The organism is Micromonospora sp. NBC_01699, from assembly GCF_036250065.1.
GTDB lineage: Bacteria > Actinomycetota > Actinomycetes > Mycobacteriales > Micromonosporaceae > Micromonospora_G.
In genome coordinates this window covers 7,258,394-7,316,064 of the sequence record NZ_CP109199.1, presented here as the reverse complement: position 1 = coordinate 7,316,064, position 57,671 = coordinate 7,258,394, and the positions used below count along the sequence as shown (strand labels likewise).

Annotated in this window: 52 protein-coding genes and 1 tRNA gene (2 of these 53 running past the window's edge); 36 read left to right on the top strand and 17 right to left on the bottom strand. The window is 71.0% G+C overall.

The window, feature by feature from the left end:
• A protein-coding gene (locus OG792_RS30110; protein WP_329111520.1) for a dolichyl-phosphate-mannose--protein mannosyltransferase crosses the window boundary here: on the bottom strand, positions 1-858 show its beginning. The gene continues 987 nt to the left of window position 1, outside the view; only the first 858 of its 1,845 coding nucleotides appear in the window; its start codon is at positions 856-858; its stop codon lies off the left edge, out of view.
• Between the two features lie 100 nt (positions 859-958).
• On the opposite strand from OG792_RS30110, the gene rsmI reads away from it, so the two are divergent.
• A complete protein-coding gene (rsmI, locus tag OG792_RS30105) occupies positions 959-1,804 on the top strand; it encodes a 16S rRNA (cytidine(1402)-2'-O)-methyltransferase (protein WP_329104583.1) in 846 nt (281 codons plus the stop codon).
• A 13-nt stretch (positions 1,805-1,817) separates the two neighbouring features.
• Here the strand turns inward: rsmI and OG792_RS30100 are convergent, their stop codons facing one another.
• Positions 1,818-2,843 carry a hypothetical protein gene (locus tag OG792_RS30100; protein ID WP_329104581.1) on the bottom strand — a complete coding sequence of 342 codons (1,026 nt, stop codon included), beginning with the start codon at positions 2,841-2,843 and terminating at the stop codon, positions 1,818-1,820.
• Positions 2,844-3,121: 278 nt separating this feature from the next.
• Here OG792_RS30100 and metG point away from each other — a divergent pair, with 278 nt between their 5' ends.
• Positions 3,122-4,924 carry a methionine--tRNA ligase gene (metG, locus tag OG792_RS30095; RefSeq protein ID WP_329104580.1) on the top strand — a complete coding sequence of 601 codons (1,803 nt, stop codon included), beginning with the start codon at positions 3,122-3,124 and terminating at the stop codon, positions 4,922-4,924.
• Positions 4,925-5,154: 230 nt separating this feature from the next.
• Here the strand turns inward: metG and OG792_RS30090 are convergent, their stop codons facing one another.
• The gene (locus OG792_RS30090) at positions 5,155-5,415 is read right to left on the bottom strand and encodes a hypothetical protein (RefSeq protein WP_329104578.1); all 261 of its coding nucleotides are present in this window, start codon (positions 5,413-5,415) and stop codon (positions 5,155-5,157) included.
• Positions 5,416-5,500: 85 nt separating this feature from the next.
• Positions 5,501-6,751 carry a hypothetical protein gene (locus OG792_RS30085; RefSeq protein ID WP_329104576.1) on the bottom strand — a complete coding sequence of 417 codons (1,251 nt, stop codon included), beginning with the start codon at positions 6,749-6,751 and terminating at the stop codon, positions 5,501-5,503.
• A 170-nt stretch (positions 6,752-6,921) separates the two neighbouring features.
• Between OG792_RS30085 and OG792_RS30080 the strand changes: the two genes are divergently transcribed.
• Positions 6,922-7,866 carry a TatD family hydrolase gene (locus OG792_RS30080; protein ID WP_329104574.1) on the top strand — a complete coding sequence of 315 codons (945 nt, stop codon included), beginning with the start codon at positions 6,922-6,924 and terminating at the stop codon, positions 7,864-7,866.
• A 31-nt stretch (positions 7,867-7,897) separates the two neighbouring features.
• Here OG792_RS30080 and OG792_RS30075 read toward each other — a convergent pair whose 3' ends face one another.
• The gene (locus OG792_RS30075; RefSeq protein WP_329104572.1) at positions 7,898-9,004 is read right to left on the bottom strand and encodes an Lrp/AsnC family transcriptional regulator; all 1,107 of its coding nucleotides are present in this window, start codon (positions 9,002-9,004) and stop codon (positions 7,898-7,900) included.
• A complete protein-coding gene (locus OG792_RS30070; RefSeq protein WP_329104570.1) occupies positions 9,004-9,141 on the bottom strand; it encodes a hypothetical protein in 138 nt (45 codons plus the stop codon). The genes OG792_RS30075 and OG792_RS30070 overlap by 1 nt, the downstream gene beginning before the upstream one ends.
• Positions 9,142-9,289: 148 nt before the next feature.
• Here OG792_RS30070 and rsmA point away from each other — a divergent pair, with 148 nt between their 5' ends.
• The 5 genes from rsmA (at position 9,290) to OG792_RS30045 (ending at position 14,305) form a co-directional block, all read left to right on the top strand.
• A complete protein-coding gene (gene rsmA / locus OG792_RS30065) occupies positions 9,290-10,159 on the top strand; it encodes a 16S rRNA (adenine(1518)-N(6)/adenine(1519)-N(6))-dimethyltransferase RsmA (protein WP_329104568.1) in 870 nt (289 codons plus the stop codon).
• Between the two features lie 87 nt (positions 10,160-10,246).
• The gene (locus tag OG792_RS30060; RefSeq protein WP_329104566.1) at positions 10,247-11,203 is read left to right on the top strand and encodes a 4-(cytidine 5'-diphospho)-2-C-methyl-D-erythritol kinase; all 957 of its coding nucleotides are present in this window, start codon (positions 10,247-10,249) and stop codon (positions 11,201-11,203) included.
• 106 nt (positions 11,204-11,309) lie between these two features.
• On the top strand, positions 11,310-13,151 hold the full coding sequence (locus tag OG792_RS30055; protein ID WP_329104564.1) for an ABC-F family ATP-binding cassette domain-containing protein: 1,842 nt from the start codon (positions 11,310-11,312) through the stop codon (positions 13,149-13,151).
• 106 nt (positions 13,152-13,257) lie between these two features.
• Positions 13,258-13,716, top strand: a complete 459-nt coding sequence (locus tag OG792_RS30050; RefSeq protein ID WP_329104562.1) for a DUF4383 domain-containing protein — start codon at positions 13,258-13,260, stop codon at positions 13,714-13,716.
• 112 nt (positions 13,717-13,828) lie between these two features.
• Positions 13,829-14,305: a DUF4383 domain-containing protein gene (locus OG792_RS30045; protein WP_329104560.1), complete on the top strand. Its 477-nt coding sequence runs from the start codon at positions 13,829-13,831 to the stop codon at positions 14,303-14,305.
• Between the two features lie 28 nt (positions 14,306-14,333).
• Here OG792_RS30045 and OG792_RS30040 read toward each other — a convergent pair whose 3' ends face one another.
• Together OG792_RS30040 and OG792_RS30035 are read right to left on the bottom strand one after the other, a co-directional pair.
• A complete protein-coding gene (locus OG792_RS30040) occupies positions 14,334-15,020 on the bottom strand; it encodes a TetR/AcrR family transcriptional regulator (RefSeq protein WP_329104559.1) in 687 nt (228 codons plus the stop codon).
• 52 nt (positions 15,021-15,072) lie between these two features.
• Entirely contained in the window at positions 15,073-16,044 is a 972-nt protein-coding gene (locus tag OG792_RS30035; protein ID WP_329104557.1) for an acyl-CoA desaturase, read from the bottom strand.
• Between the two features lie 155 nt (positions 16,045-16,199).
• On the opposite strand from OG792_RS30035, the gene OG792_RS30030 reads away from it, so the two are divergent.
• The 9 genes from OG792_RS30030 (at position 16,200) to OG792_RS29990 (ending at position 24,706) form a co-directional block, all read left to right on the top strand.
• Complete coding sequence (locus OG792_RS30030) at positions 16,200-17,066, top strand: helix-turn-helix domain-containing protein (RefSeq protein WP_329104555.1); 867 nt, start codon at positions 16,200-16,202, stop codon at positions 17,064-17,066.
• Positions 17,067-17,083: 17 nt separating this feature from the next.
• Positions 17,084-17,155 (top strand) — tRNA-Gln (locus OG792_RS30025).
• Positions 17,156-17,222: 67 nt separating this feature from the next.
• On the top strand, positions 17,223-18,803 hold the full coding sequence (glmU, locus tag OG792_RS30020) for a bifunctional UDP-N-acetylglucosamine diphosphorylase/glucosamine-1-phosphate N-acetyltransferase GlmU (protein WP_329104553.1): 1,581 nt from the start codon (positions 17,223-17,225) through the stop codon (positions 18,801-18,803).
• A gap of 49 nt (positions 18,804-18,852) precedes the next feature.
• Positions 18,853-19,833 (top strand): ribose-phosphate diphosphokinase, encoded by a 981-nt coding sequence (locus OG792_RS30015; protein WP_329104551.1) that lies wholly within the window; start codon positions 18,853-18,855, stop codon positions 19,831-19,833.
• A 266-nt stretch (positions 19,834-20,099) separates the two neighbouring features.
• Positions 20,100-20,783, top strand: coding sequence for a 50S ribosomal protein L25/general stress protein Ctc (locus OG792_RS30010; protein ID WP_329104549.1), 684 nt, complete (start codon positions 20,100-20,102; stop codon positions 20,781-20,783).
• Between the two features lie 77 nt (positions 20,784-20,860).
• The gene (gene pth, locus OG792_RS30005; RefSeq protein WP_329104547.1) at positions 20,861-21,451 is read left to right on the top strand and encodes an aminoacyl-tRNA hydrolase; all 591 of its coding nucleotides are present in this window, start codon (positions 20,861-20,863) and stop codon (positions 21,449-21,451) included.
• Between the two features lie 124 nt (positions 21,452-21,575).
• Positions 21,576-22,415 carry an inositol monophosphatase family protein gene (locus OG792_RS30000; RefSeq protein WP_329104545.1) on the top strand — a complete coding sequence of 280 codons (840 nt, stop codon included), beginning with the start codon at positions 21,576-21,578 and terminating at the stop codon, positions 22,413-22,415.
• A 78-nt stretch (positions 22,416-22,493) separates the two neighbouring features.
• Complete coding sequence (gene cysD / locus OG792_RS29995) at positions 22,494-23,405, top strand: sulfate adenylyltransferase subunit CysD (RefSeq protein WP_329104543.1); 912 nt, start codon at positions 22,494-22,496, stop codon at positions 23,403-23,405.
• On the top strand, positions 23,405-24,706 hold the full coding sequence (locus OG792_RS29990; RefSeq protein WP_329104541.1) for a sulfate adenylyltransferase subunit 1: 1,302 nt from the start codon (positions 23,405-23,407) through the stop codon (positions 24,704-24,706). Before cysD ends, OG792_RS29990 begins: the two co-directional genes overlap by 1 nt.
• A 90-nt stretch (positions 24,707-24,796) precedes the next feature.
• Here OG792_RS29990 and galK read toward each other — a convergent pair whose 3' ends face one another.
• Positions 24,797-25,981 carry a galactokinase gene (gene galK, locus OG792_RS29985; RefSeq protein WP_329104540.1) on the bottom strand — a complete coding sequence of 395 codons (1,185 nt, stop codon included), beginning with the start codon at positions 25,979-25,981 and terminating at the stop codon, positions 24,797-24,799.
• On the bottom strand, positions 25,978-26,967 hold the full coding sequence (galE, locus tag OG792_RS29980; RefSeq protein ID WP_329104538.1) for a UDP-glucose 4-epimerase GalE: 990 nt from the start codon (positions 26,965-26,967) through the stop codon (positions 25,978-25,980). Before galE ends, galK begins: the two co-directional genes overlap by 4 nt.
• A gap of 232 nt (positions 26,968-27,199) precedes the next feature.
• Between galE and OG792_RS29975 the strand changes: the two genes are divergently transcribed.
• The 5 genes from OG792_RS29975 (at position 27,200) to OG792_RS29955 (ending at position 31,839) form a co-directional block, all read left to right on the top strand.
• On the top strand, positions 27,200-28,222 hold the full coding sequence (locus OG792_RS29975; protein ID WP_329104536.1) for a hemolysin family protein: 1,023 nt from the start codon (positions 27,200-27,202) through the stop codon (positions 28,220-28,222).
• Positions 28,223-28,387: 165 nt separating this feature from the next.
• Positions 28,388-29,413, top strand: a complete 1,026-nt coding sequence (gene trpS / locus OG792_RS29970) for a tryptophan--tRNA ligase (RefSeq protein ID WP_329104534.1) — start codon at positions 28,388-28,390, stop codon at positions 29,411-29,413.
• A gap of 97 nt (positions 29,414-29,510) precedes the next feature.
• Entirely contained in the window at positions 29,511-30,065 is a 555-nt protein-coding gene (locus tag OG792_RS29965) for a 2'-5' RNA ligase family protein (protein WP_329104532.1), read from the top strand.
• 89 nt (positions 30,066-30,154) lie between these two features.
• Positions 30,155-31,060 carry a YihY/virulence factor BrkB family protein gene (locus OG792_RS29960; RefSeq protein ID WP_329104531.1) on the top strand — a complete coding sequence of 302 codons (906 nt, stop codon included), beginning with the start codon at positions 30,155-30,157 and terminating at the stop codon, positions 31,058-31,060.
• Positions 31,061-31,398: 338 nt separating this feature from the next.
• Positions 31,399-31,839, top strand: a complete 441-nt coding sequence (locus OG792_RS29955; protein ID WP_329104529.1) for a hypothetical protein — start codon at positions 31,399-31,401, stop codon at positions 31,837-31,839.
• 9 nt (positions 31,840-31,848) lie between these two features.
• Here the strand turns inward: OG792_RS29955 and OG792_RS29950 are convergent, their stop codons facing one another.
• Positions 31,849-32,694: a helix-turn-helix domain-containing protein gene (locus OG792_RS29950; RefSeq protein ID WP_329104527.1), complete on the bottom strand. Its 846-nt coding sequence runs from the start codon at positions 32,692-32,694 to the stop codon at positions 31,849-31,851.
• Positions 32,695-32,876: 182 nt separating this feature from the next.
• Between OG792_RS29950 and OG792_RS29945 the strand changes: the two genes are divergently transcribed.
• Positions 32,877-33,656, top strand: a complete 780-nt coding sequence (locus OG792_RS29945; RefSeq protein WP_329104525.1) for an SDR family NAD(P)-dependent oxidoreductase — start codon at positions 32,877-32,879, stop codon at positions 33,654-33,656.
• Between the two features lie 197 nt (positions 33,657-33,853).
• Here the strand turns inward: OG792_RS29945 and OG792_RS29940 are convergent, their stop codons facing one another.
• On the bottom strand, positions 33,854-34,459 hold the full coding sequence (locus OG792_RS29940) for a TetR/AcrR family transcriptional regulator (RefSeq protein WP_329104523.1): 606 nt from the start codon (positions 34,457-34,459) through the stop codon (positions 33,854-33,856).
• A gap of 98 nt (positions 34,460-34,557) precedes the next feature.
• Here OG792_RS29940 and OG792_RS29935 point away from each other — a divergent pair, with 98 nt between their 5' ends.
• From OG792_RS29935 to OG792_RS29900, 8 genes are all read left to right on the top strand, one after another.
• The gene (locus OG792_RS29935; protein WP_329104521.1) at positions 34,558-35,568 is read left to right on the top strand and encodes a hypothetical protein; all 1,011 of its coding nucleotides are present in this window, start codon (positions 34,558-34,560) and stop codon (positions 35,566-35,568) included.
• 329 nt (positions 35,569-35,897) lie between these two features.
• Positions 35,898-36,962, top strand: coding sequence for a BMP family lipoprotein (locus OG792_RS29930; RefSeq protein WP_329111519.1), 1,065 nt, complete (start codon positions 35,898-35,900; stop codon positions 36,960-36,962).
• Positions 36,963-37,246: 284 nt separating this feature from the next.
• Positions 37,247-38,803, top strand: a complete 1,557-nt coding sequence (locus tag OG792_RS29925; RefSeq protein ID WP_329111518.1) for an ABC transporter ATP-binding protein — start codon at positions 37,247-37,249, stop codon at positions 38,801-38,803.
• Between the two features lie 76 nt (positions 38,804-38,879).
• Complete coding sequence (locus OG792_RS29920) at positions 38,880-40,235, top strand: ABC transporter permease (protein WP_329104519.1); 1,356 nt, start codon at positions 38,880-38,882, stop codon at positions 40,233-40,235.
• A gap of 3 nt (positions 40,236-40,238) precedes the next feature.
• Positions 40,239-41,519 (top strand): ABC transporter permease, encoded by a 1,281-nt coding sequence (locus tag OG792_RS29915; RefSeq protein WP_329104517.1) that lies wholly within the window; start codon positions 40,239-40,241, stop codon positions 41,517-41,519.
• Between the two features lie 66 nt (positions 41,520-41,585).
• A complete protein-coding gene (locus OG792_RS29910) occupies positions 41,586-42,302 on the top strand; it encodes a cytidine deaminase (protein WP_329111516.1) in 717 nt (238 codons plus the stop codon).
• A 113-nt stretch (positions 42,303-42,415) separates the two neighbouring features.
• Positions 42,416-43,696, top strand: coding sequence for a thymidine phosphorylase (locus tag OG792_RS29905; protein WP_329104515.1), 1,281 nt, complete (start codon positions 42,416-42,418; stop codon positions 43,694-43,696).
• Between the two features lie 188 nt (positions 43,697-43,884).
• Entirely contained in the window at positions 43,885-44,511 is a 627-nt protein-coding gene (locus tag OG792_RS29900) for a DUF4272 domain-containing protein (protein ID WP_329111514.1), read from the top strand.
• A gap of 25 nt (positions 44,512-44,536) precedes the next feature.
• Here OG792_RS29900 and OG792_RS29895 read toward each other — a convergent pair whose 3' ends face one another.
• Positions 44,537-45,403, bottom strand: a complete 867-nt coding sequence (locus OG792_RS29895; RefSeq protein ID WP_442932326.1) for a putative RNA methyltransferase — start codon at positions 45,401-45,403, stop codon at positions 44,537-44,539.
• A gap of 131 nt (positions 45,404-45,534) precedes the next feature.
• Between OG792_RS29895 and OG792_RS29890 the strand changes: the two genes are divergently transcribed.
• Complete coding sequence (locus tag OG792_RS29890) at positions 45,535-46,611, top strand: adenosine deaminase (protein WP_329104514.1); 1,077 nt, start codon at positions 45,535-45,537, stop codon at positions 46,609-46,611.
• A gap of 22 nt (positions 46,612-46,633) precedes the next feature.
• On the opposite strand, the gene OG792_RS29885 is transcribed toward OG792_RS29890, so the two are convergent.
• On the bottom strand, positions 46,634-46,939 hold the full coding sequence (locus tag OG792_RS29885) for a hypothetical protein (protein ID WP_329104512.1): 306 nt from the start codon (positions 46,937-46,939) through the stop codon (positions 46,634-46,636).
• A gap of 577 nt (positions 46,940-47,516) precedes the next feature.
• Between OG792_RS29885 and OG792_RS29880 the strand changes: the two genes are divergently transcribed.
• From OG792_RS29880 to OG792_RS29865, 4 genes are all read left to right on the top strand, one after another.
• The gene (locus tag OG792_RS29880) at positions 47,517-50,936 is read left to right on the top strand and encodes a sensor histidine kinase (protein ID WP_329104510.1); all 3,420 of its coding nucleotides are present in this window, start codon (positions 47,517-47,519) and stop codon (positions 50,934-50,936) included.
• The gene (locus OG792_RS29875) at positions 50,933-51,337 is read left to right on the top strand and encodes a roadblock/LC7 domain-containing protein (protein WP_121157211.1); all 405 of its coding nucleotides are present in this window, start codon (positions 50,933-50,935) and stop codon (positions 51,335-51,337) included. Before OG792_RS29880 ends, OG792_RS29875 begins: the two co-directional genes overlap by 4 nt.
• 111 nt (positions 51,338-51,448) lie before the next feature.
• Complete coding sequence (locus OG792_RS29870; protein ID WP_329111511.1) at positions 51,449-51,826, top strand: DUF742 domain-containing protein; 378 nt, start codon at positions 51,449-51,451, stop codon at positions 51,824-51,826.
• 1 nt (position 51,827) lies between these two features.
• Positions 51,828-52,415: a GTP-binding protein gene (locus OG792_RS29865; RefSeq protein WP_326563144.1), complete on the top strand. Its 588-nt coding sequence runs from the start codon at positions 51,828-51,830 to the stop codon at positions 52,413-52,415.
• A 113-nt stretch (positions 52,416-52,528) separates the two neighbouring features.
• Here OG792_RS29865 and OG792_RS29860 read toward each other — a convergent pair whose 3' ends face one another.
• The 3 genes from OG792_RS29860 to OG792_RS29850 all read right to left on the bottom strand — a co-directional run.
• A complete protein-coding gene (locus OG792_RS29860; protein ID WP_329104507.1) occupies positions 52,529-53,746 on the bottom strand; it encodes an ABC transporter substrate-binding protein in 1,218 nt (405 codons plus the stop codon).
• Between the two features lie 156 nt (positions 53,747-53,902).
• Positions 53,903-56,635: a transposase gene (locus OG792_RS29855; RefSeq protein ID WP_329104506.1), complete on the bottom strand. Its 2,733-nt coding sequence runs from the start codon at positions 56,633-56,635 to the stop codon at positions 53,903-53,905.
• Positions 56,636-56,697: 62 nt separating this feature from the next.
• Positions 56,698-57,671, bottom strand: the 3' portion of a protein-coding gene (locus tag OG792_RS29850; RefSeq protein WP_329104505.1) for a DNA primase. The gene runs 22 nt beyond the window's last position; the window shows 974 of its 996 coding nt (coding positions 23-996); the start codon falls outside the window, past its right edge; the stop codon is at positions 56,698-56,700.

Genomic DNA, 57,671 nt, shown 5'->3' with positions numbered 1-57,671 from the left:
CGCACAGCCGAGCAGCACGGCGGCGAGCAGTCGCCACCACGGGACACTGTCGGGGAACCGCAGCGGCAGCCGTCCGGCCCGGCCGGGTGCGCTCGGGTCGAGACCCGATTCGACAGCCCTCAGCCAGCGGCGGCGGCGGTGGTCGCGGTCGACGACGAGGGCGCTGAACGCGGCGAAGATGAAGAAGAGCAGGAAGATGTCGAGCAGCGCGGTGCGGGAGAGCACCAGGTGGAAGCCGTCCAGGGCGAGCAGCAGGCCGGCGGCGCAGCCGAGCACGGTCGACCCGAACAGACGGCGTGCGGTCCGGACCATCAGCAGCACCGAGAGGGTGCCGATGATCGCCGCCGAGAAGCGCCAGCCGAATTCGGGGGAGGTGGTCATGATGTGCCCGGCGGAGACGATGTTGCCGTCGGCGTCGGAGTAGCCGAAGGCCCACTCGCCGATCCCGATCAGCCACTTGCCCAGCGGGGGGTGGACCACGTACGACGCGCCGTTGTCCTTGTAGTTCCATTCGACGCCCTTGCTGACCAGGCCCCAGGCGTCCTTCGCGTAGTACGTCTCGTCGAAGATCTTGCCCTTGGGGTGGCTCAGTCCGACCAGGCGCAGGATCGCCGCGATGGCCACCACCAGCAGGGTGGCGAGCCAGGAGTACGGCTCAAGTCTGGTGTCGAACGGGACCAGGCGGCGGCGCAGGATCGCGGGCAGGCCACGGCGGTCGGGTGTTTCCGGCCCGGCGCCGGGCGTCTCCGGTCCGGCCGAGGTCGAGTCGGCCGGGGGAGCGGCCGATGCTTCGGTGGCCGTACCGCCCGAGTGATCGCGATCGCTGTCGCGGCTTTCGGTCTGCGCTGTCGACGCCATGGTCACCCCGCGATCGTAGGCTGCGGAGGCGGGCGACGGAGTCCTACGCCGACCCGACGTTTTTACGTGTATCGATGAGGGGAAGTTTCTGGTGGGAGATATGTCGGTAAGCGGGCGACTTGTCGTACTTGGTGCGCCGCTCGGGAACCCCGCCGACGCCTCCAGCCGGCTCCGGGAAATGCTCGGCAGCGCGGACGTGGTCGCCGCCGAGGACACCCGTCGACTCGCCCGGCTCGCCCGGGACCTCGACGTCACCATCAAGGGCCGGATCATCTCCTACTTCGAGGGCAACGAGGAACGCCGTACGCCCGCGCTGGTCGACGCCGTACTGGCCGGCGAACTGGTCGCGCTGGTCACCGACGGCGGCATGCCGAGCGTCTCCGACCCCGGATACCGGCTGGTCAGAGCCGTGGTCGACGCCGGTGCGCCGGTCACCGCCGCCCCCGGCCCGAGCGCCGTCACGACCGCGCTCGCCCTCTCCGGGCTCCCCGTCGACCGGTTCTGCTTCGAGGGATTCCTGCCCCGCACCGGCGGCGCCCGCCGTACCCGGCTGCGCGCGCTCGCCGCAGAGGAACGGACCCTGGTCTTCTTCGAGGCGCCGCACCGGGTCGCCGGCACGCTGACCGATCTCGCCGACACGTTCGGCGCCGACCGTCCGGCCGCCGTCTGCCGCGAGCTGACGAAGACGTACGAGGAGGTGTTGCGCCGGCCGCTCGGCGAGCTGGCCACCTGGGCCACCGAGGGTGACCCGCGCGGCGAGATCACCCTCGTGGTCGCCGGTGCCAGTGCCACGCCCGCCGTCCGCCCGAGTGACGCGGACCTGCGCGCGGCGGTCGCCGACCGCGAGGCCGCCGGCGTCTCCCGGCGCGACGCCATCACCGAGATCGCCACCGGGTACGGCCTGCGCCGCCGCGAGGTCTACGCGGTCGTGCACACCGTCGACTGATCGGGTCGACCGATCAGAAGGTGGCGGCGAGGAAACCGGCGGTGATGGCCAGCGGGCCGGCGAATCCGACCAGTACCGCGCCCCGGCGGGCGGTCCGGCCCGGCAGTCGGCCCGCCCCGGTCGCCCAGACGATCCCGACACCGCAGAGCAGCACCAGGGTCAGCCCCAGCGCCCAGCGCAGGTGCAGGGGCCCGGTCCCGGTGCCGACGTACGCGGTGCGGCTGTCGCCGCTGATCATCCTGGCGGTGAGCTGCCAGCCTTCGAGCTTGTCCTGCGCCGGCACCCCGGCCAGCCGGATGCCCTCGGCGCTGAACCTGCCGTCCGCCGAGATGAACTCACCCCGGCAGCGCTGGCCGATGCCCTGGCCGGTGCAGTCGATGACCGTGGCCGTGCCGACGTCACCGTGGCCGAAGGCGAGCCACATCGGCTCCACGCTGACCCAGGCGAAGAAACTGGAGAGCAGTGCCAACAGGACCAACCCGGCCAGTCCGGACGCCGGTCGGCGCGGTGGCTTCGGCGGCGGGGTCGACCGCCCGTCCGGCGTACGCCTGGCCGGGAACGACCACAGCCGGCGCGGTCCCTCGTCCGGGTCGGGTCGGGCCGGCGTACCGTCCCAGTTGACCTGCTCGATCGGCAGCCAGAAGTCCTCCTCGTCCTCGGCGGCGGACGCGGGCATCGGCACCGCGGCCCGGTTCGGGACGATCGGTGCGTCGTCCAGCACCGACGGGACCGTACGCGGTCCGGCGTCGGCGATCCGGGGTACCCGTTGCGGCACCGTGTTGCGCGGGGCACCGGTGGTCGGCTCGATCCCGGCGGACACCGGCGCGGCCAGCCACGGTGAACCACCCACCCCCACCCCCGCCCCCGCCTCGGAGACCACCGGCTGCGCGGGGGGTTCGTCGGCGGTGGGTGGCGCCGGGGGTTTGTCGGGCGGTGTGGTGCCGTCGGTGGGGGACTGCTCGGCGGCCGGCGATCCGCCGCCATCGGCCCCGCCCGGGTCGGTTTTCCCTGGCTGTTGCCCGTCTGGTCTACCGGTCACAGACAGTATTGGACTATGTGCGTCCGCTCCGGAGGGGCAGCCGGGGCGCGTGTCGCCGACAAATCGGGCGCAGAAATCCGACCGGTTTCCGGATGGGATGGCCTTGCCCGCCGGTGCGGACTTGACGAGGGGTCGGCGAGGGTGATGACCTCGGTCGATGGGGTCGGCCCGGTCGGGCCCGAGCGCGGGCGGTCGCCGGAGGCGTCGGTGGGGCGCCGGCGAGCGGATCGGGCCTATTGGTTCGCGGTCGTCCGGCGGCGGTCATTAGGCTTCTGTCCATGAGTCACGTTCTTGCGGCGGTCGCCTGGCCGTACGCCAACGGCCCGCGCCACATCGGCCACGTCTCCGGCTTCGGAGTGCCCTCCGACGTGTTCAGCCGGTACATGCGGATGGCGGGTCATGACGTGCTCATGGTCTCCGGCACCGACGAGCACGGCACCCCGATCCAGGTGCAGGCCGACAAGGAGGGGGTCAGCCCGCGTGAGCTGGCCGACCGCTACAACCGGGTGATCGTCGAGGACCTGCACGGGCTCGGCCTCTCCTACGACCTGTTCACCCGGACCACCACCGGCAACCACTACGCGGTGGTGCAGGAGCTGTTCGAGGGGCTGCACCGCAACGGCTACATAGTGCCCAAGGTGACGATGGGGGCGATCTCCCCGTCCACCGGCCGTACGCTGCCGGACCGCTACATCGAGGGCACCTGCCCGATCTGCGGGTACGACAGCGCGCGGGGCGACCAGTGCGACAACTGCGGCAATCAGCTCGACCCGATCGACCTGATCAACCCCCGCTCCAAGATCAATGGCGAGACGCCGGAGTTCGTGGAAACCGAGCACTTCTTCCTCGACCTGCCCGGCTTCGCCGAGTCGCTGGGCAGGTGGCTGGACACCCGTGAGGGCTGGCGAACGAACGTACTGCGGTTCTCGAAGAACCTGCTCGGCGATCTTCAGCCCCGGGCGATCACCCGGGACCTGGAGTGGGGCGTACCGATCCCGCTCGACGGCTGGCGCGACCGCAACGACAAGCGGATCTACGTCTGGTTCGACGCGGTCATCGGTTACCTGTCTGCCTCGATCGAGTGGGCCCGCCGCTCCGGCGACCCGGACGCGTGGCGGCGCTGGTGGGTGGCGGACGGCGAGGGCAAGGACGCCACCGGCTACTACTTCATGGGCAAGGACAACATCGTCTTCCACTCGGTGATCTGGCCGGCGCTGCTGCTCGGTTACTCCGGCGAGGGCGACCGGGACGGCACGCCGGGGCAGCTCGGCCGGCTCAACCTGCCCACCGAGGTGGTCTCCAGCGAGTTCCTGACCATGGAGGGGCGCAAGTTTTCCTCCTCTCGCCAGGTGGTCATCTACGTCCGGGACTTCCTCGACCGCTACGACGCCGACGCGCTGCGCTACTTCATCGCCGTCGCCGGCCCGGAGAGCAACGACACCGACTTCACCTGGGCCGAGTTCCTCCGCCGCAACAACGACGAACTGGTCGCCGGCTGGGGCAACCTGGTCAACCGGTCGATCTCGATGGCGGCGAAGAACTTCGGCGCGATCCCGCCGGTCGACCCGGACGGGCTCACCGAGGCCGACGAGGCGATGCTGGCGGTCGCGCGTACGGGCTTCACCACGGTCGGGAACCTGATCGAGCGGCACCGGCAGAAGGCGGCGATCGGCGAGGCGATGCGGGTGGTCGGCGAGGCGAACAAGTACCTCTCCGAGCAGGCGCCGTGGAAGCTCAAGGGCGAGGAGCAGAAGGCCCGGATGGGCACCATCCTGCACGTCGCCCTACAGGTGGTGAGCGACGCGAACACCCTGCTCACGCCGTTCCTGCCGCACTCGGCGCAGCAGGTGCACGAGTTGCTCGGCGGCACCGGCGTACACGCGCCGATGCCCTCGATCGTGCAGGTCGAGGACCTTGACGGCGGGCCGTCGTACCCGGTGCTGACCGGTGACTACACGGTCGGCGCCCGGTGGGAGTCGACACCGATCGAGGCCGGTCGGCCGCTGGCCGCGCCGAAGCCCGTGTTCCGCAAGCTCGACCCGTCCATCGTGGACGAGGAACTCGCCCGCCTCACCGCCTGACCGCATCCGTACGGCGGCTCGCGTGCCACCAGGTCTGTGTCGTCCAGCCCCGTGCCGGGACGATCCAGACCTGGCGGCGCGTGCCGACCGGTCCGGCCGGATGGTCGGCGGCAACAACGCCGGCCGACTGATCACATCCTGGCCGACGGATCTGACACAACCCTCATGGAATTCTTGAATCCACTGGTCAGCACCACGCGGGTGAGTCGATCGAGGACGCGGGCGGGGCGTTAGAAGCCGGCGACGTAGCTGTTGGTCGCCTCGACCGCGCCCTGGGCGAGCGTCGCCGCCTCGTGCAGCCGCTGCTTGGCCTGTTCGAGGCGGACCAGCGCCTCGGCGACCTGGGCGTGGTTAGCCCCGCTGGTGATGCCGCGCAGCAGGGCCGACGTCCGGTCCATCGACTCGGCGATCGACCGGATGGTGGCCGCCTGGCGGGCCGTCTCGTCGTTGAACCGGCCGATGCCGGCCTTGACCTCTTCCACCGATGCCATCTCCGCATCCTCCCCATCGCCGGGTGCCACTGGACGTGACCGGGCCGACCGTACCGGAGGGGTCACGGTCCGTCGGGGCGACGGGTCAGGGGCCGTACGGCAGGTCGATCATCCGGTCGTCGGTGACCTCCTGGGCCGGCGCCCAAGCCTCGTAGATGCCGCGCTCGTAACACTGGGCGCCGCAGGCCGCCACGCTGTCCGGGTTGGGCCGGCACAGCCGCAGCCGCAGCCAACCCGTCTCCTCGGCCAGGACCAGGCAGAGCACGCCCCGCCAGGTGGCGTAGCGGGCCCGACGGCGGACCGCCTCGACCGGGTACCGAGCGGCCCGGGTCATCGCCAGCACCCGGAAGCCGCCGGGCAGGTCGGCGATCGCCTCGTACTCCTGGCCGTGGAAGTCGCCGACGAGCTGGGTGGTGCGCTGGGTCTCGCCGAACGGCACGTACTCCTGGTCCGGGGAGATGCCCGGCACCGAGGCCAGCAGGTGCCGCCAACGCGGCCCGGCCATCCGCAACCAGCCCCGCTGCTCCGGCTGGTACGTGTAGAGCACCACCTCGTCGCCGGCCGGCGAGTACGCCACCAGGGCCGCGTTCGCCGGCAACGGCAGGTCGGCCATGTCCCGGGTGACGAACTCCGGGATCAGGTGCCGCCCGCTCGGGGTGAACCCGGTTCCGAGCACCGGCGGACCGACCCGGTCGTGCGGCGGGATCGCCACCAGGCCGGCGTGTCGGTCACCGCCGGGTACGTCGTAGTCGAGCGGGTCGATCGCCCGCCACCGAAGCGCGTACGCGACCTCCAGCCCGTCCCGGCCGCCCTCCGGGTCGGTCCGCAGCAGCGCCAGGTCCTCCGGCGTACGCAGGTGCGCGATGTCGTACTCGCGGTAGCAGAACCCGTACGGCAGCCAGCCGCGCAGGTGTCCGGCGAGCTGGCGGGCGGAGAGCACCTTGACCATCGGGGTGCCCTGGCGGATCAGGGCCGAGGCCCGGACGCTGGCCAGGACCGGGTCGGCGGCGCCGGCCATGGTCTGGCTGAGCTGGTGGATGTCGGCCCAGTTCCGGGCCCGGTTCAGCGGTGCCATCAGCGGCGGCTCCAGCTCCGGGTCGCCACCGGACCGGGGCCCGTACACGGCGCTGACCTCGCTGGCGTGCACGAACCGGTGCCACGGCCGGCGGGCGTCCGGGCGCGGGTCGCGGGTGAATCCGGGCAGCTCGTCGGCGCTGAACAGCTCGTACGCCGCGCCGCGGGCGAGTTCCTCGGCCGGATGGTTGACCCCGGCGTGCGTCACCACCAGCCCGGCTGGTGCCTCGGGCACGTCCCGTGCCTGGGGGGTGACGCTCATGCGCGCGACGCTAGGAGGGTTCGGTGCCGTTCAGGTAAACGGCGGGTAACCGACAGGCAGTGCGACCGAAGGATGCTCGATGCCGGCCCAACGGGTGGCCCCGGCCGACCGGGCGGCCCAGCCATGATCGGCTCTCCGGGTACGCCCCGGGTGGTGACGACCGATGTGTGATGCTGACCGCGATGACTGAGCCGACCGAATCCCGCCGCCAGCGGGCCGCCCGCCGGGCCGGGGAGTTCCCGCCCGCACCCGAGCCGCTGCCCCTGCCGGTGCTGGACAGCCACACCCACCTGGACATCATCGTCACCGAGTCCGGCGTACCCGGCGCACCCCAACCCGCCACCGAACCCACGACCGCGCCCCCGGATGCCGGACCGGCATCCGGCGATCCGGTTCATCTGCTGATCGAGGTCGCCGCCGCGGCCGGTGTGGATCGGCTGGTTCAGGTCGGCACCGATGTGGGGTCGTCCCGCTGGGGCGCCGAGGCGGCGGACAGATACCCGGCCGTGCTCGCCACCGTCGCCCTGCACCCCAACGATGCCCCGCGCCTGGCCGACCTCGACGCGGCCCTGCGCGAGATCGAGGCGCTCGCCGGCCGGGACAGGGTGCGCGGCATCGGCGAGACCGGGCTGGACCACTTCCGGACCGGCGACGAGGGCCGGGCGGCGCAGGAGGAGAGCTTCCGGGCGCACATAGCGATCGCCAAGCGCCACCACAAGGCGCTGGTGATCCACGACCGGGACGCGCACGCCGACGTGCTGCGGGTGCTCGACTCCGAGGGCGCCCCGGAAACCGTGGTGCTGCACTGCTTCTCCGGCGACGAGGAGTTCGCGGCCGAGTGCGTGCGGCGCGGTTACGTACTGAGTTTCGCCGGCACGGTCACCTTCGGCAACGCGGCCGGGTTGCGCGCGGCGGCGAAGCTGACCCCGCTGGACCAACTGCTGGTGGAGACCGACGCGCCGTACCTGACGCCGACGCCGTACCGGGGGCGGCCGAACGCGTCGTACCTGATCCCGTTGACGGTCCGTACCCTGGCCGAGGCCACCGGTGCCGACCTGGACGAGCTGTGCGCCGCCATCTCCGCCACCGGCGAACGGATCTTCGGCCCCTGGTGAGAGCCCGGACCGGGTCCGCGGGCCGGCGCGGTCAGCCGCGCCGGGCGGACACCCTCGGCGTACGCCGGCCGCCGCGCATCCCCCGTGGACGGGGTACGCCGTCCTCGCCGACGGTGGCGGCCTCGGTCCCGCCGCCGGCCGTGGTGCGGGCACCGGGCCCGGTGCCGGCCCGGCCGGGCGTCCACGGGGTGGGGACGAAACCGCGTTTCACGGTGAGCAGTTCCACCCCGGCGCTCCACGACCGGACGCCGTCGATCCGGGCCAGTGTCCGGGTGGTGAACTCCAGCACGTCGGCGTGGGTCGGCAGGATCACCTCGCACATCAGCGACTCCTGGCCGAGGGTCGCGGCGACGTAACGCACCCCGGCCAACGCGGCGAGCTCGTGGGCCACCGCCTCCAGTCGGGCCGGGGTGACCGAGAGCCAGAACAGCAGCTCCGCCTGGAACCCGAGCGCCGCCGCCGGCACCAGCGTGATCACCTGTACGCAGCCGGAACCGTGCAGGGCCTCGAACCGGCGCCGGACGGTGCTCTCGCTGATGCCCAGGCCGAGCGCGACGCCGTGGAAGCTGGCCCGGCCGTCGTGTCGCAGGGCGGCGACTATCCGTTCGTCCACCTCGTCCAGGTGGTCCGGCGGACAGTCGTGCACCGGCGGCGTCGGCGGCCGGCTGTCGTCGCCGAGCAGCCGGCGACTCCACTCGTGGTCCGACTTGTACGTGTGCAGCAGCAGGTCGGCGATGGTCGCCTGGACACCCGGAATCCGCTGCACCCCGGTGAGCACGCTGTGCATGCTGGTCCCCCTCGGCACCAGCAGTTCGGCGACCAGGTCGTGGGCGCCGGTCAGCACGGCGACGAAGCGCACCTCGGGTCGGGCGGCCAACGCCCGCGCGGTCGGCAGTTGACTGCCCGGTGCGCAGCGCACCCGGACGATCAGCAGGTCGGCCGGGCCGCCACCGGGCTGCGGCGCGACCGCCACCTTGACCAGCCCGTCGGCGATCAGTTGCTGGGCCCGGCGGGCCACCGTGGTCACCGAGGTCCCGATCAGCGCCGCGATCTCCGTCCAACTTGCCCGGCCGTTGACCTGGAGCGCGGCGACGATGCGCCGGTCGGTCGGGTCGAGGTCGTACGGGCCGGAAGCCATCACGCGGGGGAGACGGTCGACGGGGCGCCGGAGATCGACGCCGCGATCGTCCGGCCGCGACGGGTGGGCATCATCGGGTTCGGTCGGTCCACGGTGACCAGCGTGGGGTACGGAACGCCGCGCAGCAACGCCGTCATGTCCTGATTTCGGGTAGCTCGTGGGGAAAGCGGAGTTGTACGCGAGGTGTCGGACCGGTAGTTCCCGGCGGTGGCGGTCGACGGCCCTCCGGTTCCCGACTCGGCGTGCCGGCCGGTCGCCCGACGCCGCACCGTAGGCTCTGGCCTCATGACCGGACTCCTCGGCCCGGCGGAGATCCGGGAACTGGCCGCCCGCCTCGGCGTCGCGCCGACCAAGAAACTGGGCCAGAACTTCGTCCACGACCCCAACACCGTGCGGCGGATAGTGGCCGCCGCCGAACTGACCCCGGACGACGTGGCCCTGGAGGTCGGCCCGGGACTGGGCTCACTCACCCTCGGGCTGCTCACGGCGGCGGCGCGGGTACACGTGGTGGAGATCGATCCGACGCTGGCGGCCGCGCTGCCGGCGACCGTCGCCGACCGGGCCGGCACCGCCGTCGACCGGCTCACCGTGCACACCGCCGACGCGCTCCGGATCACCGCTGCCCAACTCGGCGAACCCGCACCGACCGCGCTGGTCGCGAACCTGCCGTACAACGTGGCGGTGCCGGTGGTGCTGCACCTGCTCGCCGAACTGCCCACCCTGCGCCGGGGACTGGTGATGGTGCAGAAGGAGGTCGCCGACCGTCTGGTCGCCGGCCCCGGCTCCAAGACGTACGGCATCCCCTCGGTGAAACTCGCCTGGTACGCCACCGCCCGTGGCGCCGGCAAGGTCCCACCGAACGTGTTCTGGCCGGTACCGAACGTCGACTCCGGCCTGGTCGCCTTCACCCGCCGGGAGCCGCCCCGCGTCGACGTACCCCGAAAGAAGGTCTTCGCGGTGGTGGACGCGGCCTTCGCGCAGCGCCGCAAGACCCTGCGCGCCGCGCTCGCCGGCTGGGCCGGTGGCGCGGACCGGGCGGCGGCGGCGCTCACCGCGGCCGGCGTCGACCCCGGCGCCCGCGGCGAGGCGCTCACCGTGGAGCAGTTCGCCGCGATCGCCGCGTCGGCCCCGGCCGCCCCCGAACGCGCCGAGTAGGCTGGCGCCCGTGCTGTCGACGAGGTCCCTACCGTCCCCACCCGACGCCACCCCGGCGGTGGCGCCACGGGTCCGGGGCCGTGCCCGGTGACCGAGGCATGGCGACCCGGCGACGACGACGAGCGGTCCCGGCGCGGTGCGACCGGGCCGGTCCGGGTCCGCGTCCCGGCGAAGATCAACCTGCATCTCGGGGTCGGCCCGCTGCGTCCCGACGGCTACCACGAGCTGAACACCGTCTACCACGCCATCGCGCTCTACGACGAGCTGACCGCGCGGCGCGGTGACACCCTGACCCTCACCATGGAGGGCGAGGGGACCGGCGAACTGGCCCTGGACGACGACAACCTGGTCATCCGGGCCGCCCGCGCCCTCGCCGCGCACACCGGGATGCCCGCCCACGCCCGGCTGCACCTGCGCAAGCAGATCCCGCTCGCCGCCGGACTGGCCGGCGGCAGCGCCGACGCCGCCGCCGCACTCGTCGCCTGCGACACGCTCTGGGGCACGAACCTGTCCCGGGACCAGCTCGCCGCGATCGCCGCCGACCTCGGCTCCGACGTACCGTTCCTGATCTACGGCGGCACCGCGCTCGGCACCGGCCGGGGCGAGACGGTCAGCCCGGTACTGGCCCGGCCGACCACCTGGCACTGGGTCGTCGCGATCGCCGACGGCGGCCTGTCCACCCCGACCGCGTACCGCGAACTGGACCGGCTGCGGGCCGACGGCGCCGCCCCGCCACCGCTGCCGAACGCCGACGGGCTGCTCGCCGCGCTGCGCCAGCGCAACCCGGCCGTACTCGCCGGGACCCTCGGCAACGACCTGGAGGCCGCCGCCCGGTCGCTGCGCCCCGCCCTGGCCGAGACGCTGAAGGCCGGCGAGGCCGCCGGTGCGCTCGCCGGCATGGTCTCCGGCTCCGGCCCCACCTGCGTCTTTCTCGCCGCCGACGCCGCCGGGGCCAGCCGGATCGCCGCCGAACTGGAGGCCGCCGGGGTCTGCCGGGCCGCCCGTACGGCCACCGGCCCGGTGCCCGGCGCGCGGGTGATCTGACCGGCCGACGGGTACGCCACCCGCGTACGCTTGATTACTCCAGGCGTCTTCGCGTGCCGGCCCGACCGGCACCCGGAGCGCCTTTGATCATGAAAGGTGGGCCCCCGTGGCCAACATCGTCAACCTGGACCGGGTGTCCAAGGGCTATGGCGCGGCCGGGCAACTGCTCACCGACGTGTCCCTCGGCCTCGACGACGCCAACCGGATCGGCGTCGTCGGGCTCAACGGGGCCGGCAAGTCGACCCTGCTCCGCCTGCTCACCAAGCTGGAGGAACCGGACAACGGGCGGGTCACCCACCGCCGCGACCTGCGGGTGGCCTGGCTGCCGCAGACCCTGAACCTGACCGCCGAGGCGACCGTACGGGACGTGGTGCTCGGCACCGCCTGGCTGGACCAGAGCATGGGCGCCGAGCACGAGTGGGCCGGCGACGCCGGAGTACGCGGCATCCTCGACGGGCTCGGCATGCCGTACCTCGGGCTGGACCAGCCGGTCGGGCCGATGTCCGGCGGCGAACGGCGCCGGGTCGCGCTCGCCGCGCTCCTGGTCCGCACCGCCGACCTGCTGATCCTGGACGAACCGACCAACCACCTCGACGTCGCCGGAGTCGACTGGCTGGCCCGGCACCTGGTCAACCGCAGGGGCGCGCTGGTGGTCGTCACCCACGACCGCTGGTTCCTCGACGCGGTCTGCACCACCACCTGGGAGGTCGGCGACCAGACCGTACGCGCCTACGAGGGCGGCTTCGCCGCCTGGACGCTGGCCCGGGTCGAACGCGAACGGGTCGCCGCCGCCACCGAGGCCCGCCGGCAGAACCTGCTCCGCAAGGAGATCGCCTGGCTGCGCCGGGGCCCGCCGGCCCGGACCTCCAAGCCCCAGTTCCGGATCGACGCCGCGAACGCGCTGATCGCCGACGTACCACCGCCGCGCGACACCATGTCGCTGCAACGGATGGCCACGTCCAGGCTGGGCAAGCAGGTGTACGACCTGGAGAACGTCACCCTGATGGCCGGTCCGAAACTGATCCTGGACGACCTGACCTGGCAGGTCGGCCCCGGTGACCGGATCGCCATCGTCGGCGCCAACGGTGCCGGCAAGACCACCCTGCTGCGCCTGCTCGCCGGGATACTCGAACCGGCGACGGGCCGGATCAACACCGGCTCCACCGTCCGGCCGGCGTTCCTCTCCCAGGAACTCTCCGAACTGCCTAACCAGTTGCGGGTGCTCGAAGCGGTCGAGGAGGTGGCCCGGCGGGTCGTGCTCGGCGACCGTGAACTGGCCGCGTCGCAGCTCGCCGAGGTGTTCGGCTTCGACGACCGCCGGCTCTGGACCCCGGTGGGCGACCTCTCCGGTGGCGAACGGCGCCGGTTGCAGATACTCCGGCTGCTCGCCGGCGAGCCGAACGTGCTGCTCTTCGACGAGCCCACCAACGACCTCGACACCGACACCCTGGCCTCGCTGGAGGACCTGCTCGACTCCTGGCCCGGCACGGTGATCGTGTCCAGCCACGACCGCTACCTGATCGAGCGGGTCACCGACGTGGTCTACGGCATGTTCGGCGACGGGCGGCTGATCCACCTGCCCGGCGGCATCGACGAGTACCTCGCCCGCGCCGAGTCGGGTCAGGGCGGCCGGACCCAGACGGCGACCGTGGCCTCGGTCACCGCCACCACGCCGGTGGCCGGTGCCGGTACCAACGGCGACGGCGGCGGTCCCGCCCAGCTCAGTGCCGCCGAGGTACGGCTGGCGAAGAAGGAACTGAGCAAGCTGGAGCGGCAGATCGGCAAGCTGGACCAGCGCGAGTCGGCCCTGCACGGCCAGCTGGCCGAGTACGCCACCGACTACGCCAAGGTCGCCGAGCTGGACGGTGAACTGCGCGCCGTACGGGCCGAGCGGGAGCAGATCGAGGAAAGCTGGCTGGCCCTGGCCGAGCAGGTGCCGGGGTCCTGACCGGGGCGGGCGCGACGGTGGGGGCCGGGCGTGTGCGGCGTCACACCGTCGCGTGCGGGACAATGGTTGACGACCCCCACCGGAACGGCGTTGGAGAGTTACGACTATGGCGCACAACCCCGTCAACCACCCCGCGCGCCCGATCTACCGGGCGATCGGCGGCCTGACCGGTCTATACCTGGTCATCTTCGGTGTCCTCGGGCTCATCGAGACCGGTGGCAACGAGGTGTTCGCCCAGGACCAGAACACCACCGTGCTCGGCCAGGGCACCAACCTCGGTCACTCGGTGGTCGCCGTGGTGCTCGGCATGATCATCCTGATCGCCACCGGCCTGGGCCGCAACATCGACGCCGCGGTCAACAAGTGGTTCGGCTACCTGCTGATGGTGGTCAGCCTGGCCGGCCTCGCGGTGATCCGGACCGACGCCAACTACCTCAACTTCACCATCCCCGGTGTCGTGGTCACCATGCTCATCGGGCTGGTCCTGCTGATGGCCGGCATGTACGGCCGGGTCGGCTCCGAGGAGGAGGCCCGCGCCTGGCGGGACGGGCGCCTGGTCCTCTGACCGGCACCGGCGCCGGGTGCGCTGACCGGGGCGGATCCGCGTTCACCGGAAACCACCTCCCGATCTGGGTGACAATTCGGAAGAATCGTCGCCCGAACGGGAGGAGGAGCCGGTGGCGCACATCCCCATCAACCACCCGGCGCGCACGCTCTACCGGGTCATCTCCGGACTTGTCGGCCTCTACATCCTGATCTTTGGGATCTTCGGCATCGTCGCGACCGCCGGGCAGCCACTCTTCGGCCGGGACAACGACTACGCCCTCGGCCTGCGTACCAACCTGGCCTTCTCGATCGTGTCGGTGTTCTTCGGGATCGTCATCATGATCGGCGCATCCCGCCGGGGCAACCTCGGCCACCTCATGAACCTGACCGCCGGCGTGGTCTTCCTGGTCGTCGGCCTGATCATGCTCAGCGTGTTGCAGACCGACGCGAACATCCTCAACTTCTCCGTCGCCACCGTCGTGGTGTCACTGATCTTCGGCCTGATCACCCTCGCCACCGGCCTCTACGACAAGGTCGGACCGCCGGAGTACGCCGATGAGGAACGGCGATACCGGCGGGCCGCCTCGTCCGAATCCTCACCCGGCTGACCCGATACCGTGCACCGGGACGAGAACGTCAACGACCCCGGCGGGTCAGCAGGGTCGGCTTCGCCTCCAGGTGAGAAAGCCCGTGCCAGGCCAGATTGACCAGGTGCGCGGCCACCGTCTCCTTGCGCGGCTTGCGTACCTCCAGCCACCACCGGCCGGTCAGCGCGACCATGCCGACCAACGCCTGCGCGTACAACTCGGCCAGCTTCGGGTCGTAACCACGACTGGAGAACTCGGCACCCAGGATGTGCTCCACCTGGTGCGCCACGTCGTTGAGCACACTGCTGAAGTTCCCCGTCGCCGACATCACCGGCGACTCGCGCACCAGGACCCGGAAACCGCTGGTTTCCTCCTCGATGTAACCGAGCAGCGCCAGCGCGGCCTGCTCCAGCAACTCGCGCGGATGACCGGCGGTCAGCGCGGCCGCCACCCGGTCCAGCAGAGCCCGGACCTCCCGGTCGACCACTACCGCGTAGAGGCCCTCCTTGCCACCGAAGTGCTCGTACACCACCGGCTTGGACACCTTGGCCCGGGACGCCACCTCCTCTATGGAGGTGGCATCGAAACCCCGCTCGGCGAAGATCTGTCGGCCGATGGCAATCAACTGTTCGCGGCGTTGCGCCGCTGACATCCGTACCCTGGAACTTTGCTTGGTTGGCGCCGCCGGCGGTCGCCCACGCCCGCTGCCCCCGCTGCTGCTCGGGCTCTCTGTCACCCGGCCATCCTGCCAGGTGGCAGTTCCCGGAAGGGTGCCCGGCGCGAGGCGGTCACTGCGGAGCGGCCGGTTTCACCAGTTTCGCCGCGATCCGATCCGGCTTCGGCCAACGTACGTCGAACGCCGCACCGGTCTTTTCGAAGACCCAGATAACCCGCGCCGAGATGTCCACCTGCCCGCGCAGCACCCCGTGCCGGGCACAGGTCGGGTCGGCGTGGTGCAGGTTGTGCCAGCTCTCCCCGAAGGAGAGGATCGCCAGCGGCCAGAAGTTCGACGCCTTGTCACCCTGGCGCACCTCGAACGGGCGCTCCCCGTAGACGTGGCAGACCGAGTTGATCGACCAGGTCACGTGGTGCAGCAGGCCGACCCGGACCAGCCCGGCCCAGAAGAACGCGGTCAGCGCGCCCTGCCAGGACCAGGTGACCAGGCCACCGACGGCGGCCGGGGCGAGCAGCGAGATGCCCACCAGCAGCGGGAAGAGCCGGTCGACCCGGCTGATGTCCTTGTCCGCCAGCAGGTCCGGGGCGAACCGCTCCCGGTTGGACAGCTCACGGTGGAACAGCCAGCCCATGTGCGCGAAGAAGAGGCCCTTGGTCAGACCCCAGACGCTCTCACCGAACCGCCACGGCGAGTGCGGGTCACCCTCCACATCGGAGAACGCGTGGTGGCGGCGGTGGTCGGCCACCCACTGGGTGATGTTGCCCTGGACCGCGAACGAACCCGCGACCGCCAGGGTCACCCGCAGCCACCGCTTGGCCTTGAACGACCCGTGCGTGAAGTAGCGGTGGAAGCCGACCGTGATGCCGATCCCGGCGACCACGTACCAGACCGCGGCGATCGCGACGTCGGTCCAGGTCAGCCAGCCGCCCCAGGCCACCGGAACGGCGGCGACCAGGGCGACGAACGGAACGATGACAAAGGACCACAGGGCGATCAGGATGCCCGTCGGCTGCTTACCTTCGGTGAGCGGCTTCGGCCCTCTGTCGGTGGTTTCCGTGGGCGATCCGGTCAGGGTGGTCGACATGGCACCTCGCTGGGCGGAGACGGGGAACGAGAGCGGCAAACTTACGCCTACGTCACCGTAACCTACGGCACCGTAACTCGCTACGGATGCCTTCCCGACAGTTCCCCGCGAGGTCCCGCCGAAACCTGTCGTACGTCTGTACTAATCTGCTGCTCATGACCGACGATCTCGCCGCCGAGGCGCGGCGGCTGCGCACCGTCGAGGGCCTTGCCGTGGCCCAGATCCGGCAACGCCTGGGCATCGGCAAAGACCGGCTGTACGAGCTGCTGCGCGGTGTCCCGGCGCCGGAGTGGACCCGGCGGCCGAACGCCAAGGACGAGCTGCGGGAACGGGCACTGCGGTTGCGGGAGACCGGCTGGTCGGTGACGGACATCGCGACCGAGCTCGGCGTCGCCAAGTCCACCGCCTACCAGTGGGTCCGACACCTGCCGCTGGACCCCGACTCGCCGCAGGTGAAGCAACGGCATGCGCGAGCCGCCGTGCTGCGGGCGGCAAAGGCGGAGCAGCGGCGGGATGCGGCAGCGGACCGGGAGGACGCGCTGCGCCAGCGGGCCCTGAAGTGGGCCGGTGACCTCGACCTTCGCGAACTGATGCTGGTCGGCGCCCTCATGTACTGGTGTGAGGGGGCCAAGAACAAGCCGCACCGTAAGCAGTACGAGCTGACCTTCGTCAACAGCGATCCGCGTCTGGTGGAACTCTTCCTACGGTTTGTCGAGGCAACGGGGATGACCCGTGGCGAATTGCGTTACCGGCTCAGCATCCACGAGACCGCCGACGCGGCCGAGGCGGGCCGGTGGTGGGCCGAGCGACTGGGGATCGGGGCGGAGCTGTTTCGTCCGCCCCAGATCAAGCGACACCAACCAAAGACGAACCGGCTCAACACGGGCGCCGACTACCGCGGCTGCCTGGTGGTACGGGTGCCCCGGAGCCGCGAACTATATGTGTGGATCGAAGGGGTGATTGCTGGCACTGTGGCCGGAGTGGCGCCCGCTGGCTTCACCGGGGTGGTGGGGTCGGGTTAGGCTGAAGCGCGTCACGATCGGCCGTGGTGTAATTGGCAACACGTCGCCCTTTGGAGGCGATTTTCTAGGTTCGAGTCCTAGCGGCCGAGCTGTCCTCTTCGTCCGATTCGTTCGGTTCAGGGGAACCCCGCGACCGGGTTCGGTGGCGCGGCTAGCATGGGGCCGCAGACTGCCAACCGTTCTGACGGGAGCTCCCTCGTGTCCCAGCCCCGCGTCCGCACCGTAGTCGTCCTCGCCGCCGGCGAGGGCAAGCGGATGAAGTCGACACTGCCCAAGGTGTTACACCCCCTGCTCGGCCGTACGCTGGTCGGTCACGTGCTGGCCGCGGCTTCACCGCTGGCCCCGGACCACACCCTGGTAGTGGTCGGCCACGGCGCCGACCAGGTCACCGGGCACCTCGCCGAGGTCGCACCCACCGCCTTCCCGGTCCTACAGGCCGAGCAGCGCGGCACCGGGCACGCCGTCCGGATCGCCCTCGACGCCGCCCCCGACCGGGCCGGCACGGTGATCGTGATCAACGGCGACGCGCCGCTACTCCGCCCGGAAACCCTCGCCGCGCTGGTCGAGGCGCACGAGACGGCCGGCGCGGCGGCGACCGTGCTCGCCGCCGAGGTGCCCGACCCGACCGGCCTGGGCCGGATCGTCCGGGACGGGGTCGGACGGCTGGAGCAGATCATCGAGGAGCGCGACGCGACGCCCGCGCAGCGCGCGATCCGCGAGATCAACGCCGGCATCTACGCCTTCGACGCCGCCCGGCTGCGGGACACACTCGGCAAGCTCTCCACCGACAACGACCAGGGCGAGGAGTACCTCACCGACGTCTTCGGCCTGTTTGCGGCCAGCGGCGAGCCGGTGGTGGTGCACGTCGCCGCGGATGCCACCGAGACCCTCGGTTGCAACGACCGGGTCGAGCTGGCCGCGCTGCGGCAGTTGCTGCGCGACCGGGTCAACACGGCCTGGATGCGCGCCGGGGTGACCCTGCTCGATCCCGCGACCACCTGGATCGACGTCACGGTGACGCTCGACCGGGACGCGGTGGTGGACCAGAACACACAGCTGCGCGGGGCGACCACGATCGGTACCGGCGCGGTCGTCGGGCCGGACGTGACGTTGATCGACACCGGCGTCGGAGCCGGCGCGACGGTGCTGCGCAGCCACGCGGTGAGCGCGGTCATCGGCGACCGGGCCAGCGTCGGACCGTACGCCTATCTGCGGCCGGCCGCCCGACTTGCCGAACAGGCCAAGGTGGGTACGTTCGTAGAGGTGAAGAACTCCGAGGTCGGCGTAGGCGCCAAGGTGCCGCACCTGTCGTACGTCGGCGACGCCACGATCGGCGCCCGGGCCAACATCGGCGCGGCGACGATCTTCGTCAACTACGACGGGGTGACCAAGAGCCGCACCACGGTCGGCGAGGCGGCCTTCATCGGCTGCGACACCACCCTGATCGCCCCGGTCGAGGTGGGCGCGGGCGCGTACGTGGCGGCCGGCAGTGCGATCGACACCGACGTACCGCCCGGTGCGCTCGGGGTGGCCCGGAGCCGGCAGCGCAACGTCGAGGGCTGGGTGGCCCGTCGGCGGGGCGGCACCCGTTCTGCCGAGGCGGCGGAACGGGCCCTGGCCGGGGCGGCGGATCGCATACCGTCCGGGGCCGGCGGCGCAAGCCAGGGTGAGGCAATCCACGCGGCGACCGATGCGGGTGGCGTCGGCCCGGCCAAGGGAGATACTGCAACCGAATAGTCCCTGGTCCACCGCCGGGAACCACCGACCAACGGGAGCAGACGAGCCGATGGGCAGCATCGTCGCCGAAAACCGCAAGAGCCTGATGCTCTTCTCCGGGCGGGGCTTCCCGGAGTTGGCGAAGGAGATCGGCGAAGTACTCGGAGTGGCGCCCACGCCCTCCGACTCGTACGAGTTCGCCAACGGCGAGATCTTCGTACGGTTCAAGGAATCGGTACGCGGTTCGGACGCGTTCGTCGTCCAGTCCGTCACGCACGGGGTGAACCGGTGGGTGATGGAGACGCTGATCATGGTCGACGCGTTGAAGCGCGGTTCGGCCAAGCGGATCACCGTGGTCCTGCCGTTCTACCCGTACGCGCGGCAGGACAAGAAGCACCGGGGGCGGGAGCCGATCTCGGCCCGGCTGGTGGCGGACCTGCTCAAGACCGCTGGCGCGAACCGGATCCTCACCGTCGACCTGCACACCGCGCAGATCCAGGGCTTCTTCGACGGCCCGGTGGATCACCTGTTCGCGATGGACATCCTGGCCGAGTACGTCGAGCGCCAGTACGCCGGACGCCCGATGACCGTGGTCGCGCCCGACTCGGGTCGGGTACGGGTGGCGGAGCGCTGGACCGACCGTCTGGGTGGCTGCCCGCTGGCGTTCATCCACAAGACCCGTGATCCGCTGAAGCCGAACCAGGTGGTGGCGAACCGGGTGGTCGGTGACGTGGAGGACCGAGTCTGCCTGATCGTCGACGACATGATCGACACCGGCGGCACGATCCGCAAGGCGGCGGACATCCTGTACGACTCGGGCGCCTCGGACGTGATCGTCGCCTCGACCCACGCGCTGCTGTCCGACCCGGCGACCGAGCGGTTGAAGAACAGCCGGATCAGCGAGGTGATCGTCACCAACACGCTGCCGTTGCCGACCGAGAAGCAGTTGGACAAGCTCACCGTACTGTCGATCGCACCGTTGCTGGCGCGGGCGATCCGTGAGGTGTTCGACGATGGCTCGGTGACCACGCTTTTCGGTGGTCTCAGCTAGCCCGGATCCGGCCGGTGCCGGTGCCGGTGGCGGCGTTGGAGTGGTTACCCGGGGTACCGGCTGAATGCTTGTCGGAACCTCGGGTAGAATAGTGCGGTTGCCACGGCGAGGGTGCCCAGCGGGCCGCTGACAGAAGCGCCGCACGGAGGTTCCGTCATCGACGCGGTGCTCCGGGCAGTGTTCTGCACGCAAGAGCCCCAGCGAGCCCCTCGCCCCAGCACCGCCAGCCGACGTACCGCCGTAGCGACGATATCAGGAGTTTCCCCGTGTCCGAGGTAAAGATCAGCGCCGAGCCCCGTACCGAGTTCGGCAAGGGTGGTGCCCGTCGTACCCGTCGGGCCGGCAAGGTGCCAGCCGTGCTGTATGGCCACGGTGAGGCCCCCAAGCACATCGCGCTTCCCGCGCGTGAGTTCGCCGCGGCCATCCGCCGTGGCGGCGCGAACCAGCTCTTCGCCATCGACGTCAGTGACGGCACCCAGGCGCTCGCCCTGCCCAAGGCGATCCAGCGGGACCCGATCAAGGACACCTTCGAGCACATCGACCTGCTCCTGGTCCGCCGAGGCGAGAAGGTCACGGTCGAGATCCCGGTGCAGCTCGTCGGCGAGGCGGCCCGCGACACCCTGGTCATGCCGCAGATCGACACGCTCTCGGTGAGCGCCGACGCGACCCGGCTGCCGGACCACCTCGACCTTTCGATCGAGGGCCTGCCGTCCGGCTCGCAGATCACCGCCGGCGACGTGAAGCTGCCGGAGGGCGTCGAGTTGATCGCCGACCCGGAGCAGGTGCTCGTGGTGATCACCGGTGCGCCGACCGCCGAGCAGCTTGAGGCCGAGGGCGCCGGGGTCATCGAGGAGACGCCGGCCGAGGAGTCCGAGGAGGCTGCCGAGGGCGAGACCGCCGAGGGCGAGACCGCCGAGGCGACCGAGGCCGAGGCTCCGGCCCAAGCCTGATCGTTGTCGTGACACAGGCGCTCCCGACCCGGTCGGGAGCGCCTGTTCCGTACTGCTGACACGCAGGGGAGACGGGTGTGGCGGACGAGGCGGAGCCGTGGCTGGTGGTCGGGCTGGGCAACCCCGGCCGGGAGTACGCGGGCAACCGGCACAACGTCGGGTTCATGGTCGCCGACCTGATCGGGTCCCGGATCGGGTCGAAGTTCGGCCGGCACAAGCGGGCGATGGCCGATGTCGCGGAGGGGCGGCTCGGTTTCGGCGGGCCGAAGCTGGTGCTGGCGAAGCCGCTGACGTACATGAACCTTTCCGGTGGTCCGGTGGCCGCGCTGGCCCAGTTCTACAAGGTGCCGGCGGCCCAGGTGATCGCGGTGCACGACGAGCTGGACATCCCGTACGGGCAGGTGCGGGTGAAGATCGGTGGCGGCGAGGGCGGTCACAACGGGCTGCGGTCGATGTCGAAGTCGCTGGCGACGAAGGACTACGTACGGGTCCGGTTCGGCATCGGGCGACCGCCGGGGCGGCAGGATCCGGCGGACTACGTGCTCTCGGACTTCTCGCCGGTGGAGCGCAAGGAGTTGGATTTCCTGGTCGACCGGGTGGCCGACGTGGTGGAGTCGGTGGTCGTCCGGGGAGTGGAGTGGACCCAAAACGCGTACCACAGCGCCTGACTCCCGGACACCCGGCGGTAGTGTGCCGCAGAGAGCGGCCAGGCGGGGTTCCGTCAGCGAGGAGGCGGTCGATGATCGTGTGTGTGGTGGTGGCCGTGGCCGCCCTGACCCCGACGGTTCGCTGATGGCCGCGCCACCGGTGATCGACAGTGCCTTCGCCCGCTGGTTGGCGGCCAAGGCCGGGGACGCGCTGATGGAGTTGCGGGCCGAGATGGGGCACGCGGATCCGGGGGCCCTCAAGGCCGCCGGGGACAAGGTTTCGCACGATCTGCTCCGTACGGAACTGGCCCGTTGGCGGCCGGCGGACGCGGTCCTCTCCGAGGAGGACGACGGGGCGCGGCGGGCCTGGTCCACCGATCTGGGGCCGGCGGCTCCGCCGAGGTTCACCGCCGACCGGGTGTGGATCATCGACCCGTTGGACGGGACGCGGGAGTTCTCCGAGCCGGGCCGGTCGGACTGGGCGGTGCACGTGGCGCTCTGGGCGCGTACCGCGACGGCCGAGCACGGTCTGGTCGGCGGGGCGGTGGCGTTGCCGGCGCAGCACCGGGTGCTGGGTACCGACCATCCTCCGGCGTACCCGCCGATGAATCTGCTGGCCGCGACGGCGCCGGGTGGGCGGACGATCCGGTTGGCGGCGAGTCGTAGTCGGCCGCCGGCGTTCCTGACGGAGTTGGCGGAGGAGGTGGGTGCGGAGTTGGTGCCGATGGGGTCGGCGGGTGCGAAGATCGCGGCGGTGGTCGGTGGTGAGGTGGACGCGTACGTGCATGCGGGTGGTCAGTACGAGTGGGATTCGGCCGCGCCGGTGGCTGTGGCGACGGCCACGGGTCTGCACGCTTCCCGAATCGACGGTTCTGCGCTGAGATACAACGAGGCTGACCCCCGGCTGCCCGATCTGGTGGTCTGCCGGAAAGATCTTGCTACCCGGCTGCTGACAGCGTTGCGGCGACACCTCCGGGTAGCCTAGCCCCCAGTGTTCTCGGGTTGACCGACCGGAAAGGTCTGGAATGCGCATGAGTGGCGGCGGATGCAGCGGACGCGCGGCATGAACGGCACGGCGGCGTACCGGGTGTCGCATCTGGATGCTCTGGAGGCGGAGAGCATCTTCGTCATGCGTGAGGTGGTGGCCGAGCTGGAGCGTCCGGTGTTGCTGTTCTCGGGCGGTAAGGATTCGATAGTGATGCTCCGGTTGGCGCAGAAGGCGTTTGCTCCGGGCAGGATCCCGTTTCCGGTGATGCACGTCGACACGGGGCACAACTTCGCCGAGGTTCTGGAGTATCGGGACCGGCGGGTGGTCGAGTTGGGGTTGCAGTTGGTGGTGGCGTCGGTGCCGGAGGCGTTGGAGTCGGGGTTGGTGCGGGAGTCCGCTGATGGGATGCGGAACCGGATCCAGACTCCGGTGTTGTTGGCGGCGGTGGAGAAGTACCGGTTCGATGCCCTGTTCGGGGGTGCGCGTCGGGATGAGGAGAAGGCGCGGGCGAAGGAACGGGTGTTCAGCTTCCGGGACGATTTCGGGCAGTGGGATCCGAAGAACCAGCGGCCGGAGTTGTGGTCGTTGTACAACGGTCGCCATCATCCGGGTGAGTCGATCCGGGTGTTCCCGTTGTCGAACTGGACCGAGCTCGACATCTGGCACTACATCGCCAGGGAGCGGTTGGCGTTGCCGTCGATCTACTACGCGCATGAGCGTGAGGTGATCGAACGGGACGGGATGTTGTACGCGGTGAACGAGTTCATCTCCCCGCGTGGTGGTGAGGTGCCGTTTACCGAGCGGGTCAGGTACCGGACGGTCGGTGACGCCTCCTGCACGGCGGCGGTCCGTTCGGTCGCCGACTCGGTGGAGTTGGTGATCGAGGAGGTCGCCGCGACGAGGATCACCGAGCGTGGGGCGACCCGTGGTGATGACCGGGTCAGCGAGGCCGCGATGGAAGACCGCAAACGGGAAGGCTACTTCTGATGAGCACCACAGCGGTCACCGAGGTGGTTCCGGTCGAGGGTCGGGCGATGGACCTGTTGCGTTTCGCCACCGCCGGGAGTGTCGACGACGGGAAGTCGACCCTGATCGGCCGACTGTTGTACGACACGAAGTCGTTGTTCACCGACCAGTTGGCCGCCGTCGAGGCGGTCAGTGCGGCTCGGGGGGACGAGTACACGAACCTGGCGTTGCTCACCGACGGTCTGCGGGCCGAGCGGGAGCAGGGCATCACGATCGATGTGGCGTACCGGTACTTCGCCACCCCACGGCGGAAGTTCATCATCGCCGACACCCCCGGGCACGTGCAGTACACCAGGAACATGGTCACCGGTGCGTCGACCGCCGACCTGGCGTTGATCCTGGTCGACGCCCGTAAGGGCCTGGTCGAGCAGTCCCGGCGGCACGCGTTCCTGTGCTCGTTGCTGCGGGTGCCGCACCTGGTGCTGTGTGTCAACAAGATGGACCTGGTCGACTGGTCCCAGGACGTCTTCGAACGGATCAGCGACGAGTTCACCGCGTTCGCCGCGAAACTCGAAGCACCCGACCTGACCGTGGTCCCGATCTCCGCCCTGCACGGCGACAACATCGTCACCCGGTCGGAACACACCCCCTGGTACGAGGGCCCGTCGCTGCTGCACCACCTCGAACGGGTCCACATCGCCTCCGACCGGAACCTGGTCGACGTCCGGTTCCCGGTCCAGTACGTGATCCGCCCGCAGTCGACCACGGTCACCGACTACCGCGGCTACGCCGGACAGGTCGCCTCCGGGGTACTCAAACCCGGCGACGAGGTGATGGTCCTGCCGTCGGGGTTCACCAGCAGGATCGCCGGCATCGACACCGCCGACGGACCCGTGACCGAGGCGTTCCCACCGATGTCGGTCACCGTCCGCCTCACCGACGAGATCGACATCTCCCGCGGCGACCTGATCTGCCGACCGAACAACGCCCCGACCATCGCCCAGGACATCCAAGCGATGATCTGCTGGATGGACGAAAGCCGGCCGCTACGCCCCGGCGCGAAATACGCCATCAAACACACCACCCGCACCGCCCGGACCGTCATCCGCGAACTCCACTACCGCCTCGACGTCAACTCACTACACCGCGACGAGACCGCCACCGAACTCGGCCTCAACGAAATCGGCCGGATCCGACTCCGGACCACGATCCCACTCCTCGCCGACGAATACCGCCGCAACCGCACCACCGGCGGCTTCATCCTCATCGACGAGACCACCAACCGCACCGTCGCCGCCGGCATGATCGTCGACACGGCCTGACTCTCCGCGCTGATCTTGCAGTTGTGGTCCTACTGTTCGCCCTGTTTGAGGCGATATGTAAGGGACCCCAACTGCAAGATCGTCGGTGGGTCAGGTGTGGCGGTGGGCGCCGGGGGAGGGGGTGGCGGTGAAGGTGTGGGGGGTTGTGAAATTTTGGGCGGTGTATGCGTTTTTGACTGCGGCGGTCACGGGCTCGGAGCGGTTTGCGTCGATTAGGGCTAGGACGCAGCCGCCGAAGCCGCCGCCGGTCATCCGGGCGCCGTACGCACCGGCGGTCAGGGCGGCCTCGACGGCGGTGTCGACCTCCGGAACGGTGATCTCGAAGTCGTCGCGCATCGAGGCGTGCGAGGCGGTCAACAGCGGCCCGATCTCGCGTACCCGGCCGGCGCGCAGCAGGGCCACCGTCTCCAGCACCCGGCGGTTCTCGGTGACCACGTGCCGGACCCGACGGCGGACCACCGGGTCGTCGAGCCGGGCCAGTGTCTCGTCCAGCCCGTCGGCGGGGACGTCCCGCAGCGCCGGTACGCCGAGCGCGCGGGCCGCCGCCTCGCAGGCCGCGCGGCGGGCCGCGTACTCGCCGGTGACGTGCCGGTGCGGGGCCCGGCTGTCCACCACCAGTACGGCCAGCCCGGCGGCGTCGACGTCGAACGGGATCTGCTCGACCGCCAGCGACCGGCAGTCCAGGAAGAGGGCGTGCCCGTCCCGGCAGCGGATCGACGCGGACTGGTCCATGATCCCGCAGGGCATGCCGGCGTAGACGTTCTCCGCTCGCTGGGCCAGCGCCGGCCGGTCGTCCACCGGCAGGTCCAGCCCGCCGAGGTCGGCCAGGGCGGTCAGCACCGCCGACTCCAGGGCCGCCGACGAGGAGAGCCCGGCCCCCAGCGGTACGTCGGAGGCGATCGCCAACCTGGCCCCCGGTACGTCGAAACCGGCGTCCCGCAGCGCCCAGACCACCCCGGCGACGTACGCACCCCAGCCGGTGACCCGGCCGGGTTCGGCCACGTCGGCGAGGTCGAGGTCGATCCGCTCGCCGGACTGCTCCGACCAGACCGTCCAGAGCGGCTCCGGCCGGGGCGTGACGGCGACGACGGTCTGCTGCGGCAGGGCGAACGGCAGCACGAAGCCGTCGTTGTAGTCGGTGTGCTCGCCGATCAGGTTGACCCGACCGGGGGCGGCCCACGCGCCGGCGGGCTGCTCGCCGTACCCGGAGGTGAAGCCGTCGATGGCGCGGGCGGCGACCGCGGCCACGACGTCGCGTTGGTCGGTCCGGGTCATTCGACCGGCTCGGCGAGGATGTGCGCGCGGTAGAAGCTCCAGGCGTCGGTCACCATGTCGGCCAGGGTCGGCTTCGCCGGCACCCAGCCCAACTCGGTCCGGGCCCGCTCGGACGAGGCGACGAGTGCGGCCGGGTCGCCCTCCCGGCGCGGGGCCATCTCCACCGGCAGTGGGTGGCCGGTCACCTCGCGGACCACGTCGACCACCTGGCGGTTGGAGAAACCGTTGCCGTTGCCGAGGTTGTAGACCCGGTGCTCGCCCGGCGTGGCCGCGTCGAGCGCGAGCAGGTGCGCGCGGGCCAGGTCCTCGACGTGGATGTAGTCGCGTACGCAGGTGCCGTCGACGGTCGGGTAGTCGTCGCCGAACAGTTGCAGCTTCTCCCGGCGGCCGGCGACGACGTCCAGCGCGATCGGGATCAGGTGGCTCTCCGGGTCGTGGCGTTCGCCGAGCGCCAGGTCGGGGCGGATGTACGCGCCGGCCACGTTGAAGTAGCGCAGCGACACCGCGCCGAGCTGGTGCGCGATCGCCTCGGAGGTGAGGGCCATGTCGACGGCGAGCTTGGTGGCCCCGTACGTGTTGGTCGGTGCCTTGGTGGCCTGCTCGGTGATGGGCAGCTCGGTCGGGTTGCCGTAGACCGCCGCGGTCGAGGAGAAGACGAACCGGGGTACGCCGGCGGCGCGTACGGCGTCGATCAGCGCGAGCGAGCCGATCGTGTTGTTCTCCCAGTAGATCTCCGGTCGGACCATCGACTCACCGGCGGCGATCAGCGCGGCGAAGTGCAGCACCCCGTCGAAGCCGGCGTCCGGGGTGAGCACCCGGGCGGCATCGTGGATCCGGGCCTGGACGAAGGTCGCCTCCGGGGCGAGCGCCTCGACGTGGCCGGTACGCAGGTCGTCCAGGACGACCACCCGGTGTCCGGCGTCGATCAGGAGCCGGGTGACGATGCTGCCGATGTAGCCCGCGCCGCCGGTGACGAGCAGTTTCACGTGATGCCCTCCCTGCCAGGCCCGCCGGGGTGTGTGCGCCGCGCACGCGAGGACCCCGGAGAGTGCGGGGACAGATTACGGGCGCCGCCGTACGTCACCGACGCCGACGCTGCCCCAGCCCCACCGGGTCCCGGTCCCGGTCGACCCGGTCATGTTCCACCATCAACCGAGCAAGGGTGTCGCGTCCGGCATGTCCTCGTCCGGAACCCGCCCGGTGTCTACCATTTCTGACATGCGGGTATCCGGCAGTACCGGGCCCCGGCGCAGAGTGCCGGGGCGTCCTGTTCGACAACCCGGCCCGGTCGCCCGCGGGCTGGCCGCGGTGGTGGTGCGCGCCGCCGACGCGGCCACCCGCCTGGTCACCGCGATGCTCGGGGCCAGCCCGACCTCCGGCCGGGAACGGATCAGCGAAGCGGAACTGCGCGACCTGGTCGCCGTGAACACCCTGCTCGACCCGGTGGAACGCCGGATCATCGGCGAGGTGCTGGTCGCCGGGGCGAGCCTGGTCCGCGAGGTGATGATGCCGCGTACGGAGGTGGTCTTCCTCAACGCGCGGCTGACCCTCGACGAGGCGGCGAAGCTGGTCCGGGCCGAGACCCACAGCCGCTACCCGGTGGTCGACCTGCCGCACGACGACGTGATCGGTTTCGTCCACCTGCGCGACGTGCTGCTGCATCCGGAGGACGACCGGCGGGTGACGATCCGCGAGCTGACCCGCGAGGTCAAGCAGCTGCCCGGCAGCAAACGGGTGCTCGCCGCGCTGACCGAGATGCGCCGGGAAGGCCAACACCTGGCCGTGGTCGTGGACGAGTACGGCGGCACCGCCGGCATCGTCACCCTCGAAGACCTGATCGAGGAGCTGGTCGGCGAGATCCACGACGAGTACGACGCCACGCCGGAACCGGCGCTGGCCGGGGCACCGGCGGTGGTCGACGGCCGGCTAAACCTGGCCGACTTCGCCGAGCGGGCCGGGTTCGCCCTGCCCGACGGCCCGTACGAGACGGTCGGCGGGTTCGTGATGGCCGCCCTCGGCCGGCTGCCGGCACCGGGTGACGAGGTCCCGGTCCCGGTGGACCCGAGCGACGCCGGCCGGAACTCCGACGCCGAGCCGGCACCGGCGGACCGCGACGGCGCACCGGATCGGGTCGGGACCGACAGCGGTTGGGTGCTGCGGGTGCTCGCCCTGGACGGCCGGCGGGTGGCCCGGATCGGCATCTCCCCGTCCCGCCTGCTCCAGCAGCGGCGGCCCGGCTGAGCGTACGGCTCCGGCCCGGAGCGGGACCCGTCCTTGCCCGGCACAGGGTCAGCGGAGGTTGCCGGGGACGGGAGGGCGGCGTTTCGCGGGCCGGTGGCGGGGCCGGGCGGACTTGGCATGGGCCCGTCATGACGCGGGTCCGGGGTTGCTGTCAGAATTGCCGGCATGTCCGACGTTCCTGCCCGCCCTCGGGTGCTGTCCGGGATCCAGCCGACCGCCGACTCGTTCCACCTGGGCAACTACCTCGGTGCGGTCCGCAACTGGGTGGCGATGCAGGAGACGCACGACACCTTCTACTGCGTGGTCGACCTGCACGCGATCACCGCCGGGCACGACCCGGCGGTGCTGCGCCAGCGGACCCGGGTCGCGGCGGCGCAGCTGCTCGCGGTGGGTCTGGACCCGGAGCGGTGCACCCTGTTCGTGCAGTCGCAGGTGCCGGAGCACGCCCAGTTGGCCTGGGCGCTGAGCTGCATCACCGGTTTCGGCGAGGCCAGCCGGATGACCCAGTTCAAGGACAAGTCCGCCAAGCAGGGCGCGGACCGCTCCAGCGTCGGGCTGTTCACGTACCCGATCTTGCAGGCGGCGGACATCCTGCTCTACCAGGCGGACGCGGTCCCGGTCGGCGAGGACCAGCGCCAGCACCTGGAGTTGACCCGGGACCTGGCGCAGCGGTTCAACACCCTGTTCGGGGCGACCTTCACCGTGCCGGCGGCGTACATCGTGCGGGACACCGCGAAGATCGTCGACCTTCAGGACCCGAACGCGAAGATGTCGAAGTCGGCGTCGTCGCCGGCCGGTCTGATCGAGCTGCTGGACGACCCGGCGAAGTCGGCCAAGAAGATCAGGTCGGCGGTCACCGACACCGGCCGCGAGATCGTCTTCGACCGGGAACAGAAGCCCGGCGTCTCGAACCTGCTGACCATCTACGCGGCCCTCACCGGCCGCAGCATCGAAGAGCTGGTCTCGGCGTACGAGGGCAAGGGGTACGGGGACCTGAAGAAGGACCTGGCCGCGGTGGTGACCGAGTTCGTCACCCCGATCCAGGAACGTACCCGCGCCTACCTGGACGATCCGGCCCAGTTGGACAAGCTGCTGGCGATCGGTGCGGAGAAGGCCCGTGCGGTCGCCTCGACCACGCTCGCCGCCGCGTACGACCGGATCGGGTTCCTGCCGGCGGCACGGCGTGACTGACCGGCGGGGTGACACCGGCCGGATCCGGCCCGGGACGACCCGGCGACGTTGAGGGGTCGGCCGGCGTCCTGCGCCGGCCGGTGGGGCAGAGCGGAGCGTGGTTCGGACGGACGGGTCGCAGCAGACCGGGAGCGCCTCGACCCGGATCGGGGTCGCGGTGGACATCCCGCAACCGTGGGGTGAGTTGCTCACCCGGCGCCGGGCCGAGGCGGGTGACCCGCAGGCGGCGTACGTGCCGGCGCACCTGACCCTGCTCGGGCCGACCGAGATCCCGCTGGAGTACCTGCCGGCGGTGGAGGCACACCTGGAGAAGGTGGCCGCCGACCATCCGCCGTACACCCTGCACCTGCGGGGGACCGGCACCTTCCGGCCGGTCACCGAGGTGGTCTTCGTCGCGGTGGCGGCCGGGATCGGCGAGTGCGAGCTGCTGGCCGAGGCGATCAACGGGGCGCCGGGGCTGGTCCGGGACACGCGTTTCCCGTACCACCCGCACGTCACGGTGGCGCACGACGTCGCCGCGCAGGCGTTGGACCGGGTGTACGAGGACCTGGCCGGGTTCTCGGCCCGGTTCGAGGTACGCGGGTTCACCCTCTTCTCGCACAGTGGCGCGGCGCGCTGGCAGCCGCGTCGGGACTATCTGCTGGGCGGCTGAGCTCCGGTGCGGGCCCCCGCGCGGCGTACGGATGTGTCTCGTCGCGTGCCCGACGCGCCGAAACCCGTCGGATCGGCGAGGATGACGGCGTGAACGTCCTGGATCGGGTGGTGGCGCGCGCCGAGCGGCGGGTGCGGGTGTGGCGGGACCGGTCGCCGGTGTTCGACCACTTCTGCCGGGCGGTCGGCCGGTACGTCGAGGTGCTCGGCGGGCGGCTCGCCGCCGGGATCGCGTACTACGGGTTCTTTGCCGTGTTCGCGCTCGGCCTGGTGGCGTACTGGATCTTCGGCACGATCCTCGGCGAGAGTGCCCGGGTCAACTCCGGGGCGTCGCACTTCTTCCGGCAGAATCTGCCGTTCCTGGACCCGGAGCAGATCCAGCAGGGGGCCAAGCGGGTCGGCATCATCGGCGTGGTCCTCCTGGTGATCACCGGGGTCGGCTGGGTGGAGGCGATCCGTTCGTCGCAGCGCCTGATCTACCGGCTCAACCAGCAGCCCGGCTACGTGGTGATCCGGCAGCTGATCGACCTGGTGGTGGTGCTCGGTGTGTTCCTGCTGCTGGGCATCTCGGTCGGCGCGGTGGACACGCTCCAGTCGGTGTTCCGGATGGTGTTCGGTTCGCACTCGATCCTGGTTTCGATCACCAGTTGGCTGCTGGCCGTCGTGATCAACATGGTGCTGGCCACGGCGCTGATGCTGGCGGTGCCCCGACTGCGGATCACCCCGCGCCGGTTGTTCTCGCCGGTGCTGCTGGTGGCGCTGGGGGTGACCCTGCTGAACTCGGTGGGTCGCTACTACGTGATCCGGTTCGAGCGGAACCTCGCGTACACCGCGGTCGCCGGTACGGTCGGCCTGCTGGTCTACCTGTACCTGTTGAACCAGTTGCTGCTGTTCGGCGCCGCGCTGGCGGCGACCAGTCACCGGGGTCGGGTGATCGACCTGGCGGCGGACGACCCGCTGCCACCCGGCCCGCCACGGTTGGGCGAGCCCCGCTGACCGCCGCCGCCCGGTCGGTGGCGGTTTCGGGTACGGGGCGTCGCATCGCCATCGGCCGATACGCGTAGTGAGATTGTCACAGCCCCTTGTGACGAAGATCCACTTGGTGGCATGCTGGCCGGGTGTTCGCGATCATGGTGTGAGCTGGGCCGATGCTCGTCGTCGACCGGCTCTCGACGCGACCACCGATGGGCCCCCGGCGGTTGTCGCTGCCTGAGCTGAGGCGACCGCCGGGCCGATATCACCCTTCTTCGGTCGGCTGGCCGGTGACGGCCGGAAGCTAGGGCAATTCGGGCAAATGCCTACGAGGTAGGCGATCGGCCGCGATGATGATTCGCGTGGGCGCACTAGTGACGCTGGAACTGTCGGACGACTCGCCGATCCACGACCTGCCGTGGATCATCACGTTCGGCCCGTTGGGCGACGACGACGAGTGGGAGCCGGTGGTCTGCGGCCCGTACGAGCGGCCGCACGCGCTCGCCCTGGCCGAGTCGGTGGTGGCCGACGAGGATCTGATGGCGGTGGTCGAACCCCTGCTGCCCCGGCTGAGCGCGGACGAGATCCGGGGTGAGATCGCGGCCTCCCGGATCGCCGCCGAGGACGACGCGGTGCAGTCCGACGACGCCGACATCTACGGCGACTACGAGGACCTGCTCGACGAGGAATCCGGCCCGGAGACGGTGCAACAGCACGCCGAGCCGCGACCGGCGCCGAGCCCGGAGGAGTTGCGGGCGGGCATGGCCCGGATCGCCGACAAGCTGGGCAATCTCAGCGGTTGACGTTTCTGTTCAGGGCCTGGTGCTGACCGGTGCGGAGGCCGTGTAGGAGGCGAGCAGGGTGAGCTTGTCGGCGCTGTCGGTTCCCGGGTCGGGGTGGTAGACGGCGAGGGCGAGAGTCTGGGCGGTGTCGCCGACGATGAGCTTCGAGCGATTGAGCCGGAGCGGCCCAACGAGGGGATGATCGATGGCGACCGGCCAGTTCTGCTGAGCCTGGACGTCCTGCTGTGCCCAGAGGGTCCGGAAGCGGTCGCTGGTGAGGGAGAGCTCTCCGACGAGCTTGATGAAGCGGCTGTCGTTGGTGTCGGTTCCGACGGAGCGGCGGAATCCCGCGACGAGCCGGGCGGTGGTGTCGTCCCAGTCCGGGTAGAGGGCTTGTTCGTCCGGGTCGAGGAAGACAGCGCGAAGACGGTTTTCCCCCGGGATGAGCCGGGGCGAGAGCGCGGTGGCGAGCGGGTTGACGTCCAGCACGTCGAGGTAGCGGCCTTCGACGAAGGCGGGCAGCGGTAGGGCGGTCAGGAGTTTCCGGATGCCTTCCGGGACAGTTTCGCGCCGTGGTCCGCGGCGTACCCGTGCCGGGGTTTGCTCGGTGAGAGAGAGCAGGTAGGCGGTTCCGGTCGGGTCGAGCCCGAAGACGCGAGCGAGGGCTCCCAGGATTTGCGGCGAGGGGTGCCGGTCGCGGCCTTGTTCGAGGCGAAGGTAGTAGTCGGCGCTGATTCCCGCGAGGATGGCCACTTCCGCCCGGCGCAGGCCCGTCACTCGGCGGTTGCCCGTATCGGGTAGGCCGACCTGGTCGGGACGCACCTGCGCGCGGCGGGCGCGGAGAAAATCGCCGAGCATGTTCTTCCCGGAAGCCATGTCCCGATCGTAAGTCGCCGGAATGCGGCTGGTCGTAGCCCTGCGGGGACCACTATCGGCAAGGCATACCCGCCGTGATGGCGGCGGGACCATCATCGGTAACAGACCAAGCGCCAGGCGCTTCCGAGCGAAGGCGCAAGCGCCCGCAGTCGCCCATCCGGCTGCGAAAGAAGAGGACAGACATGAGTGGGCTGGCAGTAGTTACCGGTGCGTCGTCCGGGATCGGCCGCGAGTACGCGCGCCGGCTGGCGTCGCAGGGTGTGGACCTGATCGCGGTCGGGCGCCGACAGGAGCGACTCGACGAGCTAAAGGCAGAATTCCCCGACGTCACCGTGCAGACGGTGGCCGCGGACCTCGCGACGCAGGACGGCATCGAGCAGGTGATTGCCGCGGTCGCGGACCTGCCGGTGACGATGCTGGTCAACAACGCGGGTGTGGCGCACTACAGGGCGTTCGTCGAGCTCTCGCCGGAACAGGCAGCGGAACTGGTCGGGGTGAAGGTGCTCGCGCCGACACTGCTGACCCGCGCAATCGCGCCGGGCATGGTCGCTCGTGGCGCCGGGCAGATCGTCAACGTGTCCGGGATGATCGCGTTCAGTGGCCCGGCGAGCCTGGAGCAGGTGCCGCTACGCCGTGCGGTGTACGCGGCCAGCCTCGCGCACAGTGTCGCGCTGTCGCAGACACTGCATGCCGAACTGTCGCCGCACGGAATCCACGTCCAGGCGCTGTGCCCAGGCATCGTCGCGACCGAGTTCCACGAGCGGCAGGGCATGGATCTCAGTGCCGCCCCGCGCATGAGCGCCGCCGACGTGGTCACCGCGAGTCTTCGCGGTCTTCAGCTCGGCGAGACCGTCACCGCGCCGGGCGTCGAACAGAACGAGCTCCTGCTGAGTGTGTTCGACGCCGACCTCGCCGCATTCGGTGGCCAGTCTCCCCGACTGGCGACCCGCTACCGCTCCTGACCATCGAGCCGCGGGCTGCGGGTCGATTCATCGGCTCGGGCGATCGGGGCCCGCCAATGAAGGGCGCTCACCCCAGTCGCCCGTCGGCGCGGGGCACAACGGACGACCAGGTTAGGACCGGGGTACCCGGCTGGCGGCGGTTCGAACCCGCCGGATCCGAACGGGTCGGCCGGCGCGGTCATCCCCGGCCGGGCGGGTCAGTCGTCCACCGGTGTCGCCGCCAGCAACGCCCGTACGCCGGCGAGGTAGGTTGCCCGGTCCGGTCCGTCGGCCAGGATGCGCTGCATGAAATAGCCGGGGACCAGGCCGAACAGGGCCGCGCCGGTGGCCTCGGGATCGGCGCCCGCCGGTAGCTCACCGGTCTCGCGGGCCCGTTTGGCGAGGATCACGAATTGGTGGCGGAAGTCGGTGTACTTCTGCCGGACGAACTCCGCCAGCGCGGGATCGCGCAGCGACTCGGACCAGACCTGGACGGCGATGCGCAGCACACCGTCCGGACCGGTCTGCCCGTCGACAAAGGTCAGTGCGCGGTCCATCGCGGCGAGCAGGGGCAGTGGCGGGTCGTGTGCGGTGATGTCGACGAACACCTGGTCGGCACTGCTGATCGCGGTCTCGGCGATCGAGGTGATCAGGTCGTTCTTGCTCCTGAAGTAGCGGTACACCGCGCCGACCGAGAGCCCGGCCTCGGCGATCACGTCCTGCATCGAGGTGTTGTGGAAGCCGTCGCGCAGGAAGCAGCGTCTCGCCGCGTCGAGGATCTGCTGGCGGCGGGCGGCGAGATGTTCGTCGGAGACGCGGGGCATGTCACAAATAATAAAACGAGCGTTCGTTCTTGACTAGCGATCCGGGGCGATGGGACGCTGCGCTTAAGAGAACGAGCGCTCGTTTTAAGGAGAGGGAGATGACTGAGCCAACCACCCGGGCCAGGTCACCGATTGTCGTCGCCGTCCTGCTGGCCGCCGTGGCGGTGGTCCTACAGGCGCTGCTCGTACCCCTGTTCGCGGCACCGGCGGCGAACCTGGCGCCGCGCGACCTGCCGATCGCGGTCGCCGGCCCGGCGCCCGCCGCCGAGGCGCTCGCGGCCCGGCTGGCGCAGAGCCGGCCCGGCGCCTTCGACCTGCGCCTGCTGCCCGACCCGGCGGCGGCCGATCGGGCGTTGCGCGACCGCGAGGTGTACGCCGCCTTCGTCCCCGGCCCGGACGGGCTCACCCTGCACACCGCCACCGGTGCCAGCCCCACCGTGGCCACCCTGCTCACCGAGGCCGCCCGTGCCGACGGCACTGCGGTACGGGTGGTCGACGTGGTGCCGGCCGACCCGGACGACCCACGCGGCACCGGGTTCGCGGCCGGGTTCCTGCCCCTGGCGCTGGTCAGCGTGCTGGCCGGAGCGCTACTCGCCCTGTTCGCCGCCGGTCGGGTCGCCCGGCTGGCCGGTCTGCTCACCTACGGCGTCCTGGCCGGTCTCGTCGGCGCCGCCGTGCTCCAGGGCTGGCTCGGTGTGCTGCCCGGCGACTACCTGTCCAACGCCTCGGCCATCGGGCTGTTCGCGCTGGCGACCTCGGCCATGGTGACCGGGCTAGGCGCACTGCTCGGCCGGGCCGGCATCGGGCTCGGCGCCTTCCTGCTCTTCCTGGTCGGCAACTCGCTCGGCGCGGTGGCCGCCGCACCCGAACTGCTGCCCCGGCCGTGGGGGGAGATCGGTCAGTGGCTGCCGGTCGGCGCCGGGTCGAACCTGTTGCGGTCGGCCGCCTTCTTCGAGGGGGCCGGCGCGCTCGCGCCGCTGTTGATCCTCGCGGGGTACGCCCTGCTCGGGTTGCTACTGGCAGTGATCGGTCGGGCGGCGATCGCGATCACCCAGGGCGCCCCCGCCGATACGGAGGAGAGCCGAATGCTGTCGAATTCGGTGGCTTGAGGAATTGTTATTAACGCGGAACTTGGCCAACGGTTCCCGGTTGGTCACCCAGTGGTACGGCTCTGAGCAGGGGAAACTCCGCTTAAGGTCCGTTTAGGTGGATGTGGTTGTTCGGGTACCACCACGAAGAGTGATTTCGACCACGAGAGAGTTACGTGAGGGTAACAGCACCTCAACAGTCGGGCACGATTGTCAGCCGGTGGGTGGGCGCGGGCGTACGCTCCCGTCCTAACGTGGGACGCCGGGTGCAAGGTGCAGGCCGGCTGATGGGCTGCCACCGCGAGTCGGTGTGCATGGGGAAGGAGACCGTCTTGCGCTCAGTGCGTGGGATGCGGATCGTTTCGGTATTCGCGGTAGGTGGGCTCGCGTTGGGCGTCGCCGCCTGCGGCGAGGCACCGAGCGAGAGCGGCGGCACGGACACCGCCGCCAAGAAGTACAACGCCTGCATGGTGACCGACGTCGGTGGCATCGACGACAAGTCGTTCAACACCTCCGCCTGGAAGGGCCTGCAAGAGGCCAAGGCGGCGGACCCCAACATCGACATCAAGTACGTCGCCTCGAAGGCCGAGGCCGACTACGAGCCCAACCTGACCCAGTACGTGCAGCAGGACTGCGACTTCATCCTCGCGGTCGGCGGCCTGATGGGCGACGCCACCTCCAAGATCGCGAAGGCGAACCCGGACCAGCAGTTCGGCATCGTCGACGCGAAGCTGGCGGAGAGCAACGTCTACCCGATGCAGTTCGACACGGCGCAGGCCGCGTTCCTCGCCGGCTACGTCGCGGCGGGCATGACCAAGACCGGCAAGGTCGGCACCTACGGCGGCCTCAAGATCCCGCCGGTGACCATCTTCATGGACGGCTTCGCCGACGGCGTGGCCGAGTACAACAAGGTCAAGGGCAAGACGGTCCAGGTGCTCGGCTGGAACAAGGCCACCCAGGACGGGTCGTTCACCAACGACTTCGTCAAGCAGGACGAGGGCAAGAAGGTCAGCGACACCCTGGTCGCCCAAGGCGCCGACATCGTCATGCCGGTCGCCGGTGGCGCCGGTCAGGGCACCACCGCCGCCGCGCAGGCGTCCGGTGGCAAGTTCAGCGCGATCTGGGTCGACGTGGACGGCTGCGAGAGCACCCCGAACTGCCCGGCCCTGGTCACCACCGTGGTCAAGAACATCCCGGACGTCGTCCGGGACGCCGTGACCAAGGCCGCCAAGGGCGAGGCGCTCGCGCACGACCCGGGCTTCACCGGCACGCTCGCCAACGACGGCGTCGCGCTGGCCCCGTACCACGACTTCGACAGCAAGGTTCCGGCCGAGCTGAAGGCAGAGGTCGAGAAGCTGAAGGCCGACATCAGCGCCGGCACCATCAAGGTCACCTCCCCGGCCCAGCCGAAGTGACGTCCGACCGGCCGTCGTAGCTGGGAACACCTTCCCGACGGCCGGTCACCCGGCACCAAACCGGCCGCTCCGGCACCGTGGTCGCACCGCGGACCGGAGCGGCCGTGGTACGCCCCGGGGCGTTGTCCCGCCCTGGTCGGGACGGCCCTGAGCGTACGTTCAGGCAGGCCCCGTAGCATGCTCAGCCGTCGGCCGAACGGGTCGACACCGCTGACCCGTTCCCCCTCCCGCCCCGTCCCGGTGGCGGCTAGGCTGCACCATCGCCCGCACTCCAGGAGGTTGCGCTGAGACTCGAACTGCGCGGCATCACCAAGCGGTTCGGTGACCTGGTCGCCAACGACCACATCGATCTGACGGTTGAGCCAGGAGAGATTCACGCGCTTCTCGGAGAGAACGGCGCGGGCAAGTCCACTCTGATGAACGTGCTGTACGGCCTGATCCAGCCCGACGAGGGCGAGATCCTGGTCGACGGCGTACCACTGCGGATCAAGGGGCCGGCGGATGCCATCGGCGCCGGGATCGGCATGGTGCACCAGCACTTCATGTTGGTGCCGGTGTTCACCGTCACCGAGAACGTCATGCTCGGCGCCGAGCAGGTACGCGGCGGCCTCGCCGGGTTCCTCGACAAGCGGCGGGCCCGCAAGCTCGTCTCCGAGGTCTCCGCCCGCTACAACCTGCGGGTGGACCCGGACGCGGTGATCGAGGACCTGCCGGTCGGGGTGCAGCAGCGGGTCGAGATCGTCAAGGCGCTGACCCGCGACGTCGACCTGCTCATCCTGGACGAGCCGACCGCGGTGCTGACGCCACAGGAGACCGACGAGCTGCTCGCGGTGATGCGGGCGCTCAAGGAGTCCGGCAAGTCGATCGTGTTCATCACGCACAAGCTGCGCGAGGTCAAGGCGATCGCCGACCGGATCACGGTGATCCGGCGCGGCCGGACCGTCGGTACGGCGAGCCCGCAGGCCAGCGAGGACGAACTGGCCGCCCAGATGGTCGGCCGTACGGTCAACCTGCTGGTCGAGAAGGGTCCCGCCGATCCGGGCGAACCGGTGCTGGAGATCGAGGGGCTGGTCGTCGACGACGAGCGCGCCTACCGGGCGGTGGACGGTGTCGACCTGACCGTGCGCGCCGGTGAGGTGCTCGGCATCGCCGGGGTTCAGGGCAACGGCCAGACCGAACTGGTCGAGGCGATCATGGGTCTGCGGCCGGTGCTGGCCGGCTCGGTGAGCCTGGTCGGACAGCGGATCGACGGCTGGTCGACCAAGAAGGTGCTGCGCGCCGGGGTCGGTTACGTGCCCGAGGACCGCAGCGTCGACGGGTTGGTCAAGGAGTTCAGCATCGCCGAGAACCTGGTGCTGGACATCTACGACCAGCCGCCGTTCGGCACCGGGCTGCGGCTGCGGCCGGACGAGATCGCCCGGTCGGCCGCCGAGCGGATCGAGCAGTTCGACATCCGTACGCCCAGCGCCGACGCGGCCGTCGGCACGCTCTCCGGCGGCAACCAGCAGAAGGTCATCGTGGCCCGGGAACTGTCCCGCCCACTGAAGCTGTTCGTCGCCGCGCAACCGACCCGTGGCGTCGACGTCGGCTCGATCGAGTTCATCCACCAGCGGATAGTGCGCGAGCGGGACATCGGCACCGCCGTACTGCTTATCTCCAGCGAGCTGGACGAGGTGATCGGCCTGGCCGACCGGATCGCGGTGATGTACCGCGGCCGGATCCTCGGCATCGTCGGTCCGGACACCCCTCGCGAGGAGATCGGGCTGCTGATGGCCGGGATAACCGACGAGTCGGCGACCCCGACTCCCGGTAGCACCCCTGCGGACGAGGAAACGGCATGAGCGAGCGGAGCGAGCGAATCATCGGGCTCAGTGCGGATGGGCCTCATGACGGCGGCGAGCGAAGCGAGGCGGCGGCATGAGCGAGATTGCTGGTGGGGCGTCGCCGGACAAGGATCCGGCGAGCCAGGCGGGGGCCGCGCGGTCGGCGGCGGCGAACGCCGACCCGCCGAAGCCGGGTACGGGTGACGAGCCCGCGACCCCGCCCGGTCGCGGTCCACAACTGCTGCGCAGCTTTTTGCAGAACCTCTGGGCGGCCAACACCCTCACCGTGACGGTGCTGGCCATCGTCCTGGCGACGGTGATCGGCGCGATCCTGATCATCATCTCCGACCCGGAGGTGCTGCACACCTACAGCTACATCACCGCCCGGCCGCAGGACGCGTTCAATTCGAGCTGGGCCGTGGTCAGCGAGGCGTACGCCAACCTGTTCAAGGGCGCGGTGTTCGACCCGGCCGCCGTACAGGGCTGGATCGACGGCAAGAACGGCTGGGAACTGGTCTTCGCGCCGATCTCCGAGACGCTGACGTACACCGCGCCGCTGGTCTTCACCGGGCTGGCGGTCGCGCTGGCCTTCCGTGGCGGGCTGTTCAACATCGGTGCCCAGGGTCAGGCCACGCTCGGCGTGATCCTGGCCGCGCTGGCCGGCTTCCTGATCCCGCTGCCGCCGGTGATCCACCTGATAGTCGCGCTGCTCGCCGGTGCGCTCGGCGGGGCGATCTGGGGCTTCATCCCCGGTTTCCTGAAGGCCCGGACCGGCGCGCACGAGGTGATCAACACGATCATGCTCAACTACGTCGCCGTCTACCTGCTCTCCTGGGTGATCCTCCAGAAGGTCGTACACGACCCGGACCGGTCCGACGCGATCAGCCGCTCGGTCGACTCGTCGGCGCAACTGCCCCGGCTGCTCGGCAGCGACCTGCGGGTGCACGCCGGCATCCTGCTCGCGGTGGTCGCCACGGCGGTGGTCGCCTGGCTGCTCAACCGGTCCACCTTCGGCTTCGAACTGCGCGCGGTCGGCGCCAACCCGGACGCCGCCCGGACCGCCGGCATCAGCGTCACCAAGACGTACGTGCTGCTGATGGTGATCTCCGGGGCGCTGGCCGGGCTCGGCGGGGCGAACATGGTGGTCGGCTCCACGGCCAGCGCGCTCACTCCGCTGGTGGTGGCACAGATCGGCTTCGACGGGATCCTGGTGGCCCTGCTCGGGCGGGTCAAACCATGGGGCGTCCTGCTCGCCGCGCTGCTCTTCGGCGCACTACAGGCCGGCGGCAACCGGATGCAGTCGTACGCCGGGATCTCGCTGGAGCTGGTGACCGTGCTACAGGCACTGATCGTCATCTTCATCGCCGCACCCGCCCTGATCAAGGCGATCTTCCAGCTCCGCGCCGCGCGAGCCGCCCGATTGCAGACGAGCCTGGCGAAGGGCTGGTAGTCGATGTCCACGATGGCAGTGGGGGATGTCGCTCTGGCCCCCGTACACCAGGGGTTTTGGACCCGCAACCGGCGGATCGGCCTCGGGCTGGTCGTCTTCGGGCTGGCCGCGGCGATCGCCTTCGGGGCGCTCGCCACCGGCGAGCTGGCCCGGTTCACCCTCAGCGAGGACGCGGCCGGTGCCGCGTTGGAGATCAACGGTACGGCCGGCGCGATCCTGTTCGGGCTGATCGCCGCCGCGGCCGGCGGTGCGCTGCTGTTCGGCGTGCCCAAGCGCTGGTTCACGGTGCTGCTCGGCGTCGGCGTGGTTGGCCTGGTCCTCTCCTTTCTCTGTTGGCAGGTTTCGGCCGCCCCGACGGGGCAGAACTTCATGCCCCTGGTCAACATCGTCCGGAACACCTTCCTGCTGGCCCTGCCGCTGATCTTCGGGGCGCTGGCCGGGGTGCTCTGCGAACGCTCCGGTGTGGTCAACGTGGCGATCGAGGGCCAGCTGCTGATGGGCGCCTTCGCCGGTGCGCTGTTCGGCTCGCTCACCGGCAGCGTCTGGGTCGGGCTGGTCGCGGCGGCCATCGGCGGCGCCTTCATCTCGCTGCTGCTCGCCGTCTTCTCCATCCGCTACCTGGTCGACCAGGTGGTCATGGGAATCGTGCTGAACCTGTTGGCGGTCGGCCTGACCGGGTTCCTCTACGAGCGGCTGATGCAGACCGACGCGGCGACGTACAACCAGCCGCCGCACTTCGGCAACTGGTCGATCCCGCTGCTGTCGGAGATCCCGGTGATCGGGCCGGCGATCTTCGAGAGCAACATCTTCCTCTACCTGGCGCTGGTCCTGGTGCTGGTGATCCACTTCGGTCTGTTCCGGACCCGCTGGGGGCTGCGTACCCGCTCGGTCGGCGAACACCCGACCGCCGCGGACACCCTCGGCGTACGGGTGCTCCGGCTGCGCTACCGCAACGTGCTGCTGGCCGGTGCGGTCGCCGGGATCGGCGGCGCCTCGTACACGCTGGCGCTCTACACGTTCAGCAAGAACATGATCGGCGGTAAGGGCTTCATCGCCCTGGCCGCGCTGATCTTCGGCCGGTGGAGTCCGACCGGGGCGCTGCTCGCCGCGCTCTTCTTCGGCTTCGCCGACCAGCTCGGCACCTACCTGAGCGCGATCAACAGCGTCATCCCCAGCGACTTCCTGGCGATGCTGCCGTACCTCGCCACCATCCTGGCCGTCGCCGGGCTGGTCGGCCGGGTCCGGGCACCGGCCGCCGACGGCAAGCCCTACATCAAGGGCTGATCGGGGCGGGTTACGGCGGCCGGTTGGCGGGTCTGACCAGCGGCGGGGCAGGATGGGGACGTGACAATGGAGATCGACTGGATCGGCCTGCGGGCCGCCGCCACCGAGGCGATGCGGCACGCCTACGCCCCGTACTCGAACTTCCCGGTCGGGGCGGCCGGGCTGGTTGACGACGGCCGGGTGGTGGTCGGCTGCAACGTGGAGAACGCCGCGTACGGCGTGACCCTGTGCGCTGAGTGCGGGGTGATCTCCGCCCTGCACGCCACCGGTGGTGGCCGGCTGGTCGCCCTGTCCTGTGTCGACGCCACCGGTGAACCGCTGATGCCGTGCGGCCGGTGCCGGCAGCTGCTCTGGGAGCAGGGCGGGGCGGAATGCCTGGTCGAGGCGACCCCCCGGCCGCTGCGGATGGCCGAGTTGCTGCCGCATGCGTTCGACGTGGCGGACCTGGAGGCGGTCCTCGCCCCACCGGTCCTGCCGACCGTGCCGGAACGGCTCGCCGCCTGGCGGGGCCGGGGCACCGTCTTCGTCCACCCGGACGTCTCCGGCGGGAAGCAGGTCTGGACCGGCTACTGGGAGCGGTCCGCGGGCGACGACGGCGACGAGCCCACCGGGGTGCTGGAGGAGGCGCCGAGCTGGGACGACCCGGACGACGCGGTCACCTGGGGCCACGCCCGTACGCCCAGGGTGGTGGTGGTCGACGCGGCCGGTGGCCTGTACTGGGCCGGCGAGGGCGAGCCGCCGATGGAGATCCCGGTCCGCTGGCCCGGATCCGACATCGACTGACCCCGGCGATCGAACCCGTCCCTACCGGGGCGGGGTACGCCGTGCCGGGGCGGGAACGTGGTGCCGGGCGGGCACGCAAAGATCAAATTATCGGAAAGGCGGGTGGCGGGCCCATGGGTACGTTCAGTGCGGTCGAGGTGATCCGGACCAAGCGCGACGGTGGTGTGCTCAGCGACGGGCAGATCGACTGGGTGGTCGACGCGTACACCCGGGGGTTGGTCGCGGACGAGCAGATGTCCGCCCTCGCCATGGCCATCCTGCTGCGCGGCATGACTCCGGCGGAGATCGCCCGGTGGACCGCCGCGATGATCAACAGTGGTGAGCGGCTCGACCTGTCCGGCGTACGCCGGCCGACCGTGGACAAGCACTCCACCGGTGGCGTCGGTGACAAGATCACGCTGCCGTTGACCCCGCTGGTCGCCGCCTGCGGCGCCGCCGTACCCCAGCTGTCCGGACGCGGGCTCGGCCACACCGGCGGCACCCTGGACAAGCTGGAGTCGATCCCCGGTTGGCGGGCCGCGCTGACCAACGACGAGTTCATCAACCAGCTCGCCGACACCGGCGCGGTGATCTGCGCGGCCGGCGACCACCTCGCCCCGGCCGACCGCAAGCTGTACGCGCTGCGCGACGTCACCGGCACGGTCGAGGCGATCCCGCTGATCGCCAGCTCGATCATGAGCAAGAAGATCGCCGAGGGGACCGGCGCCCTGGTGCTGGACGTGAAGGTCGGCAGCGGCGCGTTCATGAAGTCCGTCGACGACGCCCGCGAACTGGCCCGCACCATGGTCGACCTCGGCACCGCGCACGGCGTACGCACCGTCGCCCTGCTCACCGAGATGTCCACCCCGCTCGGCCTGGCGGTCGGCAACGCGGTCGAGGTGACCGAATCGGTCGAGGTGCTGGCCGGCGGCGGACCGGCCGACATAGTGGAACTGACCCTCGCGCTCGCCCGGGAGATGCTCGACGCCGCCGGACTGTCCGACGTCGACCCCGAGCCGGCCCTGCGCGACGGCCGCGCGATGGACGCCTGGCGCGCCATGATCCGGGCACAGGGCGGCGACCCGGACGCCCCGCTGCCGACCGCGAACGAGACCGAGCTGGTCCGGGCCGACCGGGACGGGTACGTCTCGACCGTCGACGCGTACACCGTCGGGGTCGCCGCGTGGCAGCTCGGTGCCGGCCGGGCCCGCAAGGAGGACCCGGTCAGTGCCGGTGCCGGCGTACTGCTGCACAAGCGTCCGGGCGACCGGGTACGGGCCGGCGACGTGCTCTACGAACTGCGTGCGGACAGCGCGTCGCGTATCCCGGCGGCCCTGGCCACCGCCGGCACCGCGGTCACCGTCGCGGACGCCGCACCGGTGCCGGCACCGCTGGTCCTCGAACGGATCAGCTAGCCCGTGCGCCGTTCGGTCAGCCCGCCCGGTACGACCGGTGGGTCGCCATGGTGGCGCCGCCCGTGAACCGCTACTCTCCCTGGCCAGGGGGATCATCCGGTGCCGAGCCGCTGACGACTTGCAGGGACGAAGCTGTGACCGTACCCGCTCCCGACCCTCGGGCCGTACGAACGGCCAACCTCGACGAGATGAGCCGCCTCGGGCTGCCGCTGCCGCCAACGCAGTTTCCCCTCGTCTGGGAACCCGGCGACGAGGTGGAGCTGCGGCCGACGGCCGAGATCGAGGCCCGCGCCGCCATCTTGCAGGTGATCCTGGCCCGCTGCTTCGGCATGCCGCCCGAGGCGGGGATGGGCTGGTTGCTCGGCTCGCATCTGCTCGACCTGGTCACCCCACCGGAGTGGCAGTTCGTGATGGGCGGCCGGGGCGACCACCGCTCGTTCGTCCTGCACCACGACGCGGTCTTCGCCCTCGCCTGGGTGCTCGGGCTGACCAAGCACCTCGACCCGTCGGAGCCGACCGACGAGCGGCTGACCGAGTTGTTGCCGAACCTGGTGGCGGGGGAGACGTTTGCCCAGTGGCGGTCGCGCACCCTGGTCGCACCCAGGGATGCGGTGGAGGTCGCCGCCCTGCTCGACTTCTACTACTGCCTCGACTGGGGGCACCTGGAGCTGGAGCGGCTGGGCGGGACACACCCGAGTCTGATCGGCGCGAACGCGATCGGCCAGCGCCGATGGGCGCTGGAGTGGGCGGTGATCTTCCGTGGGCCGTACCACGATCCGCCGGGCGGCTGGGAGGAAGTCGACCTGTCCACCTGACGTCGGCCGGTCCGGGGCGGCTGCCTCAGCGTGGTCGGTAGTGGGCCAGTTCCACGGCGGCGGTGACTCCGACCGGCTCGGGTAGTGCCTCGATCCGGGCCGTGAGCCGGGCCGGGTCGACATGCCAGGCGCTCGGTCCCATCCCGACCAGGGTGGCCACCTCGCGCCGGTCGAGCCGCATCGGGTGGGTGTGCCGGGTCCGGTCGACCAGGTCGAACTCGCCGGCCAGGCTGCCCGCCACCCGGTCGGCCTTGGCCGGGTCGACCCGCAGCAGATCCAGCTGGTCGACCAGCTCGGTCAGGTGGTCGCCGGCCGGGGTGACCACCAGCAGGGCGCCGTCGGGCCGGAGCACCCGGCGGAACTCCGGCCCGTTGCGCGGGGCGAAGACGTTGACCAGCAGGCGCGCGGACGCGTCGGCCAGCGGTAGCCCGGCCCAGGTGTCGCAGAGCGCGGCCGCCGCCCGGGGATGCGCGCGGGCCGCCCGGCGCAGCGCCGGCTTCGACACGTCCAGGGCCAGCCCGACCGCGTCCGGCATGGCGTCGAGCACCGCAGCCAGGTGCCAGCCGGTCCCGGCACCGGCGTCAACCACCAGATCCGGGTACGTCCCGCCGCCGTCGGTCGGGGCGGTGCTTCGCCGTGCCGCGTCGACCAGGGCGGCGGCGATCATGTCGTAGTGGCCCGCGCCGAGGAAGTCGACCCGCGCGGTGACCATCTCCGGGCTGTCTCCGGTGTGCGGGGCGCGGCCGGCGAGCAGGTTGACGTACCCCTGGCGGGCCAGATCGAAGCTGTGCCCGCGCGGACAGCGCAGCGCCCGCGCGGCGCCCGGGTCGACCGCGGTGAGCGGCTGGCCGCAGAGCGGGCAGCGCAGGAACCGCAACGGATCTGAACTCACTCCCACCAGCCTAGGCGGTGCCCGGTCCCCGCCCCGCCCGAGCCCGGCCCGCGCGGGGCGGACCGGGCGGGACGGCCGGCGTCCCGGCCGCGCCTTCCCGGTGCCGGCGGCCGGAGCACTAGGGTCTGGTCATGGTGGCAATCCAATACGAAGACATCGTCAAGGCGCCCAAGGCGCTGCTGCACGACCACCTGGACGGCGGGCTGCGACCGGCGACCATCATCGAACTGGCCGACCCGATCGGGCACCCGCTGCCCAGCACGGATCCGGACGAGTTGGGTCGGTGGTTCGTCACCGCCGCCGACTCCGGATCGCTGGAGCGGTATCTGGAAACGTTCGCGCACACCGTGGCGGTGATGCAGACCGCCGACGCGCTGCGCCGGGTCGCCGCCGAGTGCGCGCTGGACCTGGCCGCCGACGGCGTCGTCTACGCCGAGGTCCGATTCGCCCCGGAGCAGCACCTGGACGCTGGCCTGAGCCTGGACGAGGTGGTCGAGGCGACCGTGGCCGGGTTCGCCGAGGGCACCGCACTGGCGGCGGCGGCCGGCCAGCGGATCCGGATCGGCACCCTGCTCACCGCCATGCGGCACGCCGCCCGGTCACAGGAGATCGCCGAGCTGGCGGTCCGGTTCCGGGACAGCGGCGTGGTCGGCTTCGACATCGCGGGCGCGGAGGCCGGTTTCCCGCCCACCCGGCACCTGGACGCCTTCGAATACCTTCAGCGGGAGAACTTCCACTTCACCATCCACGCCGGCGAGGCGTTCGGCCTGCCGTCGATCTGGCAGGCGATCCAGTGGTGCGGCGCCGACCGGCTCGGGCACGGCGTACGGATCGTCGACGACATCACCGCCGGCACCGAGCCGGTGCTCGGCCGGCTGGCCGCGTACGTGCGGGACAAGCGGATCCCGCTGGAGCTCTGCCCGTCGTCGAACGTGCAGACCGGTGCCGCCGCGTCGATCGCGGAGCACCCGATCGGGCTGCTGCGCGACCTGCGGTTCCGGGCCACGGTCAACACCGACAACCGGCTGATGAGCGGCACCTCGATGTCGCGCGAGATGGCCCTGCTGGTGGAGGCGTTCGACTACGGCTGGGCCGAGTTGCAGTGGTTCACCATCAACGCGATGAAGAGCGCGTTCATCCCGTTCGACGAGCGGCTGGCGATCATCAACGAGGTGATCAAGCCGGCGTACGCCAAGCTGCTGCCCTGATCCGTGCGGCTGCGCCGGACGGTCAGGCCGTACCCCCGGCGCAGCCCACCGTGGCTCCGTTGTCGACCGTGGCTCCGTTGTCGACCGGGGTGCCGTTGTCGACCGGGGTGCCGTTGTCGATCGCGGCGTGGTGCAGGGCGGCGACCCGCCGGATCACCTGACCGCCCCGGGTCGGCTCGCAGCCCAGGCCGGTCTGCCGGCGCAGCACCGCGGGTTCGGCACGGGCGAGTGCGACTCCCCGACGAACCAGCAGCCCCGGTGCCTTACGTCGTTCACTCAGGTCGCGTGCCAGTCGGCGAAAGAAGGTCGCGCCGCGTGGCCGGCGCAACGTGTACGCTCCGGCGAGCAACCCGAGTCGACGGCATTCGGGTACTATCTCGGCAGCGAAAATCCCTTCGGCGATAAAGAGTGGCGATCCGGCTAGATCGAATGTCCGAGTGTCCACCCGCCGGTCCGCGCCGATCGCGTAAACCGGCACTTCGGCAGTGCCGCTCCCGACCAGCGAGGCAATCGCCGCCACGGCACCGGCCGAGTCCCACGCCTGTGGTGACTCCCAGTCCGCCAAACCGGTCCGACGCGGCAGCGTAGGGTCGTCACCGTCCTTGTAGAAATCGTCGAGGGAGAGCACGGGAAGCCCGGTGCGACGGGCGATGTACGACTTTCCGGAGCCCGAGGGTCCAGCGAGCAGCACCACTCCGACAGAGGATCTCATTACTTTGAGTTACTCCCAGCAGACGGATTGCTAGCAAATTGCATGAACATCCCATCACACCGTCGGCGACGGACAACCTGGGCTTTCTCTTTGACTTGTGTCGTGATGGAATCTCGGAGGTCCGACCCGGCCGGGTCGGTCGATGGGCGGTGCCCGCTGCGACGCGCGGGAGCCGAAAAGGGAGGGCGGTGACGTGAGCAAGCGGCCGAACACGGCGAACTCTTTCCTGTCGCGTCTCCGCCGGCCAATGGGCCGGCTCCGTGACATGCCGATCTGGTCCAAGCTCGGCATCATCATGATCGTGCCGACCCTCGCCACCATCGTGGTCGGCACCACCGGGCTCATCGACCACCTTCAGACCTACAACAACGCGGAACGCGCCCGCACCCTCGCCAACCTGGCCCAGGCATCCGGCGAACTCGTCGACGGCCTCCAGGACGAGCGGGCCGCCGCCGTACTGCTGCTCGGCTCGCCGAACCAGGAGGCGAAGGAGAAGTACCAGGACGCGTACGGCAAGGTGCACCCCCGGATCGACCAGGCCAAGGGCCCGTACTCCGAGCAGCGCGCCGAGCTGAACGACCTGCCGGCCAACTTCACCGGTCTGCTCACCCGGATCGACCGGAGCCTGGCCGACCTGCCGGCCACCCGGAGCCAGGTGGTCAACGCCAAGCTGAAGCTCACCGACGCCTCGCAGTCGTACGAGGGCCTGATCAGCGACCTGCTCGACATCCGCGACTCGGCCTCCCAGCTCGCCGGCGACAGTGCGCTGAGCGAGCGGATGCGGGCCGCCACCGCGACGTCGCGCGCCAAGGAGTTCCTCTCCGTACGCCGGGTCGTGGTACACCGCGCCCTGATCCAGAACGAGCTGACCCCGGTGCTGCGCACCGACTACATCGCCACCGAGACCGGTCAGCAGCAGGCACTCCAGTCCTTCCAGTCGGTCGCCACCCGGTCCGAGGCGGAGTTCTACGAGCAGACGGTGGCCGGTTCCGACCAGCGCGAGGCCGACAACTACAGCGGCTACATCCGGGGCAAGACCAACGACAGCATGGCGGACGCCCCGTTCGACGCGGACAAGTGGGACGCGGCGATGATCGGCAACGCGAAGCTGATCCGTACGGTCGAGGCCCGGCTCGACAGTGACGCGGTCAACCGGGCGACCGCAATCCGCGACGACGTACGCCGGCAGGTCTTCGTCGAGACCACGCTGCTGCTCGCCACGCTGCTGTTGGCCATCCTGTTCGCCTGGATCGTGGCCCGCTCGATGGCCCGGTCGCTGCGCGAGCTGCGCCACGGCGCGCTCTCGATCGCCCAGTACGGCCTGCCCCAGGCGGTCGCCCGACTGCGTGACCCGGCGCTGTCGGCCCAGATGTCGCCGGTGCAGCTCGCCAACCAGATCGCCGAACCCCTGCCGGTACGCGGCAAGGACGAGTTCGGGCAGGTCACCGAGGCATTCAACGCGGTCCACCTCGAAGCGGTCCGGACCGCGGCCGAGCAGGCCGCGCTCCGTTCGTCCGTCGCGACGATGTTCGTCAACCTGGCCCGTCGTTCGCAGATTCTGGTCGACCGGCTGATCGGTCACCTGGACCGGTTGGAGCGCGGCGAGGAGGACCCGGACCGGTTGGCCGAGCTGTTCCAGCTCGACCACCTGGCCACCCGGATGCGTCGTAACGACGAGAACCTGCTGGTGCTCGCCGGCGCGGACTCCACCCGGGTGCAGCGTGAGCCGGCCGCTCTGATCGACGTGCTGCGGGCCGCCCAGTCCGAGGTCGAGCACTACACCCGGATCGAGTTCGGGGTGGTCGACCGCGACATCGAGGTGGCCGCGCACGCCGTCAACGACCTGGTCCACCTGGTCGCCGAGCTCTTCGACAACGCCACCGCCTTCTCGCCGCCCGACTCGCAGGTCATGGTCGAGGCCCGGCGGGTCGGTGACCGTGCGTCGCTCTACGTCGAGGACCGGGGCATCGGCATCACCGCCGACCAGCTCTACGACCTCAACGAGCGACTCGCCACGCCACCCCAGGTGGACGTCGCGGTCTCCCGGATGATGGGCCTGGTGGTGGTCGCCCGACTGGCCGCCCGGCACGGGGTCAAGGTCGAGCTGCGACCCGGCTCCGACCGGGGCACGGTGGCCGATGTCACCATGCCGACCTCGGTGCTCGTGCCGCGAGCGCTCTCCGGCCGGGCCCAGCAGTCCGGTGGTTACACCACCCCGGCGCAGCAGCCGCCGAACCAGCGGCCCAGCTTCGGCCCCCCGCTGGCCCTGGAGAGCGGCCAGGTCCCGCCGGTCCAGCGGACCCCGGAGCGCGACCTCGGGTCGACCGGTCGCCCGTTCGAGCCGGCCGCGTTCAACAGCGGCGGCCTCGGCAACGGCGGTGGCGGTCTCGGCAACGGCGGTGGCGGCCTCGGCAACGGCGGTCTCGGCAACGGTTCCGGTCTGGGCAGCAACGGCGGCGGGTTCGGTAACGGAGCCAGCCGTGGCAACGGCGCCGGGCGCGGCATGCCGGCCTGGTCCGACCTCACCGGTGCGAAGGCCGGCAGCAACGGCAGCAGCGACGGGTTCAGCCCGCGTCCGTCCAACGGGCACGGCGTCGACCCGCTGCCGCAACGCCGGGCGACCGAGTCGAGCAACGACGCGGAACCGACGGGCACGCCCGCACCGAACATCCCCCGGCAGCTCCCGACCACCCCGGAAGCCCGACCGGCGAACGCCGGGCTGACGCCGCCGGTCCTGCCGCCGGCGTCCACCCCGTCCGCTCCGCCGGTGTCGACGCCCCCCGCGACGGCGGCGGGTGCCCCGCCGGCTTGGCCGCCGGTCAGCGCGGCCGACCGGGAAGTGCCCGCACCCTCTGTTCCGGAACGGCTCGCGGCGGCGCTGGACATGACGGCCGAACTGCCCCGGATCGCCCGTTCGTCGGTCGAGCCGCCGATCACGGTGCCCTCGGCGGCGGCGGTCGAGGCCCGGCCGAGGTTCGCCGACGAGACCATGGAACTGCCGATCTTCCGTGAGCTGGAGTCCGCCTGGTTCCGTACCCGGCGCGAGGTCAACGACGAGACCGCCGACGACGCCACTGCGGGCAACGGCCAGTACGTCACCGCCGACGCCGCCCGGAGCACGACCCAGAACGGTTCCGTCAACACCCCTACCAGCCCCGCTATGGCGGCTCCGGCGGTTTCCGCCGGGTTGGGCCGGGGGATGGGGCCGGCGGAGACGACGACGGCACCGGTTGGCTACGGCAACGGCGCCAGCCGGCCGGCAGGCTCGTCCGTGGGCGGCTGGCAGACGGCCGCCGACGACGGGTGGCGTGCCGCATCCGCGGCCACCGACGTGCCGGTCGCCGAGACCACGCAGAAGGGTCTGCCCAAGCGGGTGCCGATGGCACAGTTGGTACCCGGCGGGGTGGAGAAGCCGAGCGTCTCGGTGCAACGCCGGACCCCGGAGGCGGTACGCGGCCTGCTGTCCGCGTACCACCGTGGAGTACAGCGCGGCCGTACCAACCCCTCGGAAGACCCGTCGACCAACCCGGAAGGGACTCCGGGAGGTCAGCAATCCCCGCAGGCCGGCTTAGGCCCCGCGGCCGGGAGCGGTCAGAAGGAGCATGAAGCATGACATCTACGCAGGATCTCGGTTGGCTGCTTGCCAACTTCGCCGACCGGGTGCCGGGCGTCGCACACGCGATCGCGGTCTCCGCGGACGGTCTGCTCCTCGCGTCGTCACGGGACCTTCCGCGTGACCGGGCCGACCAGCTCGCCGCCATCGCGTCCGGACTGGTCAGCCTCACCCAGGGCGCGGCACGCTGTTTCGAGGGTGGCGCGGTTTTGCAAACCGTGGTCGAGATGGACAATGGCTTCCTGTTCCTCATGTCCATCTCGGACGGTTCGTCGTTCGCGGTGCTCGCCGCTCGCAACAGCGACGTGGGACAGGTCGGTTACGAAATGGCACTGCTCGTCGACCGGGTGGGAGACGCGCTCACGCCCGCGCCGCGCGCCGCGGCGGGGATGCTGGGCTAGGAGTGCCGCCGGTCGGCCACCCGGTCAACGGGTGCGACGGCAACGAAAGAAGGACGACGAGTTCCAGGGGCTCGGGTCACGGACGGGGCGAGAAGGGGGTGAACGGCGATGATGGCTGAACGCGACGAGCCAACTGGCGCGTTGGTCAGGCCATATGCCGTCACCCGTGGACGGACCCGGCCGAGGCTCAACATCGCCCTGGAGGCACTGGTCGAGACGACGGTGCGCGGCCGGACAGCCGGTAACGGCAACGGCGGCCAGGGTCGGGAGCACCAATACATCGCCGCGCTGTGTGACGGTCAGTTGCAGTCGCTCGCGGAAATCGCGGCGCGGATGCAGCTACCGCTCGGAGTGGCCCGGGTCCTCATCGCTGACATGGCCGCCGAAGGCCTGGTCGCGGTGCATGAACCGACAATCCTGGACGACTCTAACGACGCGGTGGGCACTGAACTGCTGGAGAGGGTGCTGAGTGGACTTCGCAGGCTCTGACATGTCGCACCGCCCGATGCCCGGGCGCGTGACATCGGCGAAGATCGTCATCGCCGGTGGGTTTGGCGTCGGCAAGACGACGCTGGTCGGCTCGGTCTCGGAGATCACGCCGTTGACCACTGAGGCGATCATGACGTCCGCCGGCGTCGGCGTCGATGACACGCGACAGGTGCCGGGAAAGACGACCACCACGGTCGCCATGGACTTCGGTCGGATCTCGATCGACCGGGATCTGATCCTCTACCTGTTCGGCACCCCGGGCCAGACACGTTTCTGGTTCATGTGGGACGAACTGGTACGGGGAGCGATCGGGGCCGTGGTGTTGGTGGACACCCGTCGATTGGCCGACTGCTTCGCGGCGATCGACTTCTTCGAGCACCGGCGGCTGCCGTACCTGGTGGCCATCAACTGCTTCGACGGTATGCAGTACCACGACCCGCAGGACGTGCGGGACGCGCTCGCCATTTCGAGTGACGTCCCGGTGGTGGCTTGCGACGCGCGTAACCGCGAGTCGACCAAGCACGTGCTGATCTCGCTGGTGGAGTACGTGCTCACCATGCGCAGGTCACGCGCTGTCGCGCCCGCCTGACGCGAGTTGACGTACCGACCGCCCGACCGGGAGTTCCATCCCGGTCGGGCGGTCGACGTGCGTACGGAATAGGGCGGGCTGAATGACCACCGAGCGCTCGGGGTCGGGCCGGGTCAGGAGATCCGGGTCCACTCGCCACGGCTGACGGTGAACACGCCGAGCGAGTCGGGCTCCATGCCGCCGTGACGGATCGGCGCGAACGCGTACGAGCCGGCGATTCCCTCGGTCACCTGACGGGCCAGGTACACCCGCAGACGTCCCCGGTCGACGCTGTTCGCGAGCCGGGCGGCGGCGGTGATCAGGTGCACCGCGTCCGACGCGTACGGCGCGAACCCGCTGAACGAGCCGTGCTCCTGGATGTAGCGGAAGACGAAGTCCCGCCGGGCCAGGCCGGCGCTGGTGGTGTTGGTCAGCGAGGAGCCGCTCAGCGCCATCGGGTGGACCACGAAGGACCCCTCGACCGCCTCGGCGTTCTCGGTCGAGAGGGTCTCCTCGGCGACCGCGCCGGCGTCGAAGAAGATCGGGCCCTGGTAGCCGGCGTCGCGCAGCGCGCGGGCGGCGGCGCCGGAACTCGGGGCGGTGGCCCAGATCGTCACCCCGTCCGGCTTGCCGCTCGCCACCCGGGTCGCGGCGGACGCGAAGTCGGCACCGGTGGCCGGCAGCCGTACGGTCTTGTTCAGGCCCACCCCGACGGTGTCGAGCGCCCCCGTCATGGCCCGTACGCCGGAGTTTCCGTGCAGGCCCGGTGCGGCCAGCAGGGTGACCTTCTCCAGCCGCTGTGAGTTGATCAGGCGGGCCAGTTGGCGGGCGACGTCGCTGGCGTCGGGGGTGAGCTTGTAGACGAAGGTCCGTTGGGGGAGCGGCAGCACTATCTCGTCGGCGGCGGCGAGGGAGATGAACGGGACCTGCGCCTCCTGCGCGACAGCGATCATCGACATCGAGGTCTCGGCCAGGGTGCCGCCGACCAGCGCGTGCACCTGGTCGCGGTTGACCATTTCGGTCGCCTGCTCCGCCGCGGTCTTCGGGTTGCTGCCGTTGTCCTGCACCACCAGGCGGATCTTCCGGCGCAGGTTGCCGACCGGTACGCCTTCCTCGTTCAACGTTTCGAGGGTGATCCGCAGTGCCCGTTCCTGGAGGACGCCCAGTGCCGCGCCGGCGCCGGTCAGTTCCAGGCTGGCACCGATGGCGAGGTCCTGTGGACCCTTGCCGGTGGGGCCGCTGCGATCGTCCTCGTCGCCGCGCCCGCAGGCGGCCAGGAACAGCGTGGAGGTGCCGGCCAGGAGCAGGCCGCGACGGGTAAGGGCGGATGAACCGATCGCCGGTGTCGCCATCAGATGCCGCCTCTCACGCCGGCATGCTCACCGGCCCGCCTACTGTTCCGCCGGTATGTTGCCGAGCGGATAGTCCTGCCGTCAAATATTTATGGTGTGGCCAGGAACACTCGACGGTATGTGGGCCCGGTCACAGGGGCATGGGATTGGCGGTGGTCAGGAGCGGTAACCGGCGGAGCGGAACTCGTACTCCCGATCGTCGTCCCGCTCGTTGCCGTCGCGGGTGAAGTCCCAGCCACCCGCGGCCTCGCGTCCGGGGCGACCGCCGACCGCGAAGCCGCCGATTTCCTGACCCCTGCGCCAGCCGCGGAAGTAGCCGGTGGTGTGCTCGGCGATCCGGGCCGCGTCGCGCACGATGCGCAGCGGCCGCTCGTCCCGCAGCGGCGAGCCCGGAACCAGGTTCGCCTGCGGCACCCGCTTCGGCAGACCCGCCCGCGTCTCGTCGCCCACCTGCGGCCTGGCCGCCTGCTCGGCCGCCCGCCAGCCGGTGTCGGCGGTCGAGACCCACTCCACCTGTGCGTCGTCCTCCGGATGTCCGGTGAACCAGGCCGAGCGAGCGGCCGCGAAGATCAGCAGGTCGCCGTCGCCCTCGGCCGCCACCGGCGGAGCGCTCGGCTCGGCGGCGCGGCGGGCCGACCGGGTGATGAGCCGGCCACCGCGGTCCGGGTCCTCGGGCTCCACCAGGCGCAGCGGCGGGCCGTCCAGACGCTGGTCGGCGGTTGGGCCGGGCTGGTGGTCGCGCAGGGCGCGGTCGGTCAGGGCACGGTCGGCCAGCGGCGGTGGCTCGACCAGCCGGAGCATCGGCGGTTCCTGCGGCAGGTCGTCCGCGAGCCACGGCGGGGTCACCCGTCCGTCGCCCGGTCCGGCCGCCGCCGGCAGGTCGAGACCGGCCGGGGAACGCTTGTCGAACTGGTACGCCGGCTCGGCGGCGGCAGCCAGGTCCCGCCCGGCCCGCTCACGGTCCAGACGGTCGCGCTCGGCCCGGTCCCGGTCGGCCCGGTCCCGTTCGGCTCTGCCATGTTCGGCGCGTTCGTTCCGCTCCCGGTCGGCCCGGTCGCGGTCCAGACGGTCGCGCTCGGCGCGTTCGCCCCGCTCCCGGTCGCTCCGGTCGCGTTCGGCGCGCTCATTCCGCTCCCGGTCGGCCCGGTCGCGCTCGGCGCGCTCGTTCCGCTCCCGGTCGGCCCGGTCGCGTTCGGCGCGTTCGCGGTCGGCCCGGTCGCGGTCGAGCTGCTCCAGTTCCAGCTGGTTACGGTCCTCGGCGGGGCCGACCAGGGGCCAGTTCGCCCGCGATCCCGGCGGCGCGGTGACCGCGTCCGGCCGGGGAGTCGGCACCGGAACATTGAGGTCGGTGGCGCCGAAACCGGTGGCGGCGAGACCCGGTTCGCCCTTGGTCTTCGGCCGCGGCACGATCGGCGTCGGGCGCTGACGCTCGCTGCGGGCGCTGTTGATCGCTGCGGTGGTGAGGGTGGCGCGGAACGGCTCACCCGCGTCGACCGGCGGCACGCTGCTGCTGCGCTGCACCGGCACGATCGGCGTGATGCCCGGCGGCGGCGGGGGCGGGGCGGACACCGGCCGGTTGGCCGGCGACTCCCGCCACTGCGCCGGTCCCGCCGGGTTCGCGGGCGGCGGTGGGGGCAGGTCGCGTTGCGGCTGTGCCACCGGCGGCGCGAGCTGCCGGCCGGGCAGGGCGGCCGCGGGTGCGAGGGGCTGCGGGGCGCTCGGCGGCGGGGTCAACGGCGCGGGCGCGACCGGAGGCGGTGACATCGGCTGCGGGGTGACCGGCATCCCGCCGCCGGGGGCTGGTTGAGGCCGGCTGCGTCGGCCGACCGCCGGTACCGGCTCGTGGTTCGCCGGCCGTACGCCGTGGTTGCCCGGCCCCTGGCTGCCGACGCCGTGGCTGCCGACGACGCCGTGGCTGCCGGTCCCGTGGGCACCGGCGCCCGTGGTGGCGCCCACGGTGGCGCGGCGCACCGTACGGCGGCCGGACAGCGGCGCGGGTGTGGTGACCCGTGCCGCCAGCGTCGCCACCAGCGCGTCACAGCCCGCGTCACAGGCGCGTACCGCGGCGACGGCCTGCCGCACCGCCTCGGCGACGGCCGAGGTGAGCGCCTTGTTGCTGACCGTGGCCCGGCGGGGTGTCTCGACGATCGCCACCTGGAGCGCGGTGATCGCCTCGGAGATCTCCTCGGGGTCGGCGATGCCGTCCGCGGCGAGGTGGGCGGCGATGGCGTCGGCGGCGACCGAGGTGTCCCGGCCCCGCTCGCCGGTGCCGGCGAGCATGCCCGGCTCGGGCAGCGCGTCGAGCACCGCGAGCGGCACCGGATCGGCCGGATCCGGGTACGCCCGCAGGGCGGCCGGGTACAGCTCGCGGAGCACCTCGCGCAGGGTCGCGGCGGCGGAGTGACGCCCACTGGCCAGCGCGGCGTGCGCCGCCAGTACGGGCTTGTAGCCGGCCAGGTCCCGGGGCGCCGGAAGGGTCATCGCGGAGAGCGCGCCGGCCTGCAACGCGCGGGCGAGTCCGACCGCCCGCCGCTGGGCCGGCGAGCTCTCCATCTCCTCCACCGACTCGTCGTCGGCGAACCGCTCGGCGAAGTCGTCGACCGAGTCGTCGTCGGCGATCGCGAGGGGTCGGCCGGCCGCGCTCAGCAGCGAGGTGACCAGGTGGTCGTCGCTGTCGGCGGCGATCGCCACACCGCTCATGCCGCTCGAACGTTCGACGAGCAGCGCGCCGAGCTGGGCGTAGCCAGCCGGGTCGTCGCCGATCTCGCCGACGTGGAGCAGTCGGCCTGCGTCGTCAACCACAGCAGACGTCAGCGTGGATCCGGCCGAAGCCGGTCCAGCGGACGGATCCGCTGAGGCCAGACCGCAGTACACCCGCACGAGCGCCACGGCGTCGTCCTCCTCCCGAGACCCAGGTGGTGTGCCAAAGACTGATGCTCCCTGGTGAGGGGTCAGTCGCGCCAGTCCACCGATGCAGAGATCTTGCCGATAATCGTGCGCCAACCCAAACTTGCGGTTTGTGCCCCGATTTTCTTGAGTCGGCGCCGCCCCATGAAACCGCCGAGGCCACCGTTGGCCGTCGCGCGCAGCGCCTCGTCCAGGTCATCGAGGCTGGAGCCGGTCGAGAGCATATCCAGTACGGAGGGAAGCCGCAGCGCGTACGACAGGTCGCGGGCGATCTCTCCGGCCGAGATGAGCAGGGCCGGGTCCCACGTGTCGTGGCCGCCGCGGAGGTTCTCCACGACCAGGTCGAGCTCGTACGAGTCATCGTCCAGTGGGGTGATATCCGCTGGTTGGAGCCGGGCTACCAGGTCGTCCCAGGTGTCGAGCCCGGACATGTCGTGCGGTGCGCCGGACAGGACGAAGCTGACCAGTGACTCGCGGCTCTTGAAGAGCAGCAGTTTGCCCCGGTGAGTGAGAAAGACCGCAACTTCTTCGGCTTCCTCATCGTCGTCGGCTTCGTCCGCTTCCTCATCGTCGGCGTCGTCGTCGGCGAGCAGTTCCTCGTCGTCGACCTCGTCGCCGTCACGGGTACGGCGGACCCGCCGGGGCTTGCCGTCGTCGTCCTCGAAGTCCTCGGCGAACTCCTCGTCGAGGAAGACCACCGTCTCCTCGTCCTCCAACCGGCGGGCGCGGGCGTCGAACGGGTCGTCCTCGCGTTCGCCGATCTCGGTCGGCGTCACCGTGTTGGACATCCGGTACGCCCGCAGGGTGAAGCCGCTGCCGGCGGGCAGCGCGATCTCCACCGGGTCGATCCGCACGTCTTCCCACAGTGCGCGGTTCGCGGGCTCGGTTACCTCGTCGTCGTCGAGGTCCTGGTCGGCCTCGACGGGGTCGGCTGCCGCGTCCGCTGTGCTGTCGGTCGCGGTGTCGGTGGTCCGGCTGCTCTCGTCGAACTCGGTGTCGGGTTCGTCGGCGTCGGGCC

Coding starts and splice junctions, on each gene's coding strand:
- rsmI (WP_329104583.1), top strand. CDS start 959: ATGTCGGTAAGCGGGCGACTTGTCGTACTTGGTGCGCCGCTCGGGAAC.
- metG (WP_329104580.1), top strand. CDS start 3,122: ATGAGTCACGTTCTTGCGGCGGTCGCCTGGCCGTACGCCAACGGCCCG.
- OG792_RS30090 (WP_329104578.1), bottom strand. CDS start 5,415: ATGGCATCGGTGGAAGAGGTCAAGGCCGGCATCGGCCGGTTCAACGAC.
- OG792_RS30085 (WP_329104576.1), bottom strand. CDS start 6,751: ATGAGCGTCACCCCCCAGGCACGGGACGTGCCCGAGGCACCAGCCGGG.
- OG792_RS30080 (WP_329104574.1), top strand. CDS start 6,922: ATGCTGACCGCGATGACTGAGCCGACCGAATCCCGCCGCCAGCGGGCC.
- OG792_RS30075 (WP_329104572.1), bottom strand. CDS start 9,004: ATGGCTTCCGGCCCGTACGACCTCGACCCGACCGACCGGCGCATCGTC.
- OG792_RS30070 (WP_329104570.1), bottom strand. CDS start 9,141: ATGACGGCGTTGCTGCGCGGCGTTCCGTACCCCACGCTGGTCACCGTG.
- rsmA (WP_329104568.1), top strand. CDS start 9,290: ATGACCGGACTCCTCGGCCCGGCGGAGATCCGGGAACTGGCCGCCCGC.
- OG792_RS30050 (WP_329104562.1), top strand. CDS start 13,258: ATGGCGCACAACCCCGTCAACCACCCCGCGCGCCCGATCTACCGGGCG.
- OG792_RS30035 (WP_329104557.1), bottom strand. CDS start 16,044: ATGTCGACCACCCTGACCGGATCGCCCACGGAAACCACCGACAGAGGG.
- OG792_RS30030 (WP_329104555.1), top strand. CDS start 16,200: ATGACCGACGATCTCGCCGCCGAGGCGCGGCGGCTGCGCACCGTCGAG.
- glmU (WP_329104553.1), top strand. CDS start 17,223: ATGGGGCCGCAGACTGCCAACCGTTCTGACGGGAGCTCCCTCGTGTCC.
- OG792_RS30015 (WP_329104551.1), top strand. CDS start 18,853: ATGGGCAGCATCGTCGCCGAAAACCGCAAGAGCCTGATGCTCTTCTCC.
- OG792_RS30000 (WP_329104545.1), top strand. CDS start 21,576: ATGGCCGCGCCACCGGTGATCGACAGTGCCTTCGCCCGCTGGTTGGCG.
- cysD (WP_329104543.1), top strand. CDS start 22,494: ATGAACGGCACGGCGGCGTACCGGGTGTCGCATCTGGATGCTCTGGAG.
- OG792_RS29990 (WP_329104541.1), top strand. CDS start 23,405: ATGAGCACCACAGCGGTCACCGAGGTGGTTCCGGTCGAGGGTCGGGCG.
- galK (WP_329104540.1), bottom strand. CDS start 25,981: ATGACCCGGACCGACCAACGCGACGTCGTGGCCGCGGTCGCCGCCCGC.
- OG792_RS29975 (WP_329104536.1), top strand. CDS start 27,200: ATGCGGGTATCCGGCAGTACCGGGCCCCGGCGCAGAGTGCCGGGGCGT.
- trpS (WP_329104534.1), top strand. CDS start 28,388: ATGTCCGACGTTCCTGCCCGCCCTCGGGTGCTGTCCGGGATCCAGCCG.
- OG792_RS29950 (WP_329104527.1), bottom strand. CDS start 32,694: ATGGCTTCCGGGAAGAACATGCTCGGCGATTTTCTCCGCGCCCGCCGC.
- OG792_RS29945 (WP_329104525.1), top strand. CDS start 32,877: ATGAGTGGGCTGGCAGTAGTTACCGGTGCGTCGTCCGGGATCGGCCGC.
- OG792_RS29940 (WP_329104523.1), bottom strand. CDS start 34,459: ATGCCCCGCGTCTCCGACGAACATCTCGCCGCCCGCCGCCAGCAGATC.
- OG792_RS29935 (WP_329104521.1), top strand. CDS start 34,558: ATGACTGAGCCAACCACCCGGGCCAGGTCACCGATTGTCGTCGCCGTC.
- OG792_RS29930 (WP_329111519.1), top strand. CDS start 35,898: ATGCGGATCGTTTCGGTATTCGCGGTAGGTGGGCTCGCGTTGGGCGTC.
- OG792_RS29920 (WP_329104519.1), top strand. CDS start 38,880: ATGAGCGAGATTGCTGGTGGGGCGTCGCCGGACAAGGATCCGGCGAGC.
- OG792_RS29915 (WP_329104517.1), top strand. CDS start 40,239: ATGTCCACGATGGCAGTGGGGGATGTCGCTCTGGCCCCCGTACACCAG.
- OG792_RS29910 (WP_329111516.1), top strand. CDS start 41,586: ATGGAGATCGACTGGATCGGCCTGCGGGCCGCCGCCACCGAGGCGATG.
- OG792_RS29905 (WP_329104515.1), top strand. CDS start 42,416: ATGGGTACGTTCAGTGCGGTCGAGGTGATCCGGACCAAGCGCGACGGT.
- OG792_RS29900 (WP_329111514.1), top strand. CDS start 43,885: ATGAGCCGCCTCGGGCTGCCGCTGCCGCCAACGCAGTTTCCCCTCGTC.
- OG792_RS29890 (WP_329104514.1), top strand. CDS start 45,535: ATGGTGGCAATCCAATACGAAGACATCGTCAAGGCGCCCAAGGCGCTG.
- OG792_RS29875 (WP_121157211.1), top strand. CDS start 50,933: ATGACATCTACGCAGGATCTCGGTTGGCTGCTTGCCAACTTCGCCGAC.
- OG792_RS29870 (WP_329111511.1), top strand. CDS start 51,449: ATGGCTGAACGCGACGAGCCAACTGGCGCGTTGGTCAGGCCATATGCC.
- OG792_RS29865 (WP_326563144.1), top strand. CDS start 51,828: ATGTCGCACCGCCCGATGCCCGGGCGCGTGACATCGGCGAAGATCGTC.
- OG792_RS29860 (WP_329104507.1), bottom strand. CDS start 53,746: ATGGCGACACCGGCGATCGGTTCATCCGCCCTTACCCGTCGCGGCCTG.